Here is a 57,671-nt window from a genome sequence, read left to right on the forward strand (position 1 = left end):
GGAGCCGAACAGCTCACCGACCACCTTCATGCCCTCCAGGAGGGTGTTGTTGACGATGTCGAGGGCCGGGGTGGTCTGGAGGGCTTCGTCGAGGTCGGTCTCCAGGCCGTTCTTCTCCCCGTCGATGATGCGGCGCTGGAGCCGTTCGTCCAGGGGGAGGGCCATCAGCTCTTCGGCCTTGCCCGCCTTCATGTTGACGCCCTCGAACAGCTCCATGAGCCTCTGCAAGGGGTCATAACCCTCGGCACGGCGGTCGTGGATCAGGTCCAGGGCGACCTTGACCTGCTCCTCCTCCAGCCGCGCGATCGGCAGGATCTTCGACGCGTGCACGATCGCGGAATCCAGCCCCGCCTTCACACACTCGTCCAGGAAGACGGAGTTCAGCACCACCCGGGCGGCCGGGTTGAGGCCGAAGGAAATGTTCGACAGACCCAGCGTGGTCTGCACATCCGGGTGCCGCTTCTTCAGCTCCCGGATGGCCCCGATCGTCGCGATACCGTCCCCCCGCGACTCCTCCTGACCCGTGCAGATCGTGAACGTCAGCGTGTCAATGAGAATGTCGGACTCGCGGATGCCCCAGTTGGTGGTGAGGTCCGCGATCAGCCGCTCCGCGATCGCCACCTTGTGCTCAATGGTGCGGGCCTGCCCCTCCTCATCGATGGTGAGCGCGATCAACGCGGCGCCGTGCTCGGCGGCCAGGGCACTGACCTGCGCGAACCGCGACTCCGGCCCGTCCCCGTCCTCGTAATTCACCGAGTTCAGCACCGCCCGGCCACCCAGCTGCTCCAGACCCGCTCGCAGGACGTCCAGCTCGGTGGAGTCCAGCACGATCGGGAGCGTGGAAGCGGTCGCGAAACGGCCGGCCAGCTCCCTCATGTCCGCCACACCGTCACGGCCCACATAGTCCACGCACAGATCCAGCATGTGCGCGCCCTCGCGGATCTGGTCGCGGGCCATCTCCACGCAGTCGTCCCATCGGGCCTCCAGCATCGCCTCACGGAACTTCTTCGAACCATTGGCGTTCGTCCGCTCCCCGATCGCCAGATACGCCGTGTCCTGCCGGAACGGAACATGCTGGTAGAGCGACGCGGCACCCGGTTCCGGACGCGGCTCACGGGGCGAGGGGGTGAGGCCGCGGACCCGTTCCAGCACCTGCCGCAGGTGTTCCGGGGTCGTACCGCAGCAGCCGCCGACCAGGGACAGCCCGTACTCGTGGACGAAGGTCTCCTGGGCGTCCGCCAGTTCGGCCGGGCCGAGGGGGTAGTGGGCGCCGTTCTTGCCCAGGACCGGCAGGCCCGCGTTCGGCATGCAGGACAGCGGAACACGGGAGTGCCGGGCCAGATAGCGCAGGTGCTCGCTCATCTCGGCGGGCCCGGTCGCGCAGTTCAGGCCGATCATGTCGATGCCGAGCGGCTCCAGGGCCGTCAGCGCCGCCCCGATCTCCGAGCCCAGCAGCATCGTCCCCGTCGTCTCCACGGTGACCGAGCAGATGAGCGGGAGGTGCGTGCCGGTGGCCTCCATCGCGCGCCGGGCGCCGACGATCGCTGCCTTCGTCTGGAGCAGGTCCTGCGTGGTCTCCACCAGGACGGCGTCGGCACCTCCCGCGATCATGCCCTCGGCGTTCTGCTGGTAGGCGTCACGCAGGGTGGTGTACGGGGCGTGGCCCAGCGTCGGCAGTTTCGTACCGGGCCCCATCGACCCCAGCACCCAGCGCTGCTGACCGGTCGACACGGTGAACTCGTCGGCGACCTCACGGGCGATGCGGGCGCCGGCCTCGGCGAGCTCGTACACCCGCTCGGGAATGTCGTACTCGGCCAGCGCCGCGTAGTTCGTACCGAACGTATTCGTCTCCACACAGTCGACGCCGACCGCGAAGTACGCCTCGTGGACGGAGCGCACGATGTCGGGACGGGTGACGTTCAGGATCTCGTTGCAGCCCTCCAGGTTCTCGAAGTCCTCCAGCGTCGGGTCCTGCTCCTGGAGCATCGTGCCCATCGCGCCGTCCGCCACCACCACCCGGGTGGCCAGCGCCTCGCGCAGGGCGTCCACACGCGCGCTCACCACCGCTCCACCCGACCGGGCAGGGCGGTGGTGAGTGCGCTCTCGTCCGGGAAGCCGGGGGCGGGCACGTCAGAGACCCGCTGCGGTGCGCAGCGCGCCGACCCGGTCGGTGCGCTCCCAGGCGAAGTCGGGGAGCTCACGGCCGAAGTGCCCGTACGCGGCGGTCTGGGCGTAGATCGGACGCAGCAGGTCGAGGTCCCGGACGATCGCCGCCGGACGCAGGTCGAACACCGCGGTGATGGCGGACTCGATCGCCGACCTCTCCACGGTCTCCGTCCCGAAGGTCTCGACGAAGAGTCCGACGGGCTCGGCCTTGCCGATCGCGTAGGCGACCTGGACCTCACAGCGAGTGGCGAGCCCGGCCGCGACGACGTTCTTCGCGACCCAGCGCATCGCGTACGCCGCCGAGCGGTCGACCTTGGACGGGTCCTTGCCCGAGAACGCACCACCACCGTGGCGGGCCATCCCGCCGTAGGTGTCGATGATGATCTTGCGGCCGGTCAGCCCGGCGTCACCCATCGGGCCGCCGATCTCGAAACGCCCGGTCGGGTTCACCAGGAGCCGGTAGCCCTCGGTGTCCAGCTTGATCCCGTCCTCGACCAGCTGCCCGAGCACATGCTCGACCACGAACTCCCGGATGTCCGGCGCAAGGAGGGAGTCCAGGTCGATGTCGCTGGCGTGCTGCGAGGAGACGACCACGGTGTCCAGACGGACCGCCTTGTCACCGTCGTACTCGATGGTCACCTGCGTCTTGCCGTCCGGGCGCAGGTAAGGGATCGTCCCGTTCTTCCGGACCTCCGACAGGCGCCGCGAGAGACGGTGCGCGATGTGGATCGGGAGCGGCATCAGCTCCGGCGTCTCGTCGCAGGCATACCCGAACATCAGGCCCTGGTCACCGGCACCCTGCTTGTCCAGCTCGTCGCCCTCCTCACCTGCGGAGGCACCCTCGACCCGCTTCTCGTACGCGGTGTCGACACCCTGGGCGATGTCCGGCGACTGCGCGCCGATGGAGACCGAGACGCCGCAGGACGCACCGTCGAAGCCCTTCTTCGAGGAGTCGTAACCGATCTCCAGCACCTTGTTGCGCACGAGGTTGGGAATGTCGGCATACGCCTTGGTCGTGACCTCGCCCGCGACATGCACCAGACCGGTGGTGATCAAGGTCTCGACCGCGACACGCGAGGCCGGGTCCTCACGCAGAAGCGCATCGAGAATCGTGTCGCTGATCTGGTCAGCGATCTTGTCGGGGTGACCCTCGGTGACAGATTCCGAGGTGAACAGACGGCGGGACATGAGTACTCCTCGTGGATGGCCGGGTCAGCGGCGGTCGGACCGGAGTGTTTCGGAGGGGGCGGAGCGGGGCGGGGCGGACCGGAGCCGGGCGGAGCGGATCTGTGCCGGGGTCAGTAGCGGTAGTGGTCGGGCTTGTACGGGCCTTCGACCTCGACACCGATGTACGCCGCCTGCTCCGGACGGAGCGTGGTCAGCCTGACGCCCAGGGCGTCGAGGTGGAGACGGGCGACCTTCTCGTCCAGGTGCTTGGGAAGCACGTACACATCGGTCGGGTACTCCTGCGGCTTGGTGAACAGCTCGATCTGCGCCAGCGTCTGGTCGGCGAAGCTGTTCGACATCACGAAGGAGGGATGACCCGTCGCGTTCCCCAGGTTCAGCAGACGCCCCTCCGACAGCACGATCAGGACCTTGCCGTCGGGGAACGTCCAGGTGTGGACCTGCGGCTTCACCTCGTCCTTGACGATCCCCTCGACGGCGGCCAGGCCCGCCATGTCGATCTCGTTGTCGAAGTGGCCGATGTTCCCCACGATCGCCTGGTGCTTCATCCGGGCCATGTCCGAGGCCATGATGATGTCCTTGTTGCCCGTCGTCGTGATGAAGATGTCCGCCGTCTCCACCACATCGTCCAGCGTCGCGACCTGGTAACCGTCCATCGCCGCCTGCAGCGCACAGATCGGGTCGATCTCCGTCACGATCACCCGCGCACCCTGGCCACGGAGGGACTCCGCACTGCCCTTGCCCACATCCCCGTACCCGCACACGACCGCGGTCTTGCCGCCGATCAGGACATCCGTCGCCCGGTTGATCCCGTCGATCAGCGAATGACGGCACCCGTACTTGTTGTCGAACTTCGACTTCGTCACCGCGTCATTCACATTGATCGCGGGAAAGAGAAGGGTTCCGTCACGGTGCATCTCGTACAGACGGTGAACACCCGTCGTGGTCTCCTCCGTCACACCCCGGATCTCGGACGCCAGCGCGGGCCAGTCGACGGCGCTGCGGCGCAGGAGCCGCAGGAGCATCGCGGTCTCCTCGTTGTCCGCCGTCGCCGGGTCGGGGACCGTACCGGCCTTGGCGAACTCGACGCCCTTGTGGACCAGGAGGGTGGCGTCACCGCCGTCGTCCAGGATCATGTTCGGACCGCCCGTCGGGGTGTTCGGCCAGGTCAGCGCCTGCTCCGTGCACCACCAGTACTCCTCCGCGGTCTCGCCCTTCCAGGCGAAGACCGGGATTCCGGCGGCGGCGATGGCCGCGGCGGCGTGGTCCTGGGTGGAGAAGATGTTGCAGGAAGCCCAGCGGACCTCCGCACCCAGAGCCACCAGCGTCTCGATCAGCACCGCCGTCTGCACCGTCATGTGCAGCGAACCGGTGATCCGCGCACCGGCCAGCGGCTGCGCGTCGGCGTACTCCCTGCGGATCGACATCAGGCCGGGCATCTCGTGCTCGGCGAGCGTGATCTCCTTACGGCCGAACGCCGCGAGAGAGAGGTCGGCCACCTTGAAATCCTGCGTTGTCGTCACGGTCGGGTGCTCCGGTTCTGTACGGGGGCGGGGGCAGGGGCGGAGGCAGGGGCGGGTGCTGGGGCGGCGTCGGGGGCGATGTCCGGGCGGGGGACGGCGCCGGGGACGGTGGTACGGGCCGGGGGCAGCTCACCCCGGGTCAGATAGGCGTCGACCAGGGCGTTGACCCGCTGGTTCGCGCCGAGTGCGTAGATCTCGTGTTCGCCGGAGTCCACCACGGTGATCAGGTGGTGTCCGAGCCGTTCGGCCATCGCGACCCCGCCCGCGTAGTGGTCCATGATGTCGCCCTCGGACTGCACGACCAGCCCGGTGGGGAAGTCGCCGCCCGTGACGGTCACCGGGGGCTCCGGTGCGGTGAAGGTGCGGAAGGTGCCGACCCACGGCTGGGCGCGCAGTACGCCGTAGCCGTACGGGTAACGGGTGCGGTAGTCCCGCATGGTGGCGTAGTAGCCCTCCAGGTCGGTGGGCCAGTCGTCCTCCAGGGTGATGGCGTCCAGGACACCGCTGCGCAGCTCGCCCTCGTTGTCCGAGGGCCGCCACAGGCGCTGGCCCGCGAGGGCCTCCGCCGCCCGGTCGAGATCACCGGCCCCGGCCGCCGTCCGCAGCGTGCCGATGAGGTCGCCGAGCTCCTCCCACTGGGCACGGTCTGCCGTGCGGTAGCCCATCGCCCCGTCGAGCAGCGTCCGCAGATGCGGGGTGTCCGCCTTCTCCGCCAGCAGGGCGGCGGTCTCCTCCACGGCCCCGAGGACCGCGTCCGGTTCCGTGCCGAGGCCGAAGCGGCCGTGGCGTTCGCCCGTCCAGTGCGCCCACCGGTCGACGTTGCGCCGGATCGCGTCGCCCTGCGAGAGGAACTGCTCGTACCAGGACCAGTCCGGGTTGACGCAGGAGTCCAGCACACTGCGGTCCAGGTGCCCGGGGAAGAGCGTGGCGTACGCGGCGCCCACCGAGGTCCCGTAGGCGAAGCCGACGTAACTGATCCGCTCCTCGCCCAGCACCGCCCGGACGATGTCCAGGTCCCGGGCGATGTTACGGGTGCTGATGTGCGGGCGCAGGTCCCCGCCACCGCGCTCGCACCCCAGCTCCCTGCGGCGCATGTCCTCGGCGATCAGCGGGAAGTCCGTGTCGGGCGGCCGGGAGTCGAACGGGGCCTCGGGCACGGCCACTTCGGCGTACAGCCGGGTGGAGTCGCCGAGGCCCCGGGGGTCGAAGCCGACCAGGTCGTACACCTCGTGCACGGGTGTCCCGGTGAACCGGTCCGCCAGTCGGCGGCCGAGCCCCCAGTCGCCCCCCGGGCCCCCGTTGAGGGAGAGCAGGACACCGCGCCGACGCGCCGGGTCGGTGGCCCGGTGGCGGGAGAGCGCGAGGGTGAGCCGGGGGCCGTCGGGGTCGGCATAGTCGCGCGGGACCTCGATGACGGCCCGTTCACGGGTGCCGTCGGCGTCCGTCTCGGCCGTCCAGACCGGGCGCTGCTCGTGGAACGCCCGCAGGGCGTCGGGGAGGGGGCCGTTCGGCCGTTCGGTGGTGAGGGCCACGGTGGGGTCTCCGTTCCTTGTCAGGCGGACAGCTTGTGGCCGGTCCCTCGAGAGGGTCTGGAACCTCTCCTGACCGGGACGGCCAGCGCGGCCGGCAGGGCGGCGGCGGTGAACAGGGCGGCGGTGGACAGGGCCAGGCCGTATCCGGCGGAGTAGGCGTCGACCGTGCCCTCTCCCGAGGCGAGGCCATGGGAGATCCGAGATCCGGCCACGGTGGCCAGGACCACGAGGCCCAGTGCGCTGCCCAGTTGGCGTGTGGTGTTGAGCAGCCCGGAGGCCAGCCCCGCCTGGTGGGCGGGGAGTCCGTGGGTCGCCGCGTTCGTCGTCGCGTTGATCACCGCGCCCATGCCGACGCCGAGGAGCAGGGTGGGGCCCAGCAGATCGGCGGCGAACGTGGCGTCCGGACCGGCCGCGGAGAGCCAGAGCAGTCCGCAGGCCGCCATCGACAGCCCGCCGAGCAGCACCGGCCGGGGCCCCGTCCTCGGCAGGTGCGGGGCGATACCGAAACCGCCCGCCGCGATACCGAGCGAGAGCGGCAGATAGCTGAGACCGGTTCTCAACGGGCTGTATCCGAGGACCTGCTGGAGCATCAGGGTGAGGAAGTAGAAGGTGCTGAAGAGGGCGGCGATGCTGAAGAAGGCCACCAGGTTCGCCGCGCTGACCGTGCGGTTGCGGAAGATCCCGAGGGGCACGAGGGGCTGCCGTCCGGGCCGGGCCTGCAACGCGAGGAAGGTGCCGAGCAGCACGGCGGACGCGATCAGCGAACCGGCGATCCGCGGGTCGCCCCAGCCGTACGCGGGGGACTCCGCGATCCCGTACACGAGCGCCATCAGCCCGAGCGTCACGGTGGCCGCGCCCGCCACGTCGAGCCGTACGCGGTCGCGGCCCGGGGCGGCCGGCACCACCCAGCGTACGGCCGCCAGCAGGGCCAGCCCGATGGGCACGTTGATCAGCAGGCTCCAGCGCCAGGAGAACCACTGGGCGATCACCCCGCCGACCAGCACCCCGACGGCACCGGCCGCCCCGGAGGCCGCTCCCCACGCCCCGTAGGCGCGGGCCCGTTCGGCGGGCCGGGTGAAGGTGGTGCCGAGCACCGCCAGTGTCGCGGGTGTCATCACGGCGGCCCCCAGCCCCTGGAAGGCGCGCGCCGCGATCAGGAGGCCCGGGTCGTCCGCGAGCCCGCCGACCGCGCTGGCGGCGGTGAACAGGGCGATGCCGCAGAGGAACATCCGGCGCTGCCCGTAGAGGTCGGCCAGCCGTCCGCCGAGCAGCAGGAATCCGCAGACGGCGATCGTGTAGGCGCTGTTCACCCACTGGAGGCCGTCGCGGGAGAAGCCGAGTTCCTCGGCAATCACGGGAAGGGCCACGTTGACGACCGAGGCGTCCAGCACGGTCATGAACTGGCTGACACAGCAGGCGGCCAGGATCAGTCCGGTCCGCCTGCCGGAGGCGGCGGCGGTCGCGGGGAGCTGCACAGGGGGAGCGGTCATGGGTGCGGAGGCTGCCCGGCCCGGATCGACGGCGTGTCGGGGCCGGATCGCGGCCGGGTGGAGCGCGGCGCCGGAAGGTGAAGCGCGCGCCGCAGGGCCGGGTGGAGCGCGGCGCGGGAGGGGTGAACCGGCCATCAGGTGTTCGAGACCGTCTCAAGGCGCGCCCCAGCCCGGGTCGGCACAGTCGGAGCACCCATCCGCGGCCTGCCGACGTTCCTTCAGGAGAGTGCCATGGCCAAGATCACTTACCGGCATCCCGACGGCACGGTCACCGTCGTCGACGTGGCCGCCCCCAACACGGTGATGCGCGGCGCGAAGCTCAACAACATCGACGGGATCGAGGCCCAGTGCGGCGGCTCGGCCCAGTGCGGGACCTGCCACGTCTACGTGGACGGCAGCAGCCCCGCCGTCCTGCCCGAGATGGACGAGGTGGAGGACGACGTGCTCTACGGCACCGCATCGCCGCGCCAGGAGAACAGCAGGCTCAGCTGCCAGCTGCCCGTGTCGGACGCGCTCGACGGGCTCGTGGTGGACCTGCCGAAGGCACAGAGCTGATGGGGTCCCCGACCGTCGTCGTCGTGGGCGCCGGGCAGGCGGGGTCCGACACCGCCGCCGCCCTGCGCTCCCAGGGCTTCGCGGGCCGGATCGTCCTCGTCGGCGACGAGGACGCCCTGCCCTACCGGAAGCCCCTGCTCTCCAAGGAGTACCTGGTGGGCGACCCGGAGGGCGAGGACACCGCACTGCGGCCCGCGTCCTTCTACGCCGGGCAGGGCATCGAGCTGCGGACCGGGGACCCGGCGGTGCGCATCGACCGGGAGGGGCGGCGGCTGGTCCTGGCCTCCGGCGAGGAGCTGGGCTACGACCACCTGGTGCTCGCCACCGGAGCCCGCCCGCGCAGGCTGTCCGTCCCGGGGGCGGAGCTGGACGGCGTCCTCGCCCTGCGGACCCTCGCCGACGCGCGCACCCTGCGCACCGCCCTCGCCGGGACCGGGGACCTGCTGGTCGTCGGCGGCGGGTTCATCGGCCTCGAAGTGGCCGCCGCCGCCCGCGCGTCGGGCGTACGCGTCACGGTCGTCGAGACGCGCGACCGGCTGATGGGCCGGTCCGTGAGCGCGCCCACGGCCCGCTACCTCGCCGAACAGCACACGGCCCACGGCGTGCGCCTCCTGCTCTCCGAGGAGCTGACGGCCCTGCACGGCGAGGAGGGCCGGGTACGGGTGGCCGAACTCGGCCGCGGCGAGCGGATCAGGGCCGATCTCGTGGTGGCCGGGGTCGGTGTGCTGCCGAACACCGCGCTCGCCGCCGACGCGGGCCTGGAGGTGGGGGACGGCATCCTGGTCGACCCCCGGCTGCGCACCGCCGACCCCCGCATCCACGCGATCGGCGACTGTGCCCGCTTCCCCAGCCGCCACGCCCCCCGGCACCTGCGCCTGGAATCCGTACAGAACGCCGCCGACCAGGCCAGGTCCGTCGCGGCGGCGATCCACGCCCCCGCCGATCCACCCCCGTACGACGCCGTGCCGTGGTTCTGGACCCGGCAGTACGGGGCGCGCCTCCAGATCGCGGGCATCACCGACGGCCACGACCGCACGGTGACCGTGGGCGACCCGGCCGGTGGACGGTTCTCGGTCTTCTGCTTCCGGGACGGCCTGCTCCTCGGCACGGAGTCCGTGAACCGGCCCGCCGACCACATGATCACCCGGCGGCTGCTCGCCACCGGAGACCGCTCCCTCACTCCGGAAGCCGTGGCAGCCCCCGGCTTCGACCTGAAGCACCGGCAGCCCCAGCCCGCCTGAGCCACGCCCAGACCCGAAGGGAAACACGATGACCGCTCCCGCCGAAGCCCAGCCCGTGCCCGGCGCAGAGGAGAAGACCTTCCCCTACGCGCGCGCCTGCCCGTTCAGCCCGCCGGCGGAGTACGACGAGATGGTGAAGGAGGACGTGTCGCAGGTGACGCTCGACGGCTCCGGGCTGCGCATCTGGACCGTCACCGGGTACCGGACGATCCGCGAGCTGCTCACCGACCCGCGGCTCAGCGCCTCCCGCAAGCACGCGAACTTCCCCTTCTACTTCATCGCGCCCCCCGAGTACCGTACGGAGACCTCGTTCATCGGCTACGACGGCGAGGCGCACGCCAGGACCCGCCGCAAGGCGGCCCTGACCTTCACCAGCAGGCAGGTGAAGCGGCTGCGTCCGAGGATCGAGGAGATCGTCGACGACCACATCGACAAGATGCTCGCGCTGACGCCGCCGGTCGACTTCCACCGGGTCTTCTCGCTCGCCGTGCCGATGACCGTCATCTGCGAACTGCTCGGCATCCCGCAGGACCAGCACGACTTCTTCATCAAGCACGGCACCGCCCTGCTCGGCGGGCACAGCAGCACCGAGGAGCGCCAGGCCGCGATCGTCGAGGTGAACGCGTACGTCAGCGACCTCATCCAGCTGAAGAAGAAGGAGCCGGGTGACGATCTGCTGAGCCGGGCGATGGCGGACTACGAGGCGTCCGGCGAGGAGTACACCGACCGCGACCTGTTCAACATGGTCCGGCTGCTCATGAACGGCGGGCACGAGACGACGGCCAGCCAGATATCCCTGGGCACCGCCTGCCTGCTGGAGAACCCCGACCAGCTGGAGCTGCTGAGGAACGATCCGGCCCTGGTCAAGCCCGCGGTCGAGGAACTGGTCCGGATCGCGACCATCGGGGACACCGCCATCCCCCGCGTCGCGCTGGAGGACATCGAGGTGGCGGGCAAGGTCATCCGCAAGGGCGACGGCATCCTCTTCCTCGGCCTCGCGGCCAACCGGGACCCCGAGGTCTTCCCCGAGCCCGAGAAGCTGATCATCAGCCGCGGCAGCCGCAAGCACCTGGGCTTCGGCCACGGAGTGCACCACTGCATCGGCGCCGACCTCGCCCGGCTGGAGCTGGAGATCGTGTGGAGCAAGCTCTTCGCGCGGGTCCCCACGCTGCGGCTGGACAAGCCGTTCCTGGAGATTCCGCGCAAGGAGGGGGCGGTCATCTACGGGCTGTGGGGACTGCCCATCACCTGGTGACCCGCCACCCGGTGGCCCACCGTCCCGCCCGCACGTCCGCCCGTACGTCCGTTCCAGGGAAAGGAACCGCAGTGTCCCAGGCGACACAGCACACCGCACAGCGTGTGACCCCCGAACTCTACGTGGAGATCCAGCAGTTCTACGCGAGCCAGATGCCGCTGCTGGAGGAGCGCCGGCTCGTGGAGTTCCTGGAGACCTTCACGGAGGACTGCACGCTCGAACACGTCCCCTTCGGCTGGCGGTTCGACGGCCGGGAGCAGCTGCTCAAGGAGATGTCGGCCCGCCGGGGCGACGCCTCGAAGCCGCGCGCCGAGGAGACCTCCGCCCGCCGCGCCCGCGAGGAGAACATCGCCTACTACGACGGGCTGGTCTACCGGTACTGGTTCGACCGCATGCTGATCACCCCGGCCGAGGACGGCACCGTCAAGGTCCGCTACCAGGCGATCGTGAGCATGACCGACGCCCAGGGGAAGGTCAGCTTCGAGCCCACCACGGTCGTCGAGGACGTGCTCGTACGCGAGAACGGGGCGCTGCTCACGCGCTCCCGGGTCGTCACGCACGACTCCGCCCAGTGGGCCGACAAGATTCACAACCCGAACTGATGTTCCTTCCGGCCGCTGCCCGGTGTCCCGCCACGCGGCGGAGGCCCCGGGCAGCGGCGTTTTCCCCGGCCGACCTGGCCGACCTGGCCGAAAACCCCCGGAGTGGCCTGTTCCGGTTCCGCGCCTGCTCGAGCCGCGCTCAAGCGGCTACCGGTCTCATGGACCTTTCCGGGACCCTGCGCGGGCCCCGGCCGACGGGGGATGGCAAACGCGACAGATGGGATCTCTGATGACAGAAGCAGCCGCCGCCGCCCCGCCGCCGAAGGCGGGTCGACGGCAATGGATCGGGCTGGCGGTACTGGCGCTCCCCGCCATGCTCATCTCCATGGACATGACCGTCCTGTATCTGGCGGTACCGGCGCTCAGCGCGGACCTCGCCCCCAGCAGCTCGGAGCTGCTGTGGATTCTCGACATCTACGCCTTCCTGGTGGCCGGGTTCCTCATCACCATGGGCAGCCTCGGTGACCGCATCGGGCGCCGTCGGCTCCTGCTGATCGGCGCCACCGCCTTCGGTATCGCCTCCGTGGTGGCGGCGTACTCGAACACCGCCGAAATGCTCATCGCCGCGCGCGCCCTGCTGGGTATCGCCGGTGCCACCCTGATGCCCTCCACGCTGGCCCTGATCCGGAACATGTTCCACGACCCGGCCCAGCGCGCCACCGCCATCGCCGTGTGGATGACGGCCTTCATGGTCGGCATGTCCATCGGCCCCCTGGTCGGCGGGGCGTTCCTCACCAACTTCTGGTGGGGCTCGGTCTTCCTGATGGCCGTGCCCGCCATGGTGCTGCTCCTGGTGACGGCCCCGCTGCTGCTGCCCGAGTACAAGGACCCCAACCCGGGCCGGCTCGACCTGCTGAGCCTGGTGCTCTCCGTCGGCGCCATGATCACGCTGGTGTACGGCGTGAAGGAGCTGGCCAAGGACGGCATCGCCGTCGAGCCGCTGGTCTACGTCGCCGTGGGCGCGGCCCTCACCGCCGTGTTCATCCTGCGCCAGCGCTCGCTGGAGACGCCCCTGCTGGACCTCAAGCTCTTCAGCAACCGGAAGTTCAGCGCCTCGCTGGCGACCATGACGCTCGTGCTGTTCGCCATGGCCGGGATGTTCCTGTTCATGGCGCAGTACCTCCAGCTGATCCTCGGCATGTCCCCGTTCGAGGCGGGTCTGTGGACCCTGCCGCAGACGGCGGCCATGATGGTCGTCGGCGCGGTCACCCCGGCCCTGGTCAAGAAGTACCGGCCGGCCTATGTGATGGCCGCGGGCCTCGTCGTCGGTGTGATCGGCTGCTCCCTCTACACCCAGCTCGACGGCGGCCAGCTCGCCCTGCTGGTCACGGGCAACGTCATCTTCGCCCTGGGCATCGGACCGATGACCATCATGGGCACGGACATGATCCTCGGCGCCGTACCGGCCGAGCGGGCGGGCGTCGCCTCCGCCATGTCCGAGACGAACCAGGAGTTCGGCACCGCGCTCGGCGTCGCCGTCCTCGGCTCCATCGGCACCAGCGTCTACCGCAGCGACCTGGCCGAGCAGATGCCCGCCGGGGTCGACGCGCAGAGCGCGGAGATGGCGCGGGACACCCTCGGCGCGGCCCTCGCGGTCGCCGACAAGCTCCCCGGCGCCACCGGGGACGCGCTGACGGACGCGGCGCGCTCGGCGTTCACCCACGGCCTGCACGTGAACGCCACCGTCAGCGCCGTGCTCATCGGGATCGCGGCGGTGCTCGTCGCGGTGCTCCTCAAGCACGTCCGCCCGACCGCACCGGACGGCGAGGCCGCCGGTTCCGGCACCCCGGACGGCGACAGCGCCGCCGAGGAGCCGAAGGCGGCGGCCGACGGCGCACCGGCCGCCGTGGCCTCCGGGGGCTCCCCGGCCGCCGACCCGGTGCGGGAACAGCCGGTGGCGGACGGGTCGTCCGTGGGCCGGTGAGGCCCTCCTGACACCCCGGAGGCCCCCTCCGCCCACCCCTCACGGCGAGAGCCGTACCCGAGAGCCGTACGCGGCACCCGGGTACGGCTCTCGCCGTGCGCGCGTCCCCCCCCCGGGCGGCCTCTCCCACCGCCCGAGGGCCTGGCGACCACTGCTCGAGCAGACCCTCCTACCGTGCACCTGACCGTGCCAGACAGGCCGTGGCGGCAGCCGGGGGAGCACCCCGCCGCTCCCCGCGGCGACAGCGGAGGTGTCAAGCGTGTCTGCCCCTCGAGAAACCGACGTGTTCCCCTTCCCGGGCTCCTCCTACCGAGGGCCCGATCCGCGCTACGCGGAGCTGCGTGACGAAGAGCCGGTGGTGCGCGTGCGCACGGCGGGCGGTGTCGACGCCTGGCTGGTGACCCGCTACGAGCACGTGCGCGAACTCTCGGCCGACCCCCGCCTCAGCCGCGCCCGGGCGTGCGGCCCCGGCGCCCCGCGGGTCGGCGGCACCATGCACACCACCCCGGAAATGATCATCTCGCTCGACTCGCCCGAGCACTCCCGGCTGCGGAAGCTGGTGGCCGGCGCGTTCACCCTGCGCCGGGTCGAACGGATGCGGGCGGGCGTCCAGCAGGTCGCCGACGAGCTGCTCGACGCGATGCAGGCCCAGGGCGGACCGGTCGACCTGGTCCAGGCGCTGGCGGTGCCGCTGCCCCTCACCGTGATCGGCGAGCTCCTCGGTGTACCGCCGGCCGATCTGCGCGACTTCGAGAAGTGGGCGCGCGCCTTCGCCACCGTCGACGACCGTGCGGGCGGTGAGGAGTCCCTGGCCGGGCTCGCGAAGCTGAGCGAGTACATCGTCGGCCTGGTCGCGGACAAGCGGGCCACCCCCACCGACGACATGCTCTCCGAGCTGATCGCGGCGCGCGACGAGGGCGACCGGCTCAGTGAGGCCGAGCTCGTCACCTTCGGCTTCACCCTGATCGGGGCCGGTTTCGACACCACCGCCAACCAGCTCGCCAACTCCGTCCTCGCCCTGCTCGTCGACCACCGCGACCAGTGGGACCGGCTCGCCGCCGACCCCGCCCTGATCCCCAAGGGCGTCGACGAACTCCTGCGCCACGTCAACCTCTTCGCCACCGACACCACCGGCTTCCCGCGCATCGCCGCCGCCGACATCGAGGTGGGCGGCGTGACGATCGCCGAAGGCGACGCCGTCCTGCTCGCCCTGGCCTCCGCCAACCGCGACCCCGCCGTCTTCGCCGACCCGGACCGGCTCGACCTGGACCGGGAGCGCAACCCGCACATCTCCTTCGGCCACGGGGTCCACCACTGCCTGGGCAAACACCTGGGCCGGATGGAGCTGGAGATCGCGCTGGAGGGCCTGCTGCGCCGCTTCCCCGATCTGCGGCTGGCCGTGCCGGAGCACGAACTGCCCTGGCACACGGGCGAGATCAACCACACGCTCACCAGCCTGCCCGTGACCTGGGGAGAACCGGAGTGACCGCCACGCACCGCGCCTTCAGGGACCGTGCCTTCCGGCGGAGCCACGCCCTCCGGAACCGTGCCTTCCGGCGGTACCCCGCACCGGCCGGGGCCCGGCCGTGAGCACGGCGGTCCGGCTCCTGCGGCCCCGGACGGACCCGGACCTCCCAGCCCGGCTCGCCCGCTCGGCCGCCGTACGCGAGGCCGGAGCCCAGCTGCGTACGGACGCGTTCGGCGCCTGGCTGGCCGAACGCCGCAGGGCGCACCGATTCGCCGTCGAGCGCATCCCCTTCACCGCCCTCGACGGCTGGCGGTTCGACGGGGCCACCGGGGACCTGAGCCACCGCAGCGGCCGGTTCTTCACCGTGCGGGGCCTGCGGGTCCGGGTGGGCGAGGGCCCCTCGGGGGAGTGGGAGCAGCCGGTCATCGAACAGCCCGAGGTCGGCATCCTCGGCCTCCTGGCCAAGGAGTTCGACGGCGTCCTGCACTTCCTGATGCAGGCGAAGATGGAGCCGGGCAACCGCAATCTGCTCCAGCTCTCACCCACCGTGCAGGCCACCCGCAGCAACTACACCCGGGTGCACCGGGGCGCCGGGGTACGCCACATCGAGCAGTTCGTCCGGCCGGAGCCCCACCGGGTGCTCGCCGATGTCCTCCAGTCCGAGCAGGGGTCCTGGTTCTACCGGAAGTCCAACCGGAACATGATCGTCGAGACCACCGACGACATCCCGCCGCACGAGGACTTCTGCTGGCTGACCCTCGGCCAGATCGGCGAGCTGCTGCACCGGGACAACGTCGTCAACATGGACGCCCGTACGGTACTGGCCTGCGCCCCCGTCACCCCGCCCGAGGCAGGGGCCCTGCACCCCGACACCGAACTGCTCTCCTGGATCTCCGGCGAGCGCTCCCGGCACGAGGTGCGGACCGAACCGATGCCCCTCAAGGACGTACGGGGCTGGGTCCGGGACGACCACGCCGTCCGGCACACCGACGGCCGCTACTTCCAGGTGGTCGCCGTCTCGGTCGAGGCGGGCAGCCGGGAGGTGAGCCGCTGGACCCAGCCCCTCCTGGAACCCCGCGGCCTCGGCCTCAACGCCTTCCTGACCCGCAGCTTCGACGGCGTACCGCATCTGCTGGCGCACGCCCGGGTCGAGGCGGGCTTCCTCGACACCATCGAGCTCGGCCCCACCGTCCAGTACACCCCGGACAACTACGCGCACCTCGCCCCCCGGGACCGGCCGCCGTTCCTGGACCTGGTGCTCCGCGCCGACCCGGGCCGGTTCCGCTACGCCGCGCTGCACTCGGAGGAGGGCGGCCGGTTCCTCAACGCGGAGAGCCGCTACCTCTTCATGGAGTGCGGCGAGGACGAGGCACCGCTGCGGCCACCGCCGGGCTACCTCTGGATCACCCCCGGCCAGCTCGGCTCACTGGTCCGGCACGGCCACTACGTCGACGTGGAGGCCCGGACCCTGCTCTCCCTGCTCACCACGGGAGCTGTCACGCTCTGACCGGCCGCCGCACACAGGCCGATGCCCGGGCCCCCTCCGAAGGGGGGCCCGGGCATCGGCCTTCTCGCTGCCCGCGCGACTCACCGGGCCGGCAGCGGCGCCGTACGGTGCTGGGCGGCCAGCCGCTCCAGGGTCGGGACCACGTCCACCGGGCCCGGCATCGCCAGCCACTCGGCGTGCAGGGTGTCGGCGCCCTTGCCGAAGACCGGCTCCTCGATCAGCCGCTCGATGCTCCGCCGGATCTCCTGCGGCGACTGCCGCGCGTAGTTCACCGAGAGCCCGCCGTCCCGGTCCGTCACATAGTCGGCGTACGCGGCGCACTCCAGCTCCCCGCTCGTCTCGATCAGCTGCGGCACCTTGTGCGCCACGGCCGCCGCGAAGGTGCCGCCGCCCCCGTGGTGCACCACGACGGAGCAGGTCTCGAACAGCTGGCTGAGCGGTACGAAGTCGACGGTACGGGTGTTCTCCGGGACCCGCTGGCCCTCCAGCTGAAGGGCGTCGAAGGTCGCGACGACCTCCGCGTCCAGACCCCCGACCGCCTCCAGCACGGAGCCGATCAGCTTCCGGTCGGCCATCCGCATCGCCCGCCCCGATATGCCGAGGGAGACCGCCACCCGGGGCCGCTCGGGGCGCGGGTGCAGCCAGCGCGGCAGCACCACACCGCCCGAGAGGGGGACCCGGCGCACCGAGACGGTCCTCGGCGCGGTGGTCGGCAGCCGTAGCGCCTTCGGCGTCGGGTCGATGGTCCACTGGCCGAGCACCAGCTCCTCGTCCACCGCCAGGCCGTACCGCTCGGCGATCGGCGCCACGATGGCCGCCGTCGGATCGGGGCCGCCCGCCGCGACGATGCGCTCCCTGCCCCAGGCCCAGTAGTCCGGCCCGCACAGGATGCGGGCGTGCGCGGCGCCGATCAGCCGGGCGGCCACGGCGGCGGCCGGCCACTGCTCCCACACCACCAGATCGGGCTGCCACGCGCGGGCGAAGGCGACCACGTCGTCCACCCCCGGCGCGGCGCCCCCCGCCCCCGGGACGGTGTTGTACATCCGCACCGCCCCCAGGAAGAGGGTGAACATCTCCGCGGCGGGCCGGTCCGCCGGGTCGCTCGCCAGCAGCTCCAGAAGCCGCTCGCTCTCCTCCTCGTCGGGCATGAACTCCTCGGCCCCGGCCAGCGGGGTCATCGTCTCCTCGGTGCCGATCCCGACCGCCGTCAGCCCGGCCGCCGTGATGGCCCGGGTGAGAAGGGGGTGGGAGGCCACGCAGACCTCGTGGCCCGCGCTCTGGAGCGCCAGGGCGAGCGGCACCGCGGGGTAGAGGTGCGCCGCCATCGGCCAGATGGTGAACATGATGCGCATCAGGCTCTGTCCTTAGGTAGTCGGTGGTTCGCAACAGGAAGTCGGTGTCGCGCGACGGTGGCAGGTGGCCCTCGACGGGATCTGGAGCCCCGGTCCACCTGCGCGCTCCAGCCGGACTTGAGCGCGGTGCGCGATAGTGGGAGGTCGCTGCCGAACCCCCTTGAGGAGCACAGAACATGAACGACCGTCCGGCCGAGGTGCCCGTACTCCCATGGGCCGGGGTGTCCGCGCGGCGGCTCCAGCGCAGCTCGCTGGCGCCGACGGGCACGGCCACCGGGCCCGCCGACGTGGTGGCCCGGCTCTGCGGCGCCCACGCCCAGGTGCTCTCGGCCGCCGAACTCTCCGTGGGGCTGCGGCTGTCGGACACCACCAGGGCCGGGGTGCGCGAGGCGCTGTGGACGGAGCGGACGCTCGTCAAGACGTACGGGCCGCGCGGCACGGTCCATCTGCTGCCCACCCGCGACCTGCCCATGTGGACGGGCGCGCTCTCCGCCCTCCCGCCGTCGTCCGGCAACGCGCGCGGCGGTCAGCAGCTCCTCACCCCCGAGCAGATCGAGCAGGTGATCGCCGCCGTCGCGGACTCCCTGAAGGACGCGGAGCTCACCGCCGACGAGCTGACGGAAGCCATCGTCGAACGCACCGGCTCCTGGGCCGCCGACCCGGTCATGGAAGCCTTCCAGGGCAAGTGGCCGCGCTGGCGGGCCGTCATGGACATCGCCGCCAACCGGGGCGCGCTCTGCTTCGGGGAGACCCGCGGGCGCAAGGCCACGTACACCAACCCGCACCGCTGGCTGCCCGGCTTCACCCCGCTCGAGGGCCCGGCCGCGCTCGCCGCCCTCGTCACGTCCTACCTCCACGCCTTCGGGCCCGCCACGCCCCAGCACTTCGCCCGGTGGCTGGCCGCGCCCCGCCGCTGGGCCACCGATCTGTTCGCCTCGCTCGGCGACGCCCTCCAGGAGGTGGAGCTGGCGGGGGAGCGGGCCTGGGTGGTCGCCGGGGACACCGATGTGCCCGACGGACCGCCGCGCGGACTGGTGCTGCTGCCGTACTTCGACGCGTACGTGGTCGGCTGCCACCCGCGCGCCCTGCTCTACCCCGGAGCGGCGTCCGAGCGCGCCCTCGCGGCGGGCCAGGCGGGGAACTTCCCCGTGCTCCTCGTCGACGGGGAGGTCGCGGGCGTCTGGCACCAGCGCCGCTCCGGCAAGAAGCTGTTCATCACCGTGGAGGAGATCACCCCGCTGACCGGCGTCCGGCGCAAGGAGCTCGACGAACAGGCGGCCCGGGTCGGCGAGATCCTGGAGGGCCGCACCGAGCTGACCCTCGCCAAGGTGACGGTCGGGCCCCACGCCTGAGCGGTGGCGCTCCCCGGGGGCTCGTGCCGGTCGGCCGCCCGGGGAGCACCGGTCGTTCAGGCGTGCCACATATCGGCGAGAGAGGTGCGCAGCGGGACCCGGGGCGACCAGCCCAGCAGACGCGCCGCGCGCCGGTTGTCGACCCGCATCCAGTCGCCGCCCAGCCCCGCCACGGGGCGCAGATCCTGCTCGACGGCCCCGGCCGGCAGCCCGGAGACGCCGAGGAACAGGTCCACCAGCTCCTGGAGCGGGGTCGCGACCCCGCTGCCGATGTTGACGGCCCGGCCGTTCACCGGGGAGGCGGCGGCCAGCACGACGGCCCGCGCCACATCGCGTACGTCCACGAAGTCCCGGCGGGCCCCGCGCGCGACGGTCAGCCGCACCCCCGGCTCGCCCGCCGCCGCCGCGCGCAGCCGGGACAGCAGCGTGCCCAGGAAGGCCGCCGACGACGGATGCGGCCCGCAGACGTTGGCGAGCCGCAGCACCACGGCGGAGACCCGCCCCGAACGCGCCGCGTCCAGCACGGCCCGGGTCCCGGCGAGCCTGCTGCGGGTGTAGACGTTCACCGGGGCGGGCGTCAGCGTCTCGTCCATCAAGGTGCCGTCGGGGACCGGCCCGTACTCGTGCATCGACCCCAGATGGACCAGCCGGGGGGACCGGGGGAGCTCGGCCAGTGCCTTCAACAGCCCTTCCACGGCATGGACGTTGGCGGCGATCATCTCCTCGTCGGAGCGGTCCCAGCCGTCGGTCGCGTTGGCCCCGTCCGTGGCGTTCACCACGATCCCGATCCGCTCCTCGCGCAGCAGCTCCGCGAGGGCGCCGGGGCCGGCCGTGGTCAGGTCGAGCCTGCGGAACGCCCCCGGGGGCAGATGGGCGGCCTCGTTGCGGGCCAGGGCGAGGACCTCGTGGCCCCGCTCGGCGAAGGCGGCCGGGAGATGGCGGCCGATCCAGCCGGTGCCGCCGATGACGGCGACCCGGGCGGGGCGCGGAAGCTCAGTCACCGCGGTTCACCGGCCGCGCCCCAGGGTCGCGGCGAACATGCCGACCTTCGCGCCGCGTTCGCGGTAGTGCACGGTGCAGCCCGCCCGCTCGAAGGCGGTCTCGTACTCCCGGCGGGTGAACAGCTTCAGGTCGTGGCTGTCGATGAAGTGCTCCACACCGGAGGCGGGGTCGGCGACGAGGTAGTGCGCGACCACCCGGGCGATGTCCCCCTCCTCCCGGGTGGCGTGCGAGATCCGGGAGATGGTCCGCCCGCCCTCGGTGGCCAGGGTGCTCATGATCTGCCCGGGCACGAACGTGTCGGGGAAGTACCAGGGTTCCAGGACGACGACCCCGCCCGGGTTGAGGTGGCGGACGAAGCTCTCCGCCGCGGAGTTCAGCTCGCCGGTGTCGTGCAGATAGCCGACGGAGCTGAACATGCAGGTGATGGCGTCGAACGTGCGCTCCAGCCGGAAGTCGGCCATATCGCCCTGGTGGACGGGCACGCCCGGCAGATTGTGCCGGGCCAGGCGCACCATGTCCGCGGAGACGTCCACCCCCTCCACATGGGCGAAGTCCTCCCGGAAGTACCGCAGATGGGGACCGTTGCCGCAGGCCACGTCCAGCAGGGACCGGGCATCGTTGCCGAACTCCCGGATGAGGGACCGGGCTTCGTCGGACTCCGCCCGGTAGTCCTTGCGGCGCGCCCGGTACACGGCCTCGTAGATCTCGGCATGGGCGTAGATCTCGCCGAGACTCTTTCTGCTCATCGGAACCCCTTCCGGCTGCCGCGGCCGCCCGGTGGATTCCGGGCGGCACACGCCCGCGATGCTGGCCCGCGCCGCTGGACCGCCCATGGAGTCCGGCTCAGGGCTCAGGCGAACGCGATGTCCTCCGGCGCACCCTGCCCTGCCTCCGCCTCCGGCCCGGCGACGAAGCCGAACAGCGGCCGGGCCTCGGCCCGTACGGCTTCCTCCTCGGCGCCGCTCAGCGGCCGGAAGGGGGTGATCCGCAGGGCGCCGTCCTTGAACGACCAGGAGCCCCGTACGAACCCGTCCACCAGGAACAGCGGCACCCCGAGCGCCGCCACCGGGGCGATCCGCCGCCGGTCGGCGTCGCTGATCAGCCGGGTGCGGTCCTTGTGCCCGAGCGCGGCGTTGTCGAAGGCGGGAAGGAAGCGGACCGGCGCCGGGGCCCCGGAGTCGGCGATCGGCGCGTCGGGCAGGTCGTACAGCACCTTGCCGTCCACCGTGCGGAACGTGCGCAGCGGCAGGGACTCCACCACCTCGCGCAGCCGGGTCAGCCCCGACCACGCCTGTACGTCCATGACCCCGGCCGGTCCGAAGGAGGCGAGGTACCGCAGCACCAGGGTGCGCAGGTCCGCCCGGGCGGCCATCGGGACGCCGGTCCACTCGTCGGCCAGCGCCAGCGGCGTCGAGGTGCGGTTCCCCCAGGCGCCCCACACCCCGTTCGGCGGCGGGTACACGACGGACTCCAGCGACTCCACCACCAGGGCGAGCCGGGCACCGGGGCGGCCGGGGAACCGCTCCTCCAGCAGCCTGCCGAGCTCGCTGCGGGTCAGCTCCCCGCTCCGGATCAGCTCGCGCCCCGCCGAGGCGAGTTCGTCCAGATCGAGCCCTTCGAGATGGGGAGCGAAGTAGGACTGGTTCACGGCAGCGCGCACGACGGGCTGCACGCTGGGCCGGAGCCACCCGAAGTCCTCGGCGGCGGCCAGGTGCTGGGTGCGCCGCACCATCGTGCCCCGCACCACGCCCCGGTCCTGGAACAGTCCGGTCAGCTCCCCGTGCGCGAACCCCTTGACCCGCGTCCACAGGCCCACGTAGGGCCAGTTGGGCTCCTGCGCCTGCATCGCGACCAGATGCCGTACGACGTCGATCACGGGCAGCGGGGTCCGTTCCAGGAGGAACTGCCGCTCCAGCAGGGTCCGGTTGAGCGTCCGCAGACTGAGCACTCTCATGGGGATCATGGTGCCCGGTCCGGCTCGAGCGGGACTCGACCGGCTCGAACGGGCGCGGGGCCGATGGGCGTACGGTTCCGGGCGGATCGAGCCGTTCCCGAGCCGACGCGCGCACCGTGGCCGGATGACACACAGGGGACAGGAGTGCGCGGGCGCACGGCCGTTGGGCCGCTGGAACGCCGAGGTGGAGCGCCGGGGGCGGTGGACGGCGAGCGTCTTCCACTTCGCGGCCGACGGGACGGCGCTGCTGCTGGAAGGGGGCCCGGGCGAGGGCCGCTGGACGGATCTGGGCGCGGGGCGCTTCGCGTTCCGGGTGGTGGAGCCGCTGTACGGGCACGATGGGCGAGGCACCGGGCGGGTGGTGATCGAGCAGACGGCGGTGCTGGCCGGCCCCTCCTTCACCAGCACCGGCCTCTCCACGGTCCACGACGACCGGGGCCGGGTGCTCCGCCGCCTCCCGGTCCGGATCACCGCCACCGCCGCGGAGTGACGGCCCCGGCGCCCCGGGACGTGACGGGGCCTCGGGCGTGACGGGGCTCGGGCGTGACGGGTGCCGGACGCGACGGACCTCGGACGTGAAGACGCGACGGGCCCCGGACATGACGCGGCCCCGGGAGCCCGGGCGCTCCCGGGGCCGCCCCCCGGCCGTGCGGGTCAGCCGGAGAACCGTACGGTGATGTTGCCCCGGTGCCGCCCGGCCAGCAGGTCCAGAAGCGCGCCCGGTGCCTGCTCGATGCCCCCCTCGACGACGGTCTGGGGGAAGACGAAACGTCCCTCGGAGAGCCACCGCGCCACATGCTCGGTCCACGCCTGGACCTGCTCGGGCGTGTGGTAGGTGGCGTAGGGCCGCAGTTCGAGGTGGCGGGTGATGGCGGTCATCAGGTCGAGGCGGGGGTGGCCGCCCGTGCCGCCGATCTGCCCGGAGAGCGCACCGCAGAGCGCGAACCTCGCGTGCGGGGCCGCCACCTGCACGGCGGCCTCGAACTGCTCGCCCCCCACGTTGTCGAAGAAGACGTTGATGCCGTCCGGCGCGAGCTTGCGCAGCTGGTCGACGACCGGGCCGTCGTGGTAGTCGAACGCGGCGTCGTAGCCGAGCTCGTCGACCAGATAGGCCACCTTCTCCTTGCTGCCCGCGCTGCCGATCACCCGGGCGGCGCCCCGGCACTTGGCGATCTGCCCGGCGAGCGAGCCCACCCCGCCGGCCGCGCCCGACACGAAGACCACGTCCCCCTCGCCCGCCCGTGCCAGGGTGGCCATGCCGTAGTAGGCGGTGGGCCCCTGGCTCAGGTAGTAGGAGGAGCTGGGGAACAGCGTGGCGTCGAGGCGGTGGAACGACGCGGCGGGCGCGGTCGTGTACTCCCCCCAGCCCGCCATCATCTGGACGAGGTCGCCGACGGCCAGCGAGGGATCGGCGGACCGTACGACCGTGCCCACCTCGCCGCCGCCGATCCGGCCCCCCACCTGGTAGGGCGGTACGGGCAGCGGGCAGTCGGGGCGCATCAGGTCCTGGTAGGCCGCCGCCACGAAGACATGGTCGGTGCGGACCAGGACCTCTCCGGGGCCGGGCTCCCTGACCGGGACCTCGGCGATCTCGAAGTGGCCGGGGGTGATGGCGCCGTCGAGGTGGCGGGCGAGCCGGACCTCGCGGGCCGTCTGCGGTACCGGGGGTGTGCTGGCGTCGGTGGTCATGCTGCTCCTTGGCGGTCGCGGCGGGGAGGTCGGACAGGACGTGCACCCATCGTGTCCATCCCCGCTCGAACCGCCGTCGTCCCCCGGTCGAACCGGCCCCCGGCCCCGGGCCCGTGACCCGGCCTCGAGCAGACGTCGAGCAGGGCGCCCTAGCGTCGCCGGACCAGCCATGCGCAAGGGGAGGAGCAGAGTGAACCAGTCCGCAGTCAGCACGGCACGACCGGAAGGCACCTGGACGGAGCGGTTCCGTCTGGAGGGCAAGGAGTTCGAGAGCACCCTGCACCTCACCCCCGAGGGCCGGGCGTTCATCCTGGCGGGTCCGGCACCCGGCGGCGGGGGCGCGGGCACCTGGGCCGCGACGGGGGAGGGGCGGTTCTCCTACCGGATAGCCGAGCGCCTGGTCGACGAGAACGGCGCCTACCTCGGCTGGGTCGACATCGACCACCACGCGGTCCTGACCGGCGACACCTTCACCAGCAGCGGCGTCTCCACGGTCCGCGACACCGGCGACCGGGTGACCGCGAGCGTCCAGGTCGAGGCCGAAGCCCGGCGCACCAGCCCAGCCAACCCGTAAGGAGTCATCGTGCGCATCCTCTTCTTCACCGGCGGGGGCCGGGCGACGGTCCACGCCCTGCTGCCCCTCGCGTCCGCCTGTCGCACCGAGGGCCACGAGGTCATCGTGGCCGCGCCGCAGGAGGACGTCGCCGCCGTCACCGAACACGGCCTGCCCGCCTTCGAGATGTCGGAGATGGGCGTCTTCAAGGCGATGTTCTGGGACCGCGAGGGCAACAAGCTGGACCGTCCCCGGGGCGAGGCCGCCGAGTGCGAGTTCGCCAGCCGGGGCTTCGCCCGGATGGCGGCGGACAGCTTCGGCCGGCTCGCCGACCTCGCCGACCACTGGCGCCCCGACCTGGTGGTGGGCGGCACCCGCAACTACGGGGCCGCGCTCATCGCCCACCACGCCAAGGTGCCCTACGTCTGCCAGGCGTGGGACGCCCTGGAGCGGGACCCGGCGGACCTGGAGTACGTCGCCGACGAGCTCCGCCCGGAGCTGGAGAAGCTCGGCCTGGACACCTTCCCCAAGGAGGACCTGTACGTCCACATCACCCCGGAGTCGCTCCGGCCCGAGGGTGCCGAACCCGCCCAGTACATGCGCTGGACGCCCGGCTCCACCCAGCTCCCGCTGGAGCCCTGGGTCTACCGGCGCACCGAACGCAAGCGGGTCCTGGTGACCTCCGGCTCGCGGGCCGCCATGATCGACACGCTCGGGGTCGCCTTCTTCCGGCCCATCCTGGAGAACCCCGTCTTCCAGGACGTGGAGCTGCTCATCGCGACCCAGGAGCCCGTCGCCGAGGCGCTGCGCAAGGAGTGGCCGGAGGTCCGGGCCGGTTACGTACCGCTGGACACCGTCGTCCCCTCCTGCGATCTGCTGGTCCATCACGGCGGCGGCCAGACCTGCATGTACGCGGCAGCCGCGGGCGTTCCGCAGCTGGTCTTCCCGGACATGCTCGCCTCGGCGATCCCGATGCGGCGCTTCGACGCGTACGGGGCCTCGATCACCCTGAACCTGGTCGAGCCGCCGGAGCGGATCGAGGAGGCGGGACGCGCGATCCTCACCGACCCCTCGTACCGCGAGCGGGCCCGGGCCCTCGCCGACGAGATCGCCGCGCTGCCGAGGACCTCCGAGATCGTCCGCAAGCTGGAGGAGCTCGCCGGGCGCTGACCCGTCCGCCGCTTCGGCCCGGCCCCCGGCTTCGTGCCGGGGGCCGGGCCGAAGGGCTGAGGGGGGCGCCGCCGTCCCCGCCGGATCAGCGGAAGTCGGCCACGCTCCGGGTCAGCGGAAGTCGTCCACGCGGTCCTTCGCCCACCGGGCGAAGTCCAGGGCCGGCCGCCCGGTCGCCTCCTCGACGTCCGGCCAGGGGCGCGTCAGCTCGGAGTAGTCCTGTTCGGAGAGGCCGTCCTCGCCCCCGCCGTCCTCACCGGAGTAGTCCTGGTAGCCGAGCAGGAACTCGGCGTTCTCGGCGGCGAATCCGCCCTGCGCCTTCATCAGCCGCAGCGCCTCCTCACGGCTCACCTCCTCGAACCGCACCTCCTCGCCCAGCGCGTCCCCGATCGCGGCCGCCTGCTCGCGCGCGCTGATCCGGGCGGGGCCCGTCAGGGTGAGCGCCTTCCCCACGAACCGGTCCTCCAGCAGCGCGGCGACGGAGACGGCGGCGATGTCCGCCTCGTGCACCGGGACGCCGGTCTCGTCGGGGAAGGGGTAGCGCACCACGCGCCGGGCCCGGATGTCCGGCCCCCACAGGTGCAGCCGGTTCGTCATGAACTCGGCCGGGCGGACGTGGGTCCACTCCAGCCCCGATTCCTCGATGGCCTGCTCGGTCGGGCTCTCGTACAGGCCGATCGTGATGGCCGCCGCCGAGAGGTCCACGATGCGCCCCACCCCGGACTTCGCGGCCAGCGCGACCACCTCCCGCGCGGTCTCCTCGACCGGGAACAGATGCAGCCGGTCGACCCCCTCGAAGGCGGCCGCGAGCTCGTCGGGCGCGGTGAGGTCGCCCCGTACGACCTCCACCCCCGGCGGCATCGACGCCTTCGCCGGATCACGGGTCAGCGCCCGCACCTGGACCCCTGCGGAGATCAGCTGGTCGACCACGTGCCGGCCGACGCCCCCGGTCGCGCCTGTCACCAGAATCCTCATGTACGGCTCCCGCGATGAGTGCCGGCGGCATGGCGGCCGGCACGGACTGATGGGTGGGCCCACCAGTCTGTTCGACGGACGGGCCGCTACGGCGGAATGCGGACACGACTCACCGGAACGCAGGTACGGGGGAACAGACGCACGTGCGCGGTCCGGAGCGGAACCTCCGCTCCGGACCGCGCACACGCACCGGCCACCGGGCCCGCGTTCCGGCCGGTCCGGCCGGGTCCGGCCCGGCACCCGGCCCGCCCTCCGGATCGGCTTCCGGCTCAGCTCCCCGCGATGTCGAGGCCGCCGTCCACCGTGATGACCTGCCCCGTGACCAGCGCGTTCGCCGGGTCGGCGAGGAACGTCAGCCAGCGGGCCACCTCGTCGGCCTCGGCGACCCGGCCGAGCGGGATCGTCGCCGCGACCCCGGCGAACAGCCCCTCCACCTGCTCGGGTCCGAGACCGTTCGCCGCGTACGCCTCCGTACGGACGAAGCCCGGGGCGACGGCGTTCACCCGGATGCCGCGCGGGGCCAGTTCGGCGGCCCAGCTCCGGGTGAAGCTGTCCACCGCGGCCTTGCTCGCCGAGTACAGGGAGCTGTCCACGCCCGGGTTGTGGCCGCCCCGGCTGGAGACCAGCACCAGGGCGGCGCCGGGGGAGCGCAGCAGCGGCAGCAGCTCGGCGGTGAGCAGGACGGGCCCCAGCACATTGGTGTCCAGGACCTCCCGTGCCGTACCGGCGTCCAGCGCCGACAGCGGGGTGAAGCGGAAGACACCGGCGTTGTGCACCAGGACGTCCAGCGCCCCGCCGTGCGTGGACACCGCGTCGGCGACGGCACGCGCCCCCTCCCGGGTGGTCACGTCGGCGGTGACCGGAACGATGGCCGGATGCAGCTCCGCCACCTCGTCCAGCCGCTCCTTGCGGCGGCCGGTGACGATCACCGACGCGGCGCCGAGCGCGGCGAACGACAGGGCGGCGGCGCGGCCGATCCCGGTGCCGCCCCCGGTGACGACGACGGTCCGGCCGTCGAAGGTCTTCTCGGGCATGTGGGACTCCTTTCCCGCTCGGGTGGGCGGTGGGTCAGACGACGTGGACCGTGGGGACGTAGAAGATCCACTTGCCGCCGTTCTCCTGGAACTCCCGCTCCTTGCGCATGATCTCCTCGGCGTGGTTCCAGGCGAACAGGAGCGCGTAGTCGGGGTAGTCGCGGGAGAACTCCTCGGCGGAGACCACCGGGATGTGCGCCCCGGGGGAGAGCCGGTTCTGCTTGGCCGGGGTGGTGTCGTAGACATGGCCGACGAGCTCGGGGCCGATGCCGCAGAAGTTGGTGACCGTGGCGCTCTTGGCCGTCGCCCCGTAGGCGGCGACCGAGTGGCCCTCGGCGCGCAGCCGCCCGAGCAGCGCGATCAGTTCCGTACGGATGTTCTCCACGTTCGCCGCGAACGCCTTCAGCGTCGGCAGCGTGCCGAGGCCGCGCTCCGTCTCCTCGGCGACGAGCTCGGCGACCGCGGGCGAGGGGGTGCGGGCACCGGCCAGGGCGAGGGTGTAGCGCACCTCGCCGCCGTGCACGGTCAGCCGCCGCACGTCGACGAGTTCGAGGCCGAAGCGGGCCGCCATCGCGGCGACCGAACGGGCCGTGAAGAAGTAGAAGTGCTCGTCGTAGATCTGGTCGAACGAGGTCTTCTCCACGATGTCGCCCAGGTACGGGTCCTCGAACACGAACACGCCGTCCGGGCCCAGGAGCGTGCCGATGCCCCGCAGGATGGAGTCCATGTAGGGGATGTGGCACAGGGTGTTGGCCGCGTAGATCACATCGGCCGGGCCGTCCTCCGCGCGGATCTCGGCCGCCGTCCGCTCCTCGAAGAAGTCGTTGCGCACCCGGATGCCCGCCTCGGCCGCGACCTTGGCCACCCCGCCGGACGGCTCGACGCCCAGATGCCGGACGCCCGCCTCGCTGACCGTACGGAGCATGATCCCGTCGTTGCAGCCGATCTCGACGACGAAGGGGTCCGCCGAGGTGAGCTCCTTCTCGATGAAGCCGCGGGCGGTGGCGGAGAAGTGCTCGCGCATCACCGAGGAGCCCGAGGAGTGGTACGGGTAGTCCTCGTGGAACATCTTCTCCCGGGGCACCTCCTCCGTGAGCTGGACCATGGAGCAGTCCGCGCACACACCGACCGCCAGCCGGTAGAAGAACTCGCCCTCGGTGCGCGCGGGTTCGGGGAAGGCGTCGGACAGGGGCTGCCGCCCCAGGTCGAGGAACTCGGTCACCTCGCCTTCGCAGATGCGGCACGTGGCCGCGGTGGTCGCCGTCGCGCGGGTCGGGTCGCTCATGAGCGGACTCCTTCTGGTCCTGGAACCGGGGGTGCGAGCGGTCCGGAACGTGCCACCCCGGGCTCGAAGTCGGCTCGAGCCCGCTCATAGCCGCCGCTCCTACCTTCCCCGGCCATGGAGACCTCAGGGACGAACTCCCCCGGCTCGCGGCCCCCGGGCCCGCCGAGGGGAACAGCCGGTCCGCGCGGCCCGCTGGCCGGACTGCGGATCATCGAACTCGCCGGGATCGGACCGGTGCCGTTCGCCTGCATGATGCTCGCCGACCTGGGCGCCGAGGTGATCCGCGTCGACCGGGCCGGTGGCGGCCGGGCGTTCGGCGGCTGGCACCGGGTGCTCGACCGGGGCCGCCGCTCGGTGGCCCTCGACCTCAAGGACCCCGAGGGCGCCGCCGCCGTGCTGCGCCTGGCCGACCACGCGGACGTGGTCGTGGAGGGGTTCCGGCCCGGCGTCGCCGAGCGGCTCGGCATCGGGCCCGACGCCTGCCGGGACCGCAACCCTTCTCTCGTCTACGCCCGGATGACGGGCTGGGGCCAGGACGGGCCGCTGGCGGCCGCGCCCGGCCACGACATCAACTACATCGCGCTCACCGGCGCCCTGGACGCGATCGGCACCGACGGCGGCGCCCCGGTGCCCCCCGTCAACCTGCTCGGGGACTTCGCGGGCGGCGGGATGCTGCTGGTCTGCGGCATCCTCGCGGCCCTCCACGAACGCCGCAGGTCCGGCCTCGGCCAGACCGTGGACACCGCCATCGTCGACGGCACGGCCTCCCTCCTCGCGATGCTCCTCGCCATGCGCGACGAGGGCTCCTGGGACCGCCCGCGCGGCGGCAACCTGCTCGACGGCGGCGCCCCGTTCTACACGACCTACCCCTGCGCGGACGGCGGCCACATGGCCGTCGGTGCCCTGGAGGAACGCTTCTACGCCGACCTCCTCACCGGTCTCGGCCTCGCCCCCGACACCCTCCCCGACCGCGCCGACCGCACCAACTGGCCCGCCCTGCGCACCGCGTTCGCCGCCCGGTTCGCCACCCGGACCCGGGAGGAGTGGACGGCGGAGTTCACCGGCACCCAGGCATGCGTCACCCCGGTGCTCACCGTCCGGGAAGCCGCCCGCCACCCGCAGCTCGCGGAGCGCGGCACCTACCTCGACACCGGTACGGGAACGGCACCCGCCCCCGCGCCCCGCTTCGGCCGCACCCCCGCCCCGGCCCCCGGCCCCGCGCCGAGCCCGGGCGAGCACACCCGGCAGGTGCTGTCCGAGAGCGGGCTCACCCTGCGCGAGATCGACGCCCTGATCGGCCGCGGCGCGGCCCGTACCGCCGAGGGCACCGGGCCCCGGCCGGCGCGCTGACCCGCCGCGGCGCGCCCGTACCACCGAGGGCGGCGGGCCCGGCGACACCAGGGCTTGAGCGAGCCGCGACCACGCTGCCCCAACCTCCCCTCCACTCGACCACCGAGCGATGGAGGCTGATCCGTCCATGACCACCCACGTCTGGGACTACCTGCCGGAGTACGAGAAGGAGCGCGCGGATCTGCTCGACGCCGTGGAGACGGTGTTCTCCTCCGGCCAGCTCGTGCTCGGCAAGAGCGTGCGCGGCTTCGAGGAGGACTTCGCCGCCTACCACGGCGTACGGCACTGCACGGGCGTCGACAACGGGACCAACGCCGTCAAGCTGGCGCTCCAGGCGCTCGGCGTCGGCCCCGGCGACGAGGTCATCACCGTCTCCAACACGGCCGCGCCCACCGTGGTCGCCATCGAGGGCACCGGCGCCCGCGCCGTCTTCGTCGACGTCCACGAGGCCGACTACCTCATGGACACCGCGCAGGTCGAGGCCGCCGTCACCCCGCGCACCAAGGCGCTGCTCCCGGTCCACCTCTACGGCCAGTGCGCCGACATGGCCCCGCTGGAGGCGATCGCCGCCCGGCACGGCCTCGCGATCGTCGAGGACTGCGCCCAGGCGCACGGCGCCCGGCACCACGGACGGCTCTCCGGCACGATGGGCGACGCGGCGGCCTTCTCCTTCTACCCGACCAAGGTCCTCGGCGCGTACGGCGACGGCGGGGCGGTCGTCACGGACGACGACGCCACCGACGCGGCCCTGCGCAGGCTGCGCTACTACGGCATGGAGAAGACGTACTACGTGGTCCAGTCCCCGGGCCACAACAGCCGCCTGGACGAGGTGCAGGCCGAGATCCTGCGGCGCAAGCTGACCCGGCTCGACACCTACGTGGAGGGCCGCCGCGCGATCGCCCGGCGCTACGAGGAGGGCCTCAGCGACCTGGTCGCGCCGGACGGCCTCCGGCTGCCCGTCACCAGCCCCGGCAACGAGCACGTGTACTACGTCTACGTCGTCCGCCACCCCCGGCGCGACGAGATCATCGAGCGGCTCAAGCGCCAGGACATCGCCCTCAACATCAGCTATCCGTGGCCGGTCCACACCATGACCGGCTTCGCCCACCTCGGCTACGCCCCCGGGTCGCTCCCGGTCACCGAGGCGGCGGCCGCCGAGATCTTCTCGCTCCCCATGTATCCGTCACTCCCCGTCGACGTGCAGGACAGAGTGATCTCCGCTCTGCGGGACGTCATCGGGGAGTTCTGAGGAGGCTCCACATGAAAGCACTGATCCTGGCCGGGGGACTGGGCAGCAGGCTCCGCCCCTTCAGCCACTCGATGCCCAAGCAGCTGATTCCGATCGCGAACAAGCCGGTGCTGGTCCACGTCATCGAGTCCCTGCGCGAGCTGGGGGCCACCGAGGTCGGCGTCGTCGTCGGCGACCGGGGCGGAAAGATCGCCGAGGCGCTCGGCACGGGCGCCCAGTTCGGGGTGCGCCTCACCTACATCCCGCAGGAGGAGCCGCGCGGCCTCGCCCACGGCGTCGCCATCGCCCGGGACTTCCTCGGCGACGACGACTTCGTGATGTACCTCGGCGACAACATGCTCACCGACGGCGTCCAGGACATCGCCCGGGACTTCCTCGCCCGGCGGCCCGCCGCCCAGATCGTGGTCCACAAGGTCGCCGACCCCAGCGAGTTCGGCGTCGCCGAACTCGACGCCGAGGGCCGGGTGCTGCGGCTCGTGGAGAAGCCGCTCGAACCGTGCAGCGACCTCGCGGTGACCGGCGTGTACTTCTTCACCGCGGCCATCCACGCCGCCGTCGCCGCGATCCGGCCCAGCGCCCGCGGCGAGCTGGAGATCACCGACGCCATCCAGTGGCTCGTCGAGCGGGGCGCGGACGTCCAGGGCCGGATCTACGAGGGCTTCTGGCGCGACACCGGCCGGGTCGAGGACGTCCTGGAGTGCAACAGCGAACTCCTCAAGGACCTCACGTCCTCCGTCCGGGGCGAGGTCGACGCCGCCAGCGAGCTGATCGGCGCGGTCGTCATCGAACCGGGCGCCCGGATCATCCGCTCCCGGCTGGTGGGCCCGGTGATCGTGGGCGCCGGATCGGTGGTCGAGGACAGCAGCGTCGGCCCGTCCACGACCATCGGTCAGGACTGCGAGCTGCGCTCCTCGGTGATCGAGCACAGCCTCGTCCTGGAGGGGGCGCAGGTGGCCGGGGTCGGCGCGGTGCGCGGATCGGTCATCGGCCGGCAGGCCACGGTCACCTCGGGACTGGTCCCCGGCTGGCACCGGCTCCTGGTGGGGGACCACGCGAGTGTCGAGGTGGCGGCATGAGGATCTGCGTCACCGGCGGCGCGGGCTTCATCGGCTCGCACTACGTCCGTACGCTCCTCGCGGGCGGCTACCCGGGCTTCGAGCAGGCCCGGGTGACCGTCCTGGACCGGCTCACCTACGCGGGCGACCGGGCCAACCTGCCGCCCGCGGACCCCCGGCTCACCTTCGTACGGGGAGATGTCTGCGACCGGAACCTGCTGCTGGACCTGCTGCCCGGGCACGACGCGGTCGTCCACTTCGCCGCCGAGTCCCACGTCGACCGGTCGCTGGCCGACGCCTCCGAGTTCGTCCGGACCAACGTCCTGGGCACCCAGACGCTCCTGGACGCCTGCGCCGCGGCCCGGGTGGAGCGCGTGGTGCACATCTCCACCGACGAGGTCTACGGCTCCATCGAGCAGGGCTCCTGGGACGAGGAACGGCCCCTGCTGCCCAACTCGCCGTACGCGGCCTCCAAGGCGGCGGCCGACCTGCTGGCCCGCGCCGCCTGGCGCAGCCACGGCCTCGACCTGTCCGTCACCCGCTGTTCCAACAACTACGGCCCCTACCAGCACGTCGAGAAGCTCATCCCGCTCTTCGTCACCCGGCTGCTCCAGGGGCTCCCCGTCGGTCTGTACGGCGACGGGAGCAACGTCCGCGAATGGCTGCACGTGGACGACCACTGCCGGGCCGTGCAGAGCGTCCTCACCCGGGGCCGCCCCGGCGAGGTCTACAACATCGGCCGGGGCAACGAGCGCACCAACCGCGCTCTGGCCGAACGGCTGGTCGAGCTGTGCGGCGCCGACCCGGCGCTCGTCCGCACGGTCCCCGACCGCAAGGCGCACGACCTGCGGTACGCCCTGGACGACGGCAAGATCCGCGACGAGCTCGGCTACGCGCCCCGCGTGCCGTTCGAGCGGGGGCTCGCCGACACCGTCGCCTGGTACCGGGACCACCCCCACCGGTGGCGGCCCGCCGCCCCCGCGACCGGGGCCGTACGGGTCCCCGCGATGTCGACCGGGACTCCAGGACTGCCCGAGCCCGTCCCCGGACGGTGACCGACCAGAGCCGCGACGCGACGGGCGTACGCGGTACGAAGGAGGAGCCATGGCCGAGGCGGTCCTACAGCTGTACGACACGACCCTGCGCGACGGCTGCCAGCAGGAGGGCATGGCCCTGACGGTCGACGACAAGCTCGCCGTCGCCCGCCACCTGGACGCCCTCGGAGTGGGGTTCATCGAGGGCGGCTGGCCGGGAGCGGTGCCCAGGGACACCGAGTTCTTCCACCGGGCGCAGAGCGAACTCACCCTGAAGAACGCCGAGCTGGCGGCCTTCGGAGCCACCAGACGGCCCGGCGTCTCGGTGGCCGTCGATCCCCAGGTGCGCGCCCTCCTGGTGTCCGGCGCCCCCGTGATCACCCTGGTCGGCAAGAGCCACGCCGGCCATGTGCAGCGGGCCCTGCGCACCACGCTCGCCGAGAACATCGCCATGATCGGCAGTACGGTGCGGCACCTGGTGCACGCCGGGCGCCGGGTCTTCCTGGACGCCGAGCACTACTTCGACGGCTACCGGCTCAACCGCGACTACGCCCTCGAAGTCGCGGGCATCGCGGCGGAGGCCGGGGCCGAGGCGGTCGTGCTCTGCGACACCAACGGCGGATCGCTGCCCGACGAGGTCGCCGCGATCGTCGCCGACACCCTCGCCGCGACCGGCGCCGCGCTCGGCATCCACTGCCACGACGACACCGGGTGCGCCGTCGCCAACACCATGGCCGCCGTCCGGGCCGGTGCCGCCCACGTCCAGGGCACCGCCCACGGATACGGCGAACGCTGCGGCAACGCCGACCTGTTCACCGTGATCGGGAACCTCGCCCTCAAACAGGGCCGCGAGGTCCTCGCCCCCGGGCAGCTCGCCCGGCTCGCCGACACCGGACGGGCCATCACCGAGATCACCGGGGTGCCCGCCCGCCCCGCCGCCCCCTACGTCGGGGCCGCCGCCTTCACCCACAAGGCCGGGCTGCACGCCGCGGCGCTCCGCGTCGACCCCGGCCTCTACCAGCACATCGACCCCGACCGGGTCGGCAACGCCATGCGCACCCTGGTCTCCGACATGGGCGGGCGCTCCTCCGTGGAGCTCAAGGCCCGCGAGCTCGGTTACGAGGTCGCCGCGGGCTCCGGCGAGGTCGCCCGCGCCACCGCCCGGATCAAGGAGCTGGAGAGCGAGGGCTACAGCTTCGAGTCCGCCGACGCCTCCTTCGAGCTCCTGCTCCGCGAGGAGCTGGCAGGCGGCCCGGAGCGGCCCCCGTTCGACGTCGACTCCTGGCAGGTGTCCGTCACCCGCCTGCCGGACGGCACCGTACGCACCGAGGCATCCGTACGCCTGCGGATCGACGGCGTCCCGCTCGCCGCCACCGGCAGCGGCAACGGGCCCGTCAACGCCCTGGACCGGGCCCTGCACCAGGCCCTCGACCCGTTCTTCCCGCAGCTCGCCCGCCTCGAACTGGTGGACTACCGGGTGCGGGTGCTCACCGGTGACACGGGCAGCGAGGCCCGCGCCCGGGTCCTGATCGGCTACCACGACGGCGAACGCCGCTGGGGCACCGTCGGCGTCGACCGCAACACCGTCACCGCCAGCTGGCGCGCCCTGCTGGACGCGGTGCGCTACGTGCTCGTGGACGACGTCTTCCCCGGCCGGGTCCCGGCCCCCCTGGCAGCCGCGCCGGCCGGCTGAACCACCCGTATCCGAGAGGGAGTAGCTGTGCGAGTGGACAACATCTACCTGCGCGGGACGGCGGTGCGGCTGCCGCGCTCGCTCCCGGTGGCCGACGCCGTCGCCGCCGGACAGTGCCCGCCGCGGACCGCCGCACAGACCGGCGCGGTCTCGGTGGCCGTCTCGCCCGACGAGTCCGCCGCCGAGATGGCCGCGACAGCGGCCCGTACCGCCCTGGAACGCGCCGGGTCCGCCCCCGGCGACGTCGACCTGATCCTGCACGCCGACACCTACCACCAGGGGCAGGACCTGTGGCCCGTCGCGTCGTACATCCAGCGCGCGGCCCTCGGCAACTCCTGCCCCGCCCTGGAGATCCGCCAGATGTCCAACGGCGGCCTCGCCGCCCTCGACCTGGCCACCGCCTATCTGAACGCCGGACACGGCAGCCGCGACGCGCTGCTGACCACCGCCGACCGCTTCTGCGCCCCGGGCATCGACCGGTGGCGCACCGACCCCGGCACCCCGTACGCCGACGGCGCCACCGCCCTCGTGCTCTCCCGGCGCGGCGGCTTCGCCCGGCTGCTCTCGCTGGCGCTGCACGCCGACCCGGAGCTCGAACCCCTGCACCGGGGCGACGACCCCTTCACCGACGCCCCGTTCGGGCACCGGATGCCCGTCGACTTCGAGGCGGCCAAACGCGCCTTCATCCAGCAGACCGGCATGTCGTACGCCATCACCCGCGCCCACGCCGGTCAGCAGACCGTCATCAAACAGGCCCTGGCCGACGCGGAGCTCGAACTCGGCGAGGCCCAGTGGGTCGTCCTGCCCCACTTCGGCCGCCGCCGCCTCACCTCCATCTACTACACCCCGTTCGGCATCGAACCCGAGCGCACCACCTGGGAGTTCAGCCGGACGGTCGGACACCTCGGGGCCGGGGACCAGTTCGCCGGTCTCGACCACCTGGTCACCTCGGGCCGGGCCGCACCGGGCGACCGCTGCGTCCTGATCAGCGTCGGCGCCGGATACAGCTGGGGCTGCGCCGTGGTCGAGATCACCGGACGGCCCGACTGGGCCACCACCCCCTGACCGTACGGTCCACCACCGCTCGAGTTCTCTTCGAGCCCACCTCTGCCACTCTGGAAACGGCCGTTCTCACGGCCGGCCGAAAGGAAGGTACGCCGTGGCGTCCACCACGACCCCCACCCCCGCGAGGACCTCCCTCACCGAGCACACCGTCACGGTCGCCGCCGACCCCGCCGTCGTCTACGGCCTCATCGCCGACGTCTCCGCCTGGCCGCAGGTCTTCACCCCCACGGTGCACGTCGAGGTCCTCGGCGAGGCCCCGCCCGGCGGCGGCGAACAGCATCTGCGGATCTGGGCCATCGCCAACGAACAGGTCCGCACCTGGACCTCCCGCCGCGTCCTCGACCCCGCCGCCCGCACGATCTCCTTCCGCCAGACCGTCTCCGCCCACCCGGTGGCCTCCATGGGCGGGGAGTGGCGCGTCGAACCCCTGGAGGACGGGACGAGCCGGGTCGTCCTCCTGCACGACTACCGCGCGGTGGACGACGACCCGGCGGCCGAGGAGCTCATCGGACAGGCCGTCGACCGCAACAGCCGCGCCGAGCTCACCGCCCTCAAGAACGCCGCCGAACAGGGCCCCGCCCGCGAGGAGCTCCACCTCACGTTCCACGACTCGCTCACCGTCGCCGGAGCCGCCGGAGACGTCTACGGCTTCCTGGACCGCGCGGACCTCTGGCCCGAACGCCTGCCGCACGTCGCCCGGCTCGACCTCACCGAGGACGAGAAGGGCATCCAGGGCGTGGACATGGACACCCGCAGCCCCGACGGCTCGCTGCACAACACCACCTCGGTCCGCGTCTGCTTCGAGGAGCGCCACACCATCGTCTACAAACAGCTCAAGGTCCCCGTCGCGATGAGCAGCCACACCGGCCGCTGGACCGTCGAACCGCAGGACGACGGCACCGTGAAGGCCACGTCCTGGCACACCGTGACGCTCGACCCCGAGGGCGTACGCACCGCCCTGGGACCGGGCGCCACCCTCGCCGAGGCCCGCGCACTGGTGCGCAAGGCGCTCGGCACCAACAGCTCCACCACCCTGCGCCACGCCAAGAACTACGCGGAGGACCGCGCGTGATCGACAGAGACCCGACCCGACCGGTGACCGTCATCAACCGGTTCGAGGTCACGGGCGACCTCGCGGAGTTCGAGCGCGAGTTCTTTGCCCACAGCCAGTTCCTGCGCCGCAGGCCCGGATTCGACTTCCTGGTCACGGTCCGGCTCGTGGACCGGCCCCACGTCTACGTCCACCTGGCGCACTGGCAGCGGCTGAGCGGCCTGCTCGACACCGTGCACGACGACACCTTCACCGGGCACGTCCGCAAGCTGGGCCCCCTGGTGCGCACCGAGGCCGACCAGGCGCTCAGCGTCGGCCGCACCCTCAGCGCGGACGCCGCCGTCGGCGACAGCACCGTCGTCCTGCTCACCGCCGAGGTGCGCGAGGACCACGCGGAGTTCGAGAAGGGGTACGCGGAGCTCTCCCGCGCCTATGAGGAGGAGGGCGGCTTCGGCGGCAGCGACCTGCTCCGCTCGACCGTCCGGCCCTTCCTCTACACGGGCGTGCTGTGGTGGCGCGAGGAGGAGCACTGCGACCGGGCGCTCGGCTCCGCCCGGGGCAGCCGCGCTCTCGCCGCGCTCGACGCGTTCGCCGACGTCCGCCACGAGCGCAGCCGCCACCTCGCGTACGAGCGGGTCGTGCACGCCCCGGGCGCGTGACCACCGGGGGGCCGTGGGCCTCTTCCCCCGGATCGAGCCCGATCCGAGAGAAGGACCCAGGGCCCCTCGAGCGGCCGGGTGCACGCTTCGCACATGGCAGACACGACAGGTATCACCGTGCTTCGCGGCCGTCCGGACGCGGCGGAGATCGCCGCAGTGACCACCGTGCTGATGGCCCTCCTGCGCGACCGGGCCGCGCCCCCCGATCCACCGGGACCGGCCGAACGGGCCGGCTGGAGCGTCCGGGGCACCGGCGGACAGGGCCAGGTGTCCTGGGCCGCCCGACACGGGAGGGGACCGCAGTGACCGGCTTCCGCACGTTCATCGACACGTTCCACGCCAGGGCCGCCGCGACACCGGAACGCGACGCCCTCGTGCTGCTGTCCGAGAGCGGGGGCCGACTGCGCCCCGAACCCGTCGGCTACGGTGAACTCGCCGCTCTGGTACGGCTGCTCGCCGCCCGGCTGACCGCCCACACCGCCCCCGGCGACCGGGTCCTCGTCCTCCAGTCCTCCCGCAGACTGTTCGCCGCCTCGTTCCTCGCCTGCCTGCACGCGGGCCGCGTCGCCGTGCCCGTGGCCCCGCCCGGCGGGCGCGGCCACCACGACGAGCGCATCGCGGGCATCGTCAAGGACGCGGCGGCCAGCTGTGTGCTCACCGGGAGCGCCCACGCCGCCGAGGCGTCCCAGCTGCTGGCCCGCGCGGGCTTCACCGGCGTCACCTGCCTGCTCGCCGACCGCGCCCCCGACCCGGCGGAAGCGGAAGAGGCCCCGCACGGGACCGTGGCGGTGGACCCGGACGATGTCGCCTACCTCCAGTACACCTCGGGCTCCACCCGCGAACCCCGGGGCGTGATGGTGACCCAGCGCAATCTGGTCGCCAACCAGGAGGCCATCCGCACGGCCCTGGACACCGGCCCCGCCTCCCGCTTCGGCGGCTGGCTGCCCCTCCACCACGACATGGGGCTCGTGGGCCAGCTCCTGCACCCGCTGTGGCTCGGCACGACCACGGTGATGCTCACCCCCCAGACCTTCGTCAAAGCCCCCCTGAACTGGCTCGACACCATCTCCCGCTACGGCCTGACCGTCAGCGGCGGCCCGGACTTCGGCTACGAGCTCTGCCTGCGCCGCGTCAACGACCTGCAGATCGCCGCCCTCGACCTCACGGCCTGGCGTACGGCCGTCAACGGCGGCGAACCCGTCGACCCCGTCACCGCCGCCGCCTTCGCCGACCGCTTCGCCGCCGCCGGACTGCGGCCCGAGGCCCTGACCCCCGCCTACGGGCTGGCCGAGGCCACCCTCCTGGTCTCCGCCCACCGCCCGGACGACCGGGGCGGCGCGGCGGACTGCGGGGTGCCCGTGGACGCCGAGGTGCGGATCGTCGACCCGGACACCGGTGCCGAGCGCGCGCCCGGGCAGACCGGGGAGATCTGGGTCCGGGGCGACGGCGTCGCCCGCGGCTACTGGCGCCGCCCCGCCGAGACCGCCGCCACCTTCGGCGCCCGGATCTCCGGCACCGGGGGCACCGGTTTCCTGCGTACGGGCGACCTCGGCGCACTCGACCCGGCGGGCCGCCTGCGGATCACCGGACGCATCAAGGACGTCATGGTGATCGCCGGGCGCAACGTCCACCCGCAGGACATCGAACGCACCGTCCAACAGGTCAGCGCCCTGTTCGGCCCGGCCTCCGTCTTCGCCGTACCGGGGGAGCGGGAGCATGTGGTGCTTGTCCAGGAGGTCCGCGCCCGCAGCCACTACAACATCGACCTCACCGAACTGGCCGCGAAGGTCGCGGCCCGCATCGGCGACGAGCACGAGGTCCACACGGCGGGCCTGCTGTTCGTCAGCCCCGGCACGGTCCGCCGCACGACCAGCGGCAAGGTGGAGCGCGCCGCGATGCGCCGGATGTTCCTCAACGGTGAACTGCGCCCGCTGCACCAGCGCCTGGACGCCGAGGTCGAGCGGCTCCTGTCTGCCGGGGTGCGGGCATGACCTCCGTGACCGACCGCATCGACGCCCTGGAGCGGTCCTTCGGGCCGCTGGACGACCCGGCCAACCCGCTGGGCGGTGCCGCGTTCGTCGCCGCCGACACGGCCGGTGCGATGCCGCCCGGCGCCGAGGCGGTGCTCGACGCCCACGGCCTGAACGCGGAGTTCGTCCCCGCCGCCCTCGGCGGGCGGCTGCGGCGCATGGACGAACTCGGCCGTGTCCTGCGGCCGGTCTTCCGCCGCGACGCCTCGCTCGGCTTCGGCTACGGGCTCAACTGCTTCTTCGCCGCCGCCCCGGTATGGACGGCGGGCGACGAGGCGCAGCGCCGGTTCATCGCCTCCCTGCTGCTCGGCGGCGACCGGGTCGCCGTCGCCCGGCACGGCGTCGCCCACGGCAACGACTTCGTCCGCGACGAACTCACCGCCCGGGCCGCCCCCGACGGCGGCCTGCTGATCGACGGCAGCAAGACGGGCATCGCCAACGCCTCCCGGGCCCGCGGACTCGTCGTCTTCGCCCGCACCGGGGAGCCCGGCCACCCCCGCGCCCACAGCGTGCTCCTGCTCGACCGGGCGGCCCTCCCGCCGGACCGGGTCAGCGACCTGGGCCGACGCGCCACCAGCGGGATGCGCAGCGCGGAGTTCGGCGGTCTGCGTCTGGACGACTGCCCGGCCCCGGCCACCGCCCTGGTCGGATCGGAGGGCGACGGCTACGAGCTGTCCCTGCGCTCCTCCCTGGTCATCCGGGGCCTGATCCCCTCGATCGTGCTCGCCGGGGGAGACACCGCGCTGCGCACCGTGGCGGCGTTCGCCGCCCGCCCCCGGCCGGGCGGGCGCTCCTCCCTCGACGTCCAGCATGTGCGCGACGTCCTGACGGGAGCGCTCCTGGACCTGCTGATCATCGACTGCCTGGCCCTGGTGGCGACCCGGGCGCTGCATCTGCTGCCCCGGCAGATGAGCGTCTACTCGGCCGCCGCCGCCTACCTCGCGCCCAAGCTCACGGCCGAGACGATGGACGAGATGTCGGCGGTCCTCGGCGAGGCGACCTTCGCCGAGGAGGGCGCGTACGGCATGTTCCAGAAGCAGCTGCGGGACCTGCCGGTCACCTCGCTCGGCCACTCCGGCAGCGCGGGACGCCAGGTCAGCATCCTGCCGCAGCTGCCGTTCTTCGCCCAGCATGCCTGGTTCGCCGACCCGGAGGCCCCCGCCGGGCTCTTCCGGCTGCACGACGCCCTGCCCCCGCTGGACCTGTCGCAGCCCGCGCTCCTGGGCGACGGCGATCCGCTCGCGGCCACCCTGGTGGCGTCCACCGACCTGTTCGAGGACACCCATCTGCCGCGCCGGGGCCGGGACGCGGGCGCCCTGCGCTTCCTCATCCGCGCCTTCACCATCGAACTGGACGATCTGCGCAAGGCGTTCGGCGAGATCGGCTTCGGCGACCGCCGCCTCCTCGCCAGCCCCCACAGCCTCGGCCTCGCCGACCGCTACACCCTGGTCCTGGCGGCGGCCGCCTGTCTCGGGGTGTGGCGGGAGCAGCAGAACGCGGGGGCGGCGGCCGATCCGTTCCTCGCCGACACCGCCTGGCCCTCGGCGGTGCTCTACCGGCTGGGCCGACGGCTGGGCCTGGCGCTCCCCGACCGCCCGGCCGCCGCCGAACAGCGCGCGCTCGCCGAGGTGCTCGCCCGGCTGCGCGGCCGCCGCAGCTACGACCTGTACGCGTCCCCGCTGGCCTGAGGCCCCGTCCGCCGTGGTTCCCGCCCCCCACCCGGTTCACGTTCCGAAGGAGTACCCCTCATGTCCGCTGAAGGACCCGGCCGTCACGGTGCGGCCCACCGGGAATGGCTGCTGGAGCGGCTCGCCCACTACCTCGGCCGGCCGGTGGAGGAGACGGACCCGCTCGTCGGCTACGAGCTGGACTCGGTGGCCGCGCTGAGCCTGTACGGCGACATCGAGGAGGAGTTCGGGCCGATCATCGACCTGGACGACATCTGGGCCCACCGGACCATCGGCGACCTGGCCCGCCACATGGCCTACCGGGACATGCGGCGCTCACCCCGCGAGGTGCGGACCGCCTTCGTCTTCACCGGGCAGGGCTGCCAGTACCCGGGCATGACGGCGGGCCTCTATCTGGACTCGGCGACCTACCGGGGCCATCTGGACGAGGCGTCCGAGGCGCTCCTCCCGCTGCTGAAGACCTCGGTCGTCGACCTGATCCTCGGTGAGGACCCCCGTATCCACGGCACCGCGTTCGCCCAGGTGGCGCTGTTCGCCGTCGAGTACGCGCTCGCCCGCACCCTGGAGGCGTCCGGGGTGGTGCCGGTGGCCGTCCTCGGCCACGGCATCGGCGAGTTCGCCGCGGCGACGGTGGCCGGGGCCCTGGCCCTGCCCGACGCGGCCCGGCTGGTCGCCCTGCGCGCCGCGTTCATGCAGTACCTGCCGCCCGGCGGCGGGATGATGGCGGCCTGCGCCTCGCCGGACGAGGTCGCCCCCCTGGTGGCCCGGGAGCCGGGCGTGGACGTCGGGGTGCTCAACGCGGCGCGCTCCACCGTGCTCTCCGGTGATGTCGCCGGACTCCAGCGGATCGAGGCGGACCTGGCGGCCCGGGGCGTCAGCTGCCGCCACCTCCCGGTGACCCACGCCTTCAACTCCCCCCTGATGGCGCCGGTGGTGCCGAAGTTCGAGGCCGCCGCGCGCCGGGTGCCGGGCGGCAGCCCGAAGCTGCCGTTCTACTCCACCGTGGTCGGCGGGATCACCCACGGCCCGCTGCACGCCCCCCACTGGTCGCTCCAGCTCACCTCGCCCATCCGGTTCGCCGAGGCGGCCCGCGCCATGCTGGGCCAGCAGGACCTCACCCATGTCGTCGAGGTCGGGCCCCGCCCGGTGCTCACCCCGTACCTGCGCCGCCTGGGCAGCCCCGTCTGCATCCCGGTCTGCCCACGGGCCGACTGCGACGCGGTGGACCTGGCCGGAGTGATCTCCGCCCTCGACGCCGGCCCGCTGGCCGCCGAACCCGCGGGGGCCTGAGTGGCTCCCGCGATCGGCCGGCCGGTCCCCGCGCTCGGGCCCCAGGGACCGTGGGACCGGGTGGCGGACGCCCTCGCGGCCACCGGCAGCGTCCTGGTGTACGGCACGATGCCCGGCTGGCTGCCCCGGGACGGACAGGACGCGGTGCGCAGGCTCCTGGGCCGGGACTGGCGGCGGTACGAGAGCCTCGACCGCCCCCGTATGCGCGACCGGTTCGTGGCGTCCCGGCTCTTCCTGCGCTACACGGCGGCGGCCGTCCTGGACACCACCCCGGACCTGGTCGATCTCTCCTACCAGCCGGGCGGGCGCCCGTACGTACGGGGCTGCGACCAGATCGACGTCAGCCTCAGCCACACCGAGGAGATGATGGTCGTCGCCGTCACCCGGCGGGGCCGGATCGGTGTCGACGTGGAGCGGGCCGACCGCCGGATCGCCCGCACCGGCTCCGAACTCCAGGCGTGCACCCCGTACGAGAAGGAGCGGCTGGACGCGGGCGGCGAGGCGGCGCGCAACGGCGCGATGGTGCGGCTGTGGACGCTCAAGGAGGCGTACAGCAAGGCGTGCGGCCAGGGACTGCGCTTCCGGTTCACCGAGTTCGGCTTCGCCCTGGACGGGGCCGCGGCCCGGCTGGTGCGCCCCGACGGCTCACCGGCCGCGGCGGGCGACTGGACGTTCGGCACGTTCGGCGTGGGCGAGCGGTACGTGGTCAGCGCGGCGGTCCAGGACACCGGCTTCGGCGGGCTCGCGGACGTCTCGGTGACCACGATGCTCGACGACGGGCTGCTGGACACCCTGCTGGCCGGGGCGGCGGACCGCTCGGAGCGCACCGGCCCCGGCGGCCGGTCAGGGAATCCAGCCGGCCTCCTCGGAGATCCGGATGGCGTCGATCCGGTTGCGCGCGCCGAGCTTGGTCACGATGGCCGTGAGGTAGTTGCGGACGGTCCCCTTTGACAGGAACAGGCACCCGGCGATCTCCGCGGCGTCGGCGCCCCGGGCCGCGAGCCGCAGGACCTCCAGCTCCCGGGGCGAGAGCGGGTTCTGCGGCGAGTCCCAGGCGCTGAGCGCGAGCTGAGGGTCGATCACCCGGCGTCCGGCGGCCACCGCCCGTACGGCGTCAGCGAGTTGCTGCGGCGGCGAGTCCTTCAGCAGGAACCCGGTGACCTGGGCCGACAGCGCGCGGCGCAGCGTTCCGGGGCGGCCGAGGCTGGTGAGGATCAGCGTGCGGCAGCTGGGCAGCTGCACATGCAGGTCGGCCGCCGCCGTGAGCCCGTCCACGCCGGGCAGGTCGATGTCGATGATCGCCACGTCCGGCGGGGAGGCGAGCGCCGCCTTCACGATGGTGTCCCCCCGGTCCACGGACGCCACGACCTGGAGATCGGGCTCCAGTTCGAGCAGCGCCACGAGCGCTCCCCGGATCATGTGCATGTCTTCGGCGATGAGTACTCTCACGCACGGCAATGCGTCCCTCCGGACTCTCAGCGCTTCTCGAATGGGTCGGCCCCCACGGCGACCCGGCGGTCTGCGGGGAGTTCATCGTACGAACGATCCTCGGCCATGTGTGGCCGGATCGGCGCATACGCCTCCAGATGGAAGCGGCCCGTCTCCCGCAGACCGACGGTGAGTCCACCGCCGATCTCCGTGAAACGCTCCCGCAGATTGTGCAGACCGCTGCTGCGCGTGGTGCGGTCGGAGGACCGGGCGCCGGGCCGCCCCGCCCCGTCGTTGACCAGGCTGAGCAGGACCGTTTCCTCGTCCACGGTGGCCGAGATGCTGCACCGCCGCACCTTGCTGTGGCGCAGGATGTTGGTCACACCCTCGCGCAGGGCCGTGGCGAGCACCGTGTCGACGACCGGGTGCAGCCGCCCGCAGTCGATGGCCACATCGGCCTGGATGTCGGCCGCCGCCAGGATCGCCGCCGCCGACGTCGCCTCGTCCCGCAGCGACATGTCCCGGTACCCGCTGGACACCACCCGTACGTCGGCGAGCGCCTGGCGCGCCACCATCAGCAGCTCCTCCGTCTCGGACCGGGCGTGCTCGGGGCGCACCTCGATGAGCCGGTGCACCAGCTCGCCCTTGAGCGCGATGGCCGAGAGGCTGTAGCCGAGCAGGTCGTGCAGATCGCGGGCGAACCGGAGCCGCTCCCGGCCGACCGCCATCCGGGCCAGCTCCTCCCGGGTCCGGTGGACCTCGTGGACCAGGTCGGTCAGCCTGCTGAGCCCGTAGATGACGATGCCGCAGAGCATCCCGGCGATCAGGTAGTACGCGGCCTGGGTGACGGGGTGGCCGAGCGCCAGGGAGTAGGCCGGGATGCTCGCCACCACCACCCCGAACAGCGGCCAGGCGGCGGCCGGCCGCAGGGTGAGCAGCACCGAGGCCGCCAGCGGGCCCTCCATGCTGCCCCAGGAGATGCCGTACCAGAACAGCGGCAGATAGGTCAGCGCGACCTGGAGGCCCAGCACCCCGATCCGCCGCCGCGTTCCCCAGGACCGCGCGGAGGGCGCGGTGACGACGAACTGGACGCCGAAGACCAGCAGGACGAGCCCGATGCAGATCGTGAGGCGCAGGGTGCTCGCGTCCCCCCACCGCAGCACGTTCAGGATCGTCACCGTGGCGTAGCAGACCAGGGCGGTGACGGTGATGGAACGGGCCAGCAGAGGGGCCGGCAGATCGGCCTGACGGCCCCTCTCTCCGACGGGTGGAGCGGGCGCGGTACGGGTGCGGTCCGGCATCGACTCTCCTGGCCCGGTCTCTGTAAGAGAACAGCATGCTAGTGGCCGAGGAGCGCCCCCAACCACAGGCGCCGGTGAGAATCCGAATTTCAGACAAAGAGGAATACGGGATTCAACTCCGCGTACGGCGTCGGTTTCTGACGCCATCCCAGGCGAACCGGAACGTCGAACAGGCGCCCGGGACCGAACCTCGCCCAGAAGTGCCGCAGTCCGGGAACGACCACCTTGACGACCGGTAGTTCCACATCGGGCCGTGTCTGGTCGAGCACGAGGAGTTCCATGCCGTGGGCACGGACCACCGATTCCGCCGCCGCCACGTCCGCCTTGAGGTCCGCGCGCGGCACGTAGGCGTAACTCGACGGCACACGCCGCGACTCGAGGGGATCGGGAAGCAGGTATGGCTGATTCTGTACGGTCTGGAAGCACCACCAGGTACGCAGCTCCGCCGCCAGATCGGTCCGCCGGGCCAGGGGTTCCCCTGGTGGTGTGTCGGGCGGCAGCAGCTGGCACATCTCCGTCACCGCGCGCCGCAGCGCCAGACGGGGATCAAAATGAGCCCCGAACCCGAACGAGATCCGCTGCTCGGCACCTTCCTCGTGCCGGGAGACGGCGGCCATCACCGGGATGCCGAGGTCCGAGGTCAGGTCCAGGACCCACAGGGACCGCCCGGACCTCGCGTACACCTCCCGGGTCCGCGCCAGCCACGGCTCGTCGAAGGCGTCCAGGTCGACCGCCGGGCGGCGCAGCCGGTTGTACCACCACAGCGCCACCGCGTCCCGCTCCACCAGCTCCAGGAAGCCCTGCACGACGGCGTCCTCGATGCTGGAGCCCGCCGCGTTGCCGTTGGAGTCGGCCCAGGGCGCGTGCTCGACGCCGTCCGGCCCCTGGCCGAAGTACAGCATCGAGGTGGGCAGCAGCCGCTGCCGCTGCCCGGTCAGCGACCACAGCGGGGTCCACTCGCGCCGCGCCCCCTCGTCGAAGGGCGGCGGTACCGCGTGCATCGCCCCGTGCGTGGCGTTCCAGACGGCGCGGTCGCGGTACTGGCGGCCGGAGAACAGCTGTACGGCGTCGGGGTGCACGGCGGCGTCCCCGAGCCCGGTGAACGACTCCTCGGTCACCGCCTCGTCGCCCTGGCGGGTACCGCAGTAACGTTCCACCGCCTCGCACAGGGCACCGGCCTCCGCCTCCTGCGGGGTCACGCCCTTCCCCCCGCTGTGACTGCGCAGCCCCTCCGCCGAGGTGCCCCGCCAGGCCAGATTCCGCCCGGACACCCAGCGGTTCAGCCCGTCCGGTGTCCCCGGGGCCGGACGCAGCCCCGCGACGATGCCGGTCACGGGGTCGACCAGGTGCCGGTAGCGCTCGATCACCTCGGCGGCGGGCAGGGCCCGGTGGTTGCTGCCCGCCGCCACCGCCTTCGGGCGGGACACCGGCACCACCGGGCGGCGGCCCCGCGCGGCCATCAGCCCCGGGTCGCCGCACTGGGGGCACTGCGGGCGCCGCGCCACCGGATGGTGCGTGCTGCGCAGCGTACGGGTGTCGAGACGGCACACCGCCCCCTGCCCCTCGTACCGCATCTCGGCCACCCACTTCAGGGCCTCCAGCACCGCCGAGTGCAGCCCCATCATGCGGACCGCCGTCAGCGTCGCCTCCGGCAGCGGCACCGGCCCCCGCAGCCCCAGCGCATGGCGGACCGGCGCCTGCGAGGAGCGGTGGCCGCGCATCCGCTGCGCCAGACACGACCAGCAGGGGCCGTCCTCGGTGCCGAACACCGGCCCCACCCACACCTCGGGACCGCCCGGCCGGGCCAGCAGCCAGGGCCGCCCGGCCGCCCGGAACCGGGCGTCCGTCCCGGCGAGCGCGGGCTCCAGGTAGTCGTCGCACAGCACCAGCCCGAAACCGGCCGTCTCCGGGTCCGGCGCGAGGGTCAGCCCCGCCGCCGCGCACTCCGCGCGGGCCGCCTCCCCGTCGGTGCGGCCGAGCGCCACCACGTGCACCGGCGTCATACCGACCGCCGCCTCGACCCCGGCGCTGCCCAGCCCCGCCAGCTCCCAGTACGCCGCGGCGGCGGAGTCCGCCCTCGGGTCGCGGTAGCCGATGAGACCGGCGCGCGCGAGAGCGGCGATGAGCTGCCCCACATCGGTGGCCGGAACCACCGGGGTCGCCTCGGCGATCACCGCGGACAGCGTCCGGGTGCCGTCCAGGAGCGGGGCCAGCAGCTCGACCTGGGGGCCCCGCAGGACGGTCGTCCCGCGCTCCGACAGCAGATAGACCGCCTCGCCGCTGACCGTCTCCACGCGCAGATGGCGCTTGAACCCCACCGGGAGTGCGGCGGGCGCCTGGCCGGTGAGCGTCACGAGCGCCCCGCCGCGGCGTCCGGCCGGTGGGTGAAGTTGCAGAAGGACGCGGCCTGCTGAGCCGGGGCGTGCGTGAAGTTGCAGAAGGACGAGTCCGCCGCCGGGCTGTGCGTGAAGTTGCAGAACGATCTGCTCTCCGCCGCCGGGATGTGGGTGAAGTTGCAGAACGAGCCCGCCTCGGCCGCCGTGCCGTCGAGGTCCTCCAGGGACAGCCCCTGGGACCGGCTGTCGGCCAGCTCCATGTAGACCGGCTCGGCCGCCAGGCCGAACTCGGCGAGGACGGACACCGGGTTGCTGAGGTAGCGCTGCGCGAGCTCCGGCTCCAGACCGGTGCGGGCGGTGAGCAGGGCGAGCCGTTCGGCGGTCCGCTCCGGGTCGGCGGTGCCGAGGTGCGTGGTCGGTGCGGGAGCGATGGTGGTCGAGCCGATCATGGGTTCCCCTCCTGAGCCGGTCGGACACTGTGTCCCGGGGCCGTCTTCTCGCCGGACTCGGCCGGCGGCCCCTCGACGTCCGCGTTCGACGTCCCGTGCTTCAGGATTCTGCGCGTGTGCTCTCACCGGGGCCCAGTGCCGCGTTCACCAACCCGGCATGACATTTTCATGTTCTCCTTCGTGATCCGCTCACTGGGGCGTCGGGCACCGGGGATGCGAGTCTCGTGTGACGCTGAGCGCCACATGTTCCGGTGCTCGTGTGACGGGGTGCCGACGCAGAGGAGAGTACGGACGATGGAGATCAATGTACTGGGGCCGCTCACCGCCATGGAGCACGGTGTCTCCGTGGTCCCCACGGCGGGCAAGCCCCGCCAGATCCTCGCCCTCCTGGCCCTCCAGGCGGACCGGGTCGTCACCGTGCCCACGCTGATGGAGGAGATCTGGGGCGAGGAGATCCCGCGCAGCGCGGCGACCACCCTCCAGACGTACATCCTCCAGCTGCGGCGCAAACTGGCCACCGCCCTCGCGGGAGACCCGCACCGGCAGGCCAAGGAGGTGCTCGTCACCCAGCACGGCGGCTATCTGCTCCAGGTGCAGCCCGGCCGGGTCGACGCCCAGGAGTTCACCCGGCTCGCCGCCTCGGGGCGGGACGCGCACGAGGCGGGCGACTACCGCTCCGCCTCCGCCCTGCTGCGCCAGGCCATGGAGCTGTGGCAGGGGCCCGCGCTGGTCGACGTCCGCGTCGGCAGCGTCCTCGAACTGGAGGTGCTGGGCCTGGAGGAGGACCGGATGGCCGCGCTGGAGCGGCGCATAGACGCGGACCTGCACCTCGGCCGGCACCGCGAGATCGTGCCCGAGCTCCGGGTCCTGGTGGCCAAGAACCCCATGCACGAGAACTTCTGCGCCCACCTCATGACCGCCCAGCACCGCGCGGGCAGCTCCTGGCGGGCCCTGGAGTCCTACCAGCGGCTGCGCACCACGCTCATCGACGAACTGGGCCTGGAGCCCTCGCCGCGTCTCCAGCGCCTGCACCAGGCCGTGCTCGCCGCCGACCCGGCGCTCGACCTGGAGGTCACCGCGGGCTGAACTCCCCGCCCGCGCCCCGGTGTCCGGGGCAGGCGGGGTGCTCCACCGGGCCTTGAGGTGACGTTCCTACGTTCGGCCAATGACGATCCTCGACGAGCTCACGGTGACCCCGGCCGCCCCCGACCTGCCGCGCGCCTCGGACGAACTGCGCCGCCTCAAGGAGGAGGTGAGCCGCGGACCCGACCCCGCGGCGACCGTCCGGCAGCACGAGAAGAACAAGCTCACCGCCCATGAACGCCTCCAACTCCTCTTCGACGAGGGGACGTTCACCGAGATCGAGCCCCTGCGGCGGCACCGCGCCACCGGCTTCGGCCTGGAGGAGCGCAAACCGCACGGCGACGGTGTCGTCATCGGCTGGGGCCAGGTCCACGGGCGTACCGTCTTCGCGTACGCCCATGACTTCCGGGTCTTCGCCGGGGCACTGGGCGAGGCGCACGCCGCCAAGGTCCACAAGATCATGGACCTCGCCGAGGCGGCCGGCGCCCCGCTGGTCAGCCTCAACGACGGCGCGGGCGCCCGTATCCAGGAGGGCGTCACGGCGCTCGCCGGATACGGCGGCATCTTCCGCCGCAACGTCGCCGCCTCCGGAGTGATCCCCCAGATCAGCGTGATGCTCGGGCCCTGCGCCGGAGGCGCCGCCTACTCGCCCGCGCTGACCGACTTCGTCTTCATGGTGCGCGACACCGCGCAGATGTTCATCACCGGCCCCGACGTCGTCCAGGCCGTCACCGGGGAGCGCATCACCCACAACGGCCTCGGCGGCGCCGACGTCCACGCCGCGACCTCCGGCGTCAGCCACTTCGCCCACGACGACGAGGCATCCTGCCTGGAGGACGTGCGGTACCTGCTGACGCTGCTGCCCGCGAACAACAGGGAGCTGCCCCCCACCGCCCGGGGCGAGGACCCGGCCGACCGGCGCACCGACGCGCTCGCCTCCCTCGTCCCCGCCGACCCCGGCCGCTCCTACGACATCCGCGGGGTGATCGAGGAGATCGTGGACGACGGCGAGTACCTGGAGGTCCACGAGGCGTGGGCGACGAACGTGGTCTGCGCCCTCGCCCGCCTCGACGGACAGTCCGTCGGCATCGTCGCCAACCAGCCCGCCTCGCTCGCCGGGGTCCTCGACATCAACGCCTCCGAGAAGGCCGCCCGGTTCGTCTCCACCTGCGACTCCTTCAACATCCCGCTGGTCACCCTCGTCGACGTGCCCGGCTTCCTGCCCGGCGTCGGCCAGGAGCACAACGGCATCATCCGGCACGGGGCCAAACTGCTGTACGCGTACTGCAACGCGACCGTGCCCCGGGTCTCCCTCGTGCTGCGCAAGGCGTACGGCGGCGCGTACATCGTCATGGACTCCCGGTCCATCGGGGCCGACCTCTCCTTCGCCTGGCCCACCAACGAGATCGCCGTGATGGGCGCGGAGGGCGCCGCCAACGTCATCTTCCGCCGGGAGATCGCCGCGGCCGACGACCCCGAAGCGGTGCGCGAGCAGCGCATCAAGGAGTACCGCAGCGAGCTCATGCACCCCTACTACGCGGCCGAACGCGGCCTCGTGGACGACGTCATCGAGCCGGGGGAGACCAGGAGCGTACTCATCCGCTCCCTGGCGATGCTCCGCGCCAAGAAGGCCGAAGTGCCCTCCCGCAAGCACGGCAACGTCCCCACCTAGGAGTGTTTCGCGGCAGGTCCGGGGCCCTTTCGCGGCAGATCCACGCGCGCGCGAGCCACGGTCGAGAGCCCCGCCGTTCCATGACGGGACCGGACACGGCGGGGCGCCACGAGCACACCGCCGCACCGGTACCCGGCCGGCCGGGGCGGGGAGGCCCTGACCCTGAACCATCCCGGCCGCCCCACGATTCAGGAGTGTCACGGACGAAGGGATCGACAGTGACCCCCACACTTCCATTCGGCCGGTGCGCAGCGGCGCACCCGGCCCCGTCGAAGGCCAGGTAGCCCATGCGCAGAGTCGCCATCACCGGCCTGGGCGTCGTCGCACCGGGCGGGGTGGGTGTCAAGGAGTACTGGGACCTGCTCACCTCGGGACGCACCGCCACCCGCAGGATCTCCTTCTACGACCCCTCGCCCTTCCGCTCCCAGGTCGCCGCGGAGTGCGACTTCGACGCCGTCGGCGCGGGGCTCTCCCCGCAGGAGATCCGCAGGCTGGACCGGGCCGCGCAGTTCGCGGTCGTCTCCACCCGCGAGGCCCTCGCCGACAGCGGACTCGACACCTCCGCGCTCGACCCCGGACGGATCGGGACCTCGCTCGGCAGCGCGGTCGGCTGCACCACCAGCCTGGAACGCGAGTACGTCGTGGTCAGCGACGGCGGCCGGTCCTGGGAGGTCGACCACGCCTACGCCGTCCCCGAGCTCTACCAGCACTTCGTGCCCAGCTCCATGGCCGCCGAGGTCGGCCGGGCGGCGGGCGCCGAGGGCCCCGCCGCCGTCGTCTCCACCGGCTGCACCTCCGGCCTCGACTCGCTCGGCCACGCCGTCGAACTCATCCGGGAGGGCACCGCCGACGTGATGATCGCGGGCGCCACCGAGGCGCCCATCTCGCCCATCACCTCGGCCTGCTTCGACGCCATCCACGCCACCACCCCGCGCAACGACACCCCGGAGAGCGCCTGCCGCCCCTTCGACCGGACCCGCAGCGGCCTGGTGCTCGGCGAGGGCGCGGCCGTCCTGGTCCTGGAGGAGCTGGAGAGCGCGCGCCGCCGCGGCGCGCACATCTACGCGGAGATCGCCGGGTTCGCCTCGCGCTGCAACGCGTACCACATGACCGGGCTCAAGCCCGACGGGCGCGAGATGTCCGAGGCCATCGACGTGGCGCTGCACGAGTCCCGGCTCGCGCCGGACGCCATCGGCTACATCAACGCGCACGGCTCCGGCACCAAGATGAACGACCGCCACGAGACCGGCGCCTTCAAACGCAGCCTCGGCGAGCACGCGTACCGCACGCCCATCAGCTCCATCAAGTCGATGATCGGGCACTCGCTCGGCGCGATCGGCGCCCTGGAGATCGCCGCGTGCGCCCTCGCGATGGAGCACGGCGTCCTGCCGCCCACCGCGAACCTGCACGAACCCGACCCCGAACTCGACCTGGACTACATCCCGCTGACGGCCCGTGAGACCCGGCCCGACGCGGTGCTCAGCGTCGGCAGCGGCTTCGGCGGGTTCCAGAGCGCCATGGTGCTCGCCCGCCCGGAAAGGAGAAGCGCATGAGCGGCACCGCCGTGGTGACCGGTCTCGGCATCACCGCGCCCAACGGCCTCGGCACCGAGGCGTACTGGAAGGCCACGCTGGCGGGCGAGTCCGGGCTCGGCCCCGTCACCCGCTTCGACGCCTCCGGCTACCCCTCGCGCGTCGCCGGAGAGGTCCCCGGCTATGTCGCCGAGGAGCACATCCCCAGCCGGCTCATCCCGCAGACCGACCACATGACGCGGCTCGCGCTCACCGCCGCCGACTGGGCGCTCGCCGACGCGGGCCTGGACCCCGCCGAACTCCCCGAGTACGGCGTCGGATGTGTCACCTCGGCCTCCGGCGGAGCGGTCGAGTTCGGCCAGCGCGAGCTCCAGAACCTGTGGAGCAAGGGCAAGGAGTACGTCAGCGCCTACCAGTCCTTCGCCTGGTTCTACGCCGTCAACACCGGCCAGATCTCCATCCGCAACAAGCTGCGCGGCCCCAGCGGCGTCCTGCTCACCGAACAGGCCGGCGGCATCGACTCCATCGGCCAGGCCCGGCGCTACATCCGCAAGGGCTTCCCCGCGGCGATCTCCGGCGGGGTCGACGCCCCCCTCTGCCCCTGGGGCTGGGTGCCGCAGATCGCCTCCGGCCTCATGAGCACCGTCCACGACCCGGCCCGCGCCTACCTGCCGTTCTCCGCCCGGGCCACCGGATACGTGCCCGGCGAGGGCGGGGCCATCCTCCTGATCGAGGACGCCGAAGCGGCCCGCGAACGCGGCGCGCCCACGGTGTACGGGGAGATCACCGGGTACGCCGCCACCCTCGACCCGGCCCCGGGCTCGGGCCGCCCCCCGGGGCTGCGCCGCGCCGCTGAGGGAGCCATCGCCGACGCGGGCCTGCGCCCCGAGGACATCGACGTGGTCCTCGCCGACGCCTCGGGCGACCCCGCCGCCGACCGCGCCGAGTCGGCCGCGCTCGCCGGGATCTTCGGCCCCGGAGCCGTACCCGTCACCGCGCCCAAGTCCATGACGGGCCGTCTGCTGGCGGGCGGCGCCGCCCTCGACGTGGCCACGGCCCTCCTCGCCCTGCGCGACGGGGTGATCCCGCCCACCGTCAACGTCACCGAGGCCGCCCCCGACCACCCGATCGACCTGGTCACCGAGGCCCGCGAGGCCCCCCTGCGCACCGCACTGGTGCTCGCCCGGGGCCACGGCGGATTCAACTCCGCGCTTGTCGTCCGCCGGCCGTGACCACCGCGCACCGGCCCCCTGCCCACCCCCCGCACCCGACCGCACACCGCCCACCGCCCGTCAGACGAGAGGACGTCACACCATGACCGCCACCACGACCACCACGACCGTCACCCTGGCCGATCTGACCCGGATGCTCCGCGAGAGCGCGGGCGAGGAGGAGGGCGTCGACCTGGACGGCGACGTCATCGACACCCCCTTCATGGAGCTCGGCTACGACTCCCTGGCCCTGCTCCAGGTCATCGGCCAGATCCAGCGCGAGTACGGCATCGAGATACCGGACGACGCCGTGGTCGACGCCGAGACCCCGAGGGCGCTCCTCGCCCTCGTCAACGCCGGACAGACCGCCACGGCCTGACCCGGACCGCCGACCCGGCCGGCCCGCCCGAACATCCCCCCGGGCGGGCCGGCCGCCCGGCTCCCCGCTCATCAGGACCACGCGCTCATCAGGACCATGCGCCCATCAGGCCCACGCGCCCCGCAGGAGGGAACATGTCGCTCACCTCGTCCAGCGCGGTCGTCCGGAGGCTGGTCGTCAGCCCCGGCCACGCCCCCTCGCCCGCCGAGCCGCAGCGGCTCGTGGCCACCCCCGCCGCCCTCTCGGCCGTGCTCCGCGCCTTCGGCCGCCCGCTCGACCGGCTGCCGGTGCGCACCGCCGTCTACATCGGCGGACCCGCCCGCGAACTTCCCTCCGTCCACGAGGGCTTCACCATCCGCACCGAACGCAGCCCCGGCCGCGCCCTGCGCCGCGCCGCCCGCGAACTGCACGACGGGACCACCGACCTCGCCATCGTCGCGGGCTTCGCCGAACCGGACCCCGGCACCATCACCGTCCACGCCGTCCGCCGCGCCGCCGAGGCGGTCGCCGACTCCGAGCGGATCATCGGCCTGCTCGACCTGACGACGGGCGGCCCCGACGACCTCCCGCCCGTCCGCCCGCTCTCCCACGGCCACCGCGAGACCGGCCCCGACCGCCACCGGCTGCTCCTCTGGTCGGGCCGGGACGAGCGGGACGAGGCCCGGGTGCGCGGCGAACTGCTCTCCGTGCTCGACGGGTCCCACAGCGAGGCGTTCCCCGCCCTGCCCACCGCCGTCCCCTGCGGCACCCCGCCGGGCCCGGTGCGCGGGGCCGCCGTCGCCGTCTCCGCGCTGGCCGCCGCGAGCGTCCACAAGGCACGGCCGGTGAAGACCGGCCGGCCGCGCCAGATCGCCCTTCTCTTCCCGGGCCAGGGCTCCCAGCACACCGGCATGGCCACCGGCCTCTACCGCCGCGACCCCGTCTTCACCGCCGCCGTCGACGCCGTCTTCGCCCACATGGGCGAGGAGGGCCGACGGGTCCGCGAGGACTGGCTCACCCCCGGCCCGCCCCGGATACCCGTGGACGACGTACGGCGGGCCCAGCCCCTGCTGTTCGCCGTCGACTACGCGCTCGGCAGGCTCGTCCTGAGCTGGGGCGTGCGCCCGGCCGCCCTGCTCGGCCACAGCGCGGGCGAGCTGGTCGCCGCGACGCTGGCCGGGGTGGTCTCCCTGGGCGACGCCGTCTCCATGGTGATGTCCCGGGTCCGCGAGGCGGTCAGGATTCCCGAGGGCGGCATGCTCGCGGTCGCCGCGAGCGAGGAGCGGCTGAGCCCCTATCTGACCGGTGAGGTGGTCGTCGCCGCGGTCAACGCCGCCCAGCAGGTGATGCTCGCGGGCCCCGCAGCACCCCTGGCCGAGGTCCGCGAACGGCTCAGGGCCGACGGGCTCACCGTCGTGGACGTGCCCGCCTCCAGCCCGTTCCACTCGCCCGCCATGGCCCCGGCCGCCGAGCAGGTCGAGGCCGACTACCGCCGCATCCCGCTGCGCGAACCGGTCCTGCCCCTCTACTCCGGCTACACCGGGACGCTGATGGGGGCTCAGGAGGCGCTCGACCCGCGCTTCTGGGCCCGCCAGATCACCGACACCGTCCGCTTCAAGGACGCCCTGGAGGAGCTCCTCGCGATCGAGGACGTCCTGCTGATCGAGGCGGGCCCCCGGCAGACCCTCACCGCCTTCGCCCGCCGCCACCGCGCGGTGCGCCTCGGCGCGAGCGCGGCGGCCCCCCTGCTGCCCGCCCGCCCGGGCACCGGGGAGGCGGACCGCCAGTCGGTCCTGACGGCGGCGGCCCGCGTCTGGACCGAGGGCCACGACCTGGACATGCGGGCGGTCTCCGGCCTGTGGACCTGGTCCGCCGACCGGGCCCGGACCCCGGCGGCCCTGGCGGGCGTACCCGGATGACCGCCGTACGGCGCCTGCTCGCCGCGCTGGGCCGCTCGCTGTCGGCGGCGGGCTGGATGTGGCTCGGCCTGGCGGGCGTGGGCCCGCCCCCACCGCCCGGGCCGCCACCGCCCGGCTCCCCGCAGCCAGGGCCCCTGCGGCCGCCGCCGGAGGGGCACCCCGAACGCCTCTGCCCGGAAGTCCCCCTGACCGAGGCGGAACGGGCCCTGGCGCGCGATCTGGCCCGGACGGCTCCCCGGGACGGCGGCTGACCGCCCCGGCGGTCTTCCCCCGGCCCGGGAAGTGCTCCAGGATGGGTGCCCCCGTACGACGCGCGCCCCGGGGCGTGGCGGGACAGGGCCCGGCATGCCCCGTTATGGAAGGATCTTCGGCAGCGTGTCGTACGAGGCCGGCGCCCGCGAGGCCGAAGCCGACGCGCGCGTGAGAAGCGGCACCACGGCCGAAGCACGCGTGAGACACGGGACCACATGTGCCCCTGGATTAGGAGATCCGCCATGGACTTCGGACTCGTCCTCCAGACCGACCCGCCCGCATCGGCCGTCGTCGGCCTGATGCGCCGCGCCGAGCGCAACGGCTTCCGCTACGGCTGGACCTTCGACTCCGCGGTGCTCTGGCAGGAGCCGTTCGTCATCTACAGCCGCATCCTGGAGCACACCGACCGCCTCACCGTGGGCCCCATGGTCACCAACCCCGGCACCCGCACCTGGGAGGTCACCGCCTCCACCTTCGCCACCCTCAACGACATGTACGGCAACCGCACGGTGTGCGGGATCGGGCGCGGCGACTCCGCGATGCGGGTCGCGGGCCGCCGCCCCAACACGCTGGCCCGCCTCGGCGAGGCCATCGACGTCATCCGGGACCTCGCCGAGGGCCGGGAGGCCGTGGTCGACGGACAGCCGGTGCAGATCCCGTGGGTGAAGGACGGGCGGCTGCCGGTCTGGATGGCGGCGTACGGGCCCAAGGCCCTCGCACTGGCCGGACAGAAGGCGGACGGCTTCATCCTCCAGCTCGCCGACCCCTTCCTCACCGAGTGGATGATCAAGGCGGTACGGGACGCGGCGTCCGACGCCGGACGCGACCCGGACTCCGTCACCATCTGCGTCGCCGCCCCCGCCTACGTGGGCGACGACCTCGACCACGCCCGTGAGCAGTGCCGCTGGTTCGGCGGCATGGTCGGCAACCACGTCGCCGACCTGGTCGCCCGCTACGGCGAGCACTCCGGCCTGGTGCCCGAGGCGCTCACCGCGTACATCGCGGGCCGCTCCGGCTACGACTACAGCCACCACGGCCGCACCGGCAACCCGGACACCGCCTTCGTCCCGGACGAGATCGTCGACCGGTTCTGCCTGCTGGGCCCCGCCGAGGCGCACATCGAGAAGCTGCGCCACCTGAAGGAGCTCGGCG

Annotated in this window: 49 protein-coding genes (2 of these 49 only partly in view); 32 read left to right on the forward strand and 17 right to left on the reverse strand. The window is 73.0% G+C overall.

All coding sequences use genetic code 11. The features are described 5' to 3' along the window. The 5 genes from B7C62_31050 to B7C62_31070 all read right to left on the reverse strand — a co-directional run. On the reverse strand, nt 1-2,064 hold the 5' portion of the coding sequence (locus B7C62_31050; GenBank protein ARF76221.1) for a methionine synthase. Its footprint begins 1,419 nt before the window's first position; only the first 2,064 of its 3,483 coding nucleotides appear in the window; it begins with the start codon at nt 2,062-2,064; its stop codon lies off the left edge, out of view. A 66-nt stretch (nt 2,065-2,130) separates the two neighbouring features. Continuing rightward, nucleotides 2,131-3,354, reverse strand: a complete 1,224-nt coding sequence (locus B7C62_31055) for a methionine adenosyltransferase (GenBank protein ARF76222.1) — start codon at nt 3,352-3,354, stop codon at nt 2,131-2,133. Nucleotides 3,355-3,464: 110 nt separating this feature from the next. Next, on the reverse strand, nt 3,465-4,874 hold the full coding sequence (locus B7C62_31060; protein ARF76223.1) for an adenosylhomocysteinase: 1,410 nt from the start codon (nt 4,872-4,874) through the stop codon (nt 3,465-3,467). Then, nucleotides 4,871-6,406, reverse strand: coding sequence for an alpha/beta hydrolase (locus tag B7C62_31065; protein ID ARF76224.1), 1,536 nt, complete (start codon nt 6,404-6,406; stop codon nt 4,871-4,873). Before B7C62_31065 ends, B7C62_31060 begins: the two co-directional genes overlap by 4 nt. A 20-nt stretch (nt 6,407-6,426) precedes the next feature. Further along, a complete protein-coding gene (locus B7C62_31070) occupies nt 6,427-8,031 on the reverse strand; it encodes a hypothetical protein (GenBank protein ID ARF76225.1) in 1,605 nt (534 codons plus the stop codon). Between the two features lie 96 nt (nt 8,032-8,127). Here B7C62_31070 and B7C62_31075 point away from each other — a divergent pair, with 96 nt between their 5' ends. The 7 genes from B7C62_31075 to B7C62_31105 all read left to right on the forward strand — a co-directional run bounded on the left by B7C62_31075 (nt 8,128) and on the right by B7C62_31105 (nt 16,448). After that, the gene (locus tag B7C62_31075; GenBank protein ID ARF76226.1) at nt 8,128-8,451 is read left to right on the forward strand and encodes a ferredoxin; all 324 of its coding nucleotides are present in this window, start codon (nt 8,128-8,130) and stop codon (nt 8,449-8,451) included. After that, complete coding sequence (locus B7C62_31080; GenBank protein ID ARF76227.1) at nt 8,451-9,692, forward strand: hypothetical protein; 1,242 nt, start codon at nt 8,451-8,453, stop codon at nt 9,690-9,692. Before B7C62_31075 ends, B7C62_31080 begins: the two co-directional genes overlap by 1 nt. Before the next feature lie 28 nt (nt 9,693-9,720). Further along, complete coding sequence (locus B7C62_31085; protein ARF76228.1) at nt 9,721-10,947, forward strand: cytochrome; 1,227 nt, start codon at nt 9,721-9,723, stop codon at nt 10,945-10,947. Nucleotides 10,948-11,018: 71 nt separating this feature from the next. After that, on the forward strand, nt 11,019-11,549 hold the full coding sequence (locus B7C62_31090) for a hypothetical protein (protein ARF76229.1): 531 nt from the start codon (nt 11,019-11,021) through the stop codon (nt 11,547-11,549). Nucleotides 11,550-11,778: 229 nt separating this feature from the next. After that, nucleotides 11,779-13,473 (forward strand): MFS transporter, encoded by a 1,695-nt coding sequence (locus tag B7C62_31095; protein ID ARF76230.1) that lies wholly within the window; start codon nt 11,779-11,781, stop codon nt 13,471-13,473. A gap of 259 nt (nt 13,474-13,732) precedes the next feature. Further along, nucleotides 13,733-14,959, forward strand: a complete 1,227-nt coding sequence (locus B7C62_31100) for a hypothetical protein (GenBank protein ID ARF76231.1) — start codon at nt 13,733-13,735, stop codon at nt 14,957-14,959. A 100-nt stretch (nt 14,960-15,059) separates the two neighbouring features. Beyond that, nucleotides 15,060-16,448, forward strand: a complete 1,389-nt coding sequence (locus B7C62_31105; protein ID ARF76232.1) for an NDP-hexose 2,3-dehydratase — start codon at nt 15,060-15,062, stop codon at nt 16,446-16,448. An 80-nt stretch (nt 16,449-16,528) separates the two neighbouring features. On the opposite strand, the gene B7C62_31110 is transcribed toward B7C62_31105, so the two are convergent. Beyond that, a complete protein-coding gene (locus tag B7C62_31110) occupies nt 16,529-17,800 on the reverse strand; it encodes a hypothetical protein (GenBank protein ARF76233.1) in 1,272 nt (423 codons plus the stop codon). Between the two features lie 176 nt (nt 17,801-17,976). Between B7C62_31110 and B7C62_31115 the strand changes: the two genes are divergently transcribed. Further along, on the forward strand, nt 17,977-19,152 hold the full coding sequence (locus B7C62_31115; protein ID ARF76234.1) for a hypothetical protein: 1,176 nt from the start codon (nt 17,977-17,979) through the stop codon (nt 19,150-19,152). A 56-nt stretch (nt 19,153-19,208) separates the two neighbouring features. Here the strand turns inward: B7C62_31115 and B7C62_31120 are convergent, their stop codons facing one another. From B7C62_31120 to B7C62_31130, 3 genes are all read right to left on the reverse strand, one after another. Further along, nucleotides 19,209-20,153 carry an NAD-dependent epimerase/dehydratase gene (locus B7C62_31120; GenBank protein ID ARF76235.1) on the reverse strand — a complete coding sequence of 315 codons (945 nt, stop codon included), beginning with the start codon at nt 20,151-20,153 and terminating at the stop codon, nt 19,209-19,211. A 6-nt stretch (nt 20,154-20,159) separates the two neighbouring features. After that, nucleotides 20,160-20,900, reverse strand: coding sequence for a hypothetical protein (locus tag B7C62_31125; GenBank protein ID ARF76236.1), 741 nt, complete (start codon nt 20,898-20,900; stop codon nt 20,160-20,162). Nucleotides 20,901-21,004: 104 nt separating this feature from the next. Next, the gene (locus B7C62_31130) at nt 21,005-22,108 is read right to left on the reverse strand and encodes a hypothetical protein (GenBank protein ARF77451.1); all 1,104 of its coding nucleotides are present in this window, start codon (nt 22,106-22,108) and stop codon (nt 21,005-21,007) included. A gap of 163 nt (nt 22,109-22,271) precedes the next feature. Here B7C62_31130 and B7C62_31135 point away from each other — a divergent pair, with 163 nt between their 5' ends. Beyond that, nucleotides 22,272-22,598, forward strand: a complete 327-nt coding sequence (locus B7C62_31135; GenBank protein ARF76237.1) for a hypothetical protein — start codon at nt 22,272-22,274, stop codon at nt 22,596-22,598. 164 nt (nt 22,599-22,762) lie between these two features. Here the strand turns inward: B7C62_31135 and B7C62_31140 are convergent, their stop codons facing one another. Continuing rightward, complete coding sequence (locus B7C62_31140) at nt 22,763-23,797, reverse strand: NADP-dependent oxidoreductase (GenBank protein ID ARF76238.1); 1,035 nt, start codon at nt 23,795-23,797, stop codon at nt 22,763-22,765. A gap of 190 nt (nt 23,798-23,987) precedes the next feature. On the opposite strand from B7C62_31140, the gene B7C62_31145 reads away from it, so the two are divergent. Together B7C62_31145 and B7C62_31150 are read left to right on the forward strand one after the other, a co-directional pair. Next, nucleotides 23,988-24,371, forward strand: coding sequence for a hypothetical protein (locus B7C62_31145; protein ARF76239.1), 384 nt, complete (start codon nt 23,988-23,990; stop codon nt 24,369-24,371). Between the two features lie 9 nt (nt 24,372-24,380). Then, a complete protein-coding gene (locus tag B7C62_31150; GenBank protein ID ARF76240.1) occupies nt 24,381-25,520 on the forward strand; it encodes a hypothetical protein in 1,140 nt (379 codons plus the stop codon). Between the two features lie 111 nt (nt 25,521-25,631). On the opposite strand, the gene B7C62_31155 is transcribed toward B7C62_31150, so the two are convergent. From B7C62_31155 to B7C62_31165, 3 genes are all read right to left on the reverse strand, one after another. Next, nucleotides 25,632-26,495, reverse strand: coding sequence for an NmrA family transcriptional regulator (locus B7C62_31155; GenBank protein ARF76241.1), 864 nt, complete (start codon nt 26,493-26,495; stop codon nt 25,632-25,634). Between the two features lie 269 nt (nt 26,496-26,764). Further along, nucleotides 26,765-27,529, reverse strand: a complete 765-nt coding sequence (locus tag B7C62_31160; GenBank protein ARF76242.1) for a hypothetical protein — start codon at nt 27,527-27,529, stop codon at nt 26,765-26,767. Nucleotides 27,530-27,563: 34 nt separating this feature from the next. Then, nucleotides 27,564-28,814 carry an SAM-dependent methyltransferase gene (locus tag B7C62_31165; GenBank protein ARF76243.1) on the reverse strand — a complete coding sequence of 417 codons (1,251 nt, stop codon included), beginning with the start codon at nt 28,812-28,814 and terminating at the stop codon, nt 27,564-27,566. 114 nt (nt 28,815-28,928) lie between these two features. Between B7C62_31165 and B7C62_31170 the strand changes: the two genes are divergently transcribed. From B7C62_31170 to B7C62_31230, 13 genes are all read left to right on the forward strand, one after another. Beyond that, nucleotides 28,929-30,164 (forward strand): carnitine dehydratase, encoded by a 1,236-nt coding sequence (locus B7C62_31170; GenBank protein ARF76244.1) that lies wholly within the window; start codon nt 28,929-28,931, stop codon nt 30,162-30,164. Between the two features lie 127 nt (nt 30,165-30,291). Continuing rightward, nucleotides 30,292-31,413 (forward strand): daunorubicin biosynthesis sensory transduction protein DnrJ, encoded by a 1,122-nt coding sequence (locus B7C62_31175; protein ID ARF76245.1) that lies wholly within the window; start codon nt 30,292-30,294, stop codon nt 31,411-31,413. An 11-nt stretch (nt 31,414-31,424) separates the two neighbouring features. After that, nucleotides 31,425-32,489: a glucose-1-phosphate thymidylyltransferase gene (locus B7C62_31180; protein ID ARF76246.1), complete on the forward strand. Its 1,065-nt coding sequence runs from the start codon at nt 31,425-31,427 to the stop codon at nt 32,487-32,489. After that, nucleotides 32,486-33,523: a dTDP-glucose 4,6-dehydratase gene (locus tag B7C62_31185; GenBank protein ARF76247.1), complete on the forward strand. Its 1,038-nt coding sequence runs from the start codon at nt 32,486-32,488 to the stop codon at nt 33,521-33,523. Before B7C62_31180 ends, B7C62_31185 begins: the two co-directional genes overlap by 4 nt. Nucleotides 33,524-33,572: 49 nt before the next feature. Next, entirely contained in the window at nt 33,573-35,195 is a 1,623-nt protein-coding gene (locus tag B7C62_31190; protein ARF76248.1) for a citramalate synthase, read from the forward strand. Between the two features lie 27 nt (nt 35,196-35,222). Beyond that, on the forward strand, nt 35,223-36,260 hold the full coding sequence (locus B7C62_31195; protein ARF76249.1) for a 3-oxoacyl-ACP synthase: 1,038 nt from the start codon (nt 35,223-35,225) through the stop codon (nt 36,258-36,260). A 94-nt stretch (nt 36,261-36,354) separates the two neighbouring features. After that, the gene (locus tag B7C62_31200) at nt 36,355-37,332 is read left to right on the forward strand and encodes a cyclase (GenBank protein ID ARF76250.1); all 978 of its coding nucleotides are present in this window, start codon (nt 36,355-36,357) and stop codon (nt 37,330-37,332) included. Then, entirely contained in the window at nt 37,329-37,970 is a 642-nt protein-coding gene (locus B7C62_31205) for a hypothetical protein (protein ARF76251.1), read from the forward strand. The genes B7C62_31200 and B7C62_31205 overlap by 4 nt, the downstream gene beginning before the upstream one ends. Nucleotides 37,971-38,063: 93 nt before the next feature. Further along, complete coding sequence (locus B7C62_31210; protein ID ARF77452.1) at nt 38,064-38,276, forward strand: hypothetical protein; 213 nt, start codon at nt 38,064-38,066, stop codon at nt 38,274-38,276. Continuing rightward, a complete protein-coding gene (locus B7C62_31215) occupies nt 38,243-39,961 on the forward strand; it encodes a polyketide synthase (GenBank protein ID ARF77453.1) in 1,719 nt (572 codons plus the stop codon). The genes B7C62_31210 and B7C62_31215 overlap by 34 nt, the downstream gene beginning before the upstream one ends. Continuing rightward, the gene (locus tag B7C62_31220) at nt 39,958-41,688 is read left to right on the forward strand and encodes a hypothetical protein (protein ARF76252.1); all 1,731 of its coding nucleotides are present in this window, start codon (nt 39,958-39,960) and stop codon (nt 41,686-41,688) included. The genes B7C62_31215 and B7C62_31220 overlap by 4 nt, the downstream gene beginning before the upstream one ends. Nucleotides 41,689-41,748: 60 nt before the next feature. Beyond that, on the forward strand, nt 41,749-42,978 hold the full coding sequence (locus tag B7C62_31225) for a hypothetical protein (GenBank protein ARF76253.1): 1,230 nt from the start codon (nt 41,749-41,751) through the stop codon (nt 42,976-42,978). Then, nucleotides 42,979-43,929 (forward strand): phosphopantetheinyl transferase, encoded by a 951-nt coding sequence (locus B7C62_31230; GenBank protein ID ARF76254.1) that lies wholly within the window; start codon nt 42,979-42,981, stop codon nt 43,927-43,929. Here the strand turns inward: B7C62_31230 and B7C62_31235 are convergent. The 4 genes from B7C62_31235 to B7C62_31250 all read right to left on the reverse strand — a co-directional run bounded on the left by B7C62_31235 (nt 43,822) and on the right by B7C62_31250 (nt 48,492). Then, nucleotides 43,822-44,436 (reverse strand): DNA-binding response regulator, encoded by a 615-nt coding sequence (locus B7C62_31235; protein ARF76255.1) that lies wholly within the window; start codon nt 44,434-44,436, stop codon nt 43,822-43,824. The two genes, B7C62_31230 and B7C62_31235, sit on opposite strands and share 108 nt — an antisense overlap. A 17-nt stretch (nt 44,437-44,453) precedes the next feature. Then, nucleotides 44,454-45,707 (reverse strand): histidine kinase, encoded by a 1,254-nt coding sequence (locus B7C62_31240; protein ID ARF76256.1) that lies wholly within the window; start codon nt 45,705-45,707, stop codon nt 44,454-44,456. An 89-nt stretch (nt 45,708-45,796) separates the two neighbouring features. Then, the gene (locus B7C62_31245; protein ARF76257.1) at nt 45,797-48,061 is read right to left on the reverse strand and encodes a hypothetical protein; all 2,265 of its coding nucleotides are present in this window, start codon (nt 48,059-48,061) and stop codon (nt 45,797-45,799) included. Then, a complete protein-coding gene (locus B7C62_31250) occupies nt 48,058-48,492 on the reverse strand; it encodes a hypothetical protein (GenBank protein ID ARF76258.1) in 435 nt (144 codons plus the stop codon). The genes B7C62_31245 and B7C62_31250 overlap by 4 nt, the downstream gene beginning before the upstream one ends. 294 nt (nt 48,493-48,786) lie before the next feature. Between B7C62_31250 and B7C62_31255 the strand changes: the two genes are divergently transcribed. The 8 genes from B7C62_31255 to B7C62_31290 all read left to right on the forward strand — a co-directional run. Beyond that, complete coding sequence (locus B7C62_31255) at nt 48,787-49,578, forward strand: hypothetical protein (protein ID ARF76259.1); 792 nt, start codon at nt 48,787-48,789, stop codon at nt 49,576-49,578. Between the two features lie 79 nt (nt 49,579-49,657). After that, entirely contained in the window at nt 49,658-51,247 is a 1,590-nt protein-coding gene (locus B7C62_31260) for a methylmalonyl-CoA carboxyltransferase (protein ID ARF76260.1), read from the forward strand. Nucleotides 51,248-51,534: 287 nt separating this feature from the next. Beyond that, nucleotides 51,535-52,800, forward strand: coding sequence for a beta-ACP synthase (locus B7C62_31265; protein ARF76261.1), 1,266 nt, complete (start codon nt 51,535-51,537; stop codon nt 52,798-52,800). Beyond that, on the forward strand, nt 52,797-54,011 hold the full coding sequence (locus B7C62_31270) for a ketosynthase chain-length factor (protein ARF76262.1): 1,215 nt from the start codon (nt 52,797-52,799) through the stop codon (nt 54,009-54,011). Before B7C62_31265 ends, B7C62_31270 begins: the two co-directional genes overlap by 4 nt. Nucleotides 54,012-54,093: 82 nt before the next feature. Next, nucleotides 54,094-54,369, forward strand: a complete 276-nt coding sequence (locus B7C62_31275; protein ID ARF76263.1) for an actinorhodin polyketide synthase — start codon at nt 54,094-54,096, stop codon at nt 54,367-54,369. An 890-nt stretch (nt 54,370-55,259) separates the two neighbouring features. Then, nucleotides 55,260-56,267 (forward strand): hypothetical protein, encoded by a 1,008-nt coding sequence (locus B7C62_31280; protein ID ARF77454.1) that lies wholly within the window; start codon nt 55,260-55,262, stop codon nt 56,265-56,267. Next, nucleotides 56,264-56,518, forward strand: a complete 255-nt coding sequence (locus B7C62_31285) for a hypothetical protein (GenBank protein ARF76264.1) — start codon at nt 56,264-56,266, stop codon at nt 56,516-56,518. Before B7C62_31280 ends, B7C62_31285 begins: the two co-directional genes overlap by 4 nt. Before the next feature lie 243 nt (nt 56,519-56,761). After that, nucleotides 56,762-57,671, forward strand: the 5' portion of a protein-coding gene (locus tag B7C62_31290) for an LLM class F420-dependent oxidoreductase (protein ARF76265.1). Its footprint extends 92 nt past the window's final position; the window shows 910 of its 1,002 coding nt (coding positions 1-910); the start codon lies at nt 56,762-56,764; the stop codon falls past the right edge of the window.

The sequence above is a fragment of the Kitasatospora albolonga genome, assembly GCA_002082585.1.
Classification (GTDB): domain Bacteria; phylum Actinomycetota; class Actinomycetes; order Streptomycetales; family Streptomycetaceae; genus Streptomyces; species Streptomyces stephensoniae.

Bases quoted from the DNA above. Each gene is read 5' to 3' on its own strand.
- B7C62_31055 (ARF76222.1), bottom strand. From the start codon at position 3,354: ATGTCCCGCCGTCTGTTCACCTCGGAATCTGTCACCGAGGGTCACCCC.
- B7C62_31070 (ARF76225.1), bottom strand. From the start codon at position 8,031: ATGGCCGGTTCACCCCTCCCGCGCCGCGCTCCACCCGGCCCTGCGGCG.
- B7C62_31075 (ARF76226.1), top strand. From the start codon at position 8,128: ATGGCCAAGATCACTTACCGGCATCCCGACGGCACGGTCACCGTCGTC.
- B7C62_31080 (ARF76227.1), top strand. From the start codon at position 8,451: ATGGGGTCCCCGACCGTCGTCGTCGTGGGCGCCGGGCAGGCGGGGTCC.
- B7C62_31085 (ARF76228.1), top strand. From the start codon at position 9,721: ATGACCGCTCCCGCCGAAGCCCAGCCCGTGCCCGGCGCAGAGGAGAAG.
- B7C62_31095 (ARF76230.1), top strand. From the start codon at position 11,779: ATGACAGAAGCAGCCGCCGCCGCCCCGCCGCCGAAGGCGGGTCGACGG.
- B7C62_31110 (ARF76233.1), bottom strand. From the start codon at position 17,800: ATGCGCATCATGTTCACCATCTGGCCGATGGCGGCGCACCTCTACCCC.
- B7C62_31115 (ARF76234.1), top strand. From the start codon at position 17,977: ATGAACGACCGTCCGGCCGAGGTGCCCGTACTCCCATGGGCCGGGGTG.
- B7C62_31125 (ARF76236.1), bottom strand. From the start codon at position 20,900: ATGAGCAGAAAGAGTCTCGGCGAGATCTACGCCCATGCCGAGATCTAC.
- B7C62_31130 (ARF77451.1), bottom strand. From the start codon at position 22,108: ATGAGAGTGCTCAGTCTGCGGACGCTCAACCGGACCCTGCTGGAGCGG.
- B7C62_31140 (ARF76238.1), bottom strand. From the start codon at position 23,797: ATGACCACCGACGCCAGCACACCCCCGGTACCGCAGACGGCCCGCGAG.
- B7C62_31155 (ARF76241.1), bottom strand. From the start codon at position 26,495: ATGAGGATTCTGGTGACAGGCGCGACCGGGGGCGTCGGCCGGCACGTG.
- B7C62_31160 (ARF76242.1), bottom strand. From the start codon at position 27,529: ATGCCCGAGAAGACCTTCGACGGCCGGACCGTCGTCGTCACCGGGGGC.
- B7C62_31165 (ARF76243.1), bottom strand. From the start codon at position 28,814: ATGAGCGACCCGACCCGCGCGACGGCGACCACCGCGGCCACGTGCCGC.
- B7C62_31170 (ARF76244.1), top strand. From the start codon at position 28,929: ATGGAGACCTCAGGGACGAACTCCCCCGGCTCGCGGCCCCCGGGCCCG.
- B7C62_31175 (ARF76245.1), top strand. From the start codon at position 30,292: ATGACCACCCACGTCTGGGACTACCTGCCGGAGTACGAGAAGGAGCGC.
- B7C62_31180 (ARF76246.1), top strand. From the start codon at position 31,425: ATGAAAGCACTGATCCTGGCCGGGGGACTGGGCAGCAGGCTCCGCCCC.
- B7C62_31185 (ARF76247.1), top strand. From the start codon at position 32,486: ATGAGGATCTGCGTCACCGGCGGCGCGGGCTTCATCGGCTCGCACTAC.
- B7C62_31190 (ARF76248.1), top strand. From the start codon at position 33,573: ATGGCCGAGGCGGTCCTACAGCTGTACGACACGACCCTGCGCGACGGC.
- B7C62_31210 (ARF77452.1), top strand. From the start codon at position 38,064: ATGGCAGACACGACAGGTATCACCGTGCTTCGCGGCCGTCCGGACGCG.
- B7C62_31220 (ARF76252.1), top strand. From the start codon at position 39,958: ATGACCTCCGTGACCGACCGCATCGACGCCCTGGAGCGGTCCTTCGGG.
- B7C62_31225 (ARF76253.1), top strand. From the start codon at position 41,749: ATGTCCGCTGAAGGACCCGGCCGTCACGGTGCGGCCCACCGGGAATGG.
- B7C62_31240 (ARF76256.1), bottom strand. From the start codon at position 45,707: ATGCCGGACCGCACCCGTACCGCGCCCGCTCCACCCGTCGGAGAGAGG.
- B7C62_31250 (ARF76258.1), bottom strand. From the start codon at position 48,492: ATGATCGGCTCGACCACCATCGCTCCCGCACCGACCACGCACCTCGGC.
- B7C62_31255 (ARF76259.1), top strand. From the start codon at position 48,787: ATGGAGATCAATGTACTGGGGCCGCTCACCGCCATGGAGCACGGTGTC.
- B7C62_31260 (ARF76260.1), top strand. From the start codon at position 49,658: ATGACGATCCTCGACGAGCTCACGGTGACCCCGGCCGCCCCCGACCTG.
- B7C62_31265 (ARF76261.1), top strand. From the start codon at position 51,535: ATGCGCAGAGTCGCCATCACCGGCCTGGGCGTCGTCGCACCGGGCGGG.
- B7C62_31270 (ARF76262.1), top strand. From the start codon at position 52,797: ATGAGCGGCACCGCCGTGGTGACCGGTCTCGGCATCACCGCGCCCAAC.
- B7C62_31275 (ARF76263.1), top strand. From the start codon at position 54,094: ATGACCGCCACCACGACCACCACGACCGTCACCCTGGCCGATCTGACC.
- B7C62_31280 (ARF77454.1), top strand. From the start codon at position 55,260: ATGGCCACCGGCCTCTACCGCCGCGACCCCGTCTTCACCGCCGCCGTC.
- B7C62_31285 (ARF76264.1), top strand. From the start codon at position 56,264: ATGACCGCCGTACGGCGCCTGCTCGCCGCGCTGGGCCGCTCGCTGTCG.